The organism is Methylocystis iwaonis (genome assembly GCF_027925385.1).
GTDB lineage: Bacteria > Pseudomonadota > Alphaproteobacteria > Rhizobiales > Beijerinckiaceae > Methylocystis > Methylocystis iwaonis.
This window is the reverse complement of the sequence record NZ_AP027142.1, coordinates 2,614,593-2,670,498: the sequence shown is the minus strand read 5'-3', so window position 1 is coordinate 2,670,498 and position 55,906 is coordinate 2,614,593. Positions and strand designations below refer to the sequence as shown.

The window sequence follows — 55,906 nt, the reverse complement described above, 5'->3', positions numbered from 1 at the left end:
CGCCGGCGGGCGGCATTGCGGAGGTTGCCGCAAATCTGCAGGCAGGGCTGACGCTAATCTCAACGGCTGCGCCATATGAGGCGATCATCGTCGATTGCGCGCTGGGATCGGAGGATGTCGCGCAACTTGCGGCGGCGGCGCGCGCGGCAGGCGTGCGGCGCCGGTTTCTCCTCTTCTCGCCCTTGGAGCGGCGGGCCTTCGGCGAAGCGGCGCTTCGCGATTTCGACGGCTGGCTCGTCAAGCCGGTGCGCAGCGCCTCGCTCGTCGCGCGGCTGTCCAAAGAGCGGGCCGATGCGCCAGCGCCTGCCGCCGCGCAGCCGATCCGCGCGCTCGAGGGCGCGAGGGCGCTCATTGCCGAGGACAATGACGTCAACGCCCTGATTCTCTCGCGGCATCTCGCGAAGCTCGGCGCGGCGGCGACCCGCGCCCATAATGGCGCCGAGGCGGTCGCGCTTGTGACGGCGGCGATCGAAGCAGGTTCGGCCGGCCGCTATGACGTCGTCATTATGGATCTCTTCATGCCCGAACTCGACGGGCGCGAAGCGACGCGGCGAATCCGTGAGGCCGAAGCGCGCGCCCGGGCGCCGCGCACGCCGATCCTTGCCTTGACGGCGAGCGCGCAGGCGGAGGACGAGCGCGCGGCCCGCGCCGCCGGAGTCGACGGCTTTCTTACCAAACCGGTCGATTTCGCCGTGCTCGCCGCAACGATCGAGGAGCTCCGGCTTACGCCATGCGGCGTCGAACGCCGCGGCGGGTAGACCGGTGGAGACGCGTCCCGCTCACGCGCCTTACGGCGCCGTCGCTCCAAAACGCCCGGCGCGATAATCCGCGATCGCTTGCTCGATCTCCGCCCGCGTGTTCATCACGAAAGGCCCCTCCTGCACGACCGGCTCGTGGATCGGTTCGCCGCTGAGCAGCAGGAGTTTCGTATCCGCTTGCGCGGAGAAGATGACGTCGCCGCCCGCGCGCTCGAAGATGATCGTCTCTCCGGCGCGCACATGCGCCTGGCCATCGACGACAACCGGCCCGTCGAGCGCGACGACGACAAGATTATGCCCCTCGGGCAAGGAAAAGGCGGCGGTCCCGCCTTCCTTGATGCGGACGTCCCAAATGTTCATCGGCGTCGCCGTGCGCGCGGGCCCGGTCGCCCCCTGAAGCTCCCCGGCGATGACGCGCGCGACGCCGGCGCCCTTGTGCAGCGCCACATTCGGAATATCGCCGGCGGATAGCGCCTGGTAACGCGGGGCCGTCAGCTTCAGGCGCGCCGGCAGATTGACCCATAGCTGAACGATTTCGAAGCGCCCGCCTGTCCGGGCGAAATCGTCGGCATGATATTCCTCATGCAGGACGCCCGCGCCGGCTGTCATCCACTGCACGTCGCCAGGCCCGATAAGCCCGCCCGCGCCGGTCGAGTCGCGATGCGCGACTGCGCCGTCATAGACGATCGTCACCGTCTCGAAGCCGCGATGCGGATGCAGGCCGACGCCGAGACGCCGCTCGGTTGGCTCGAAATGCACAGGACCGGCGTGATCCAGCAGGAGGAAAGGGCTCACCAGCGCCTCGCGCCGTTGATGCGAGACAAGCGTGCGCACCGGAAAGCCGTCGCCGACCCAATGCATGGTCTCGGGCGCGGCAAGGACCCCGATGATCTTGCGCATAACGGACCTCCCTGCCGACTCGTCCAGCAAATTCCTTTCCAACTTATGTTGGGCCTCGCGCGCGCAATTCAAACAAGCGGGCTCGGCGCGCGCCGCCCGCTTGACGCCGCCGCCTCGAGCGCCAACAAGGCAATCGCATTCTGTGTTGGAAGGAATTGTAGATGGCCTGGATCATCCTCTTGATCGGAAGCCTTTGCGAGGTGGGCTGGCTCGTCGGCATGAAATACGCCGACGGCTTCACGCGCCTGTGGCCGACGGTGATCATGCTGTTTTTCATGGTCGCAAGCGTTGGCTGTTTGGGCGTCGCGATAAAGACGATACCGGCGGGGACAGCCTATGCCGTGTGGACCGGCGGCAGCATCGCGGCCGTGGCGGTCGTCGGCGTGTTTTTCTTAGGCGAGCCCGCCACCCCGATGCGGCTGGCGTCCTTCGCCTTGATCGTCATCGGCATGGTCGGGCTCAGATTGAGCGGCGTGAACTAAAAATAGCTCTCCAGCGTTCCACGCCGGCGCACGTCGAGCGTCGCGCAATGGTAGGCCCCGCCGAACGCCGCATAATGCAGGAAGGGAACGGGGATGGGCTCGAAGCCCCATTTCTCGACCTGCCGCATCATATTGACGTGATGTGGATCGACGATCATGCGCTTCTCGTCGATCATCAGAATATTCATGCTCAGCCATTTGCCGCACATGGAGGTGATGGCGAGAATGCGGTCGTCGATCGGCGTCGGGTCCGGCGCGACGAGAATGTCCCATTTCTTGAGAATCTCGGGCAGCTCGTCGGGGTGAATATATTCCGGGTTGATGAGGATCTTGCCGGGGCCGAGCGGCAAGATGGTCGTGTCGATATGCATCGGGTTGGGGCAGCGGCTCTTGATCTCGTGGATGCGATAGCCCTCGCCCAGATGACGGCGCAGCCAGTCGACGCCCATTTTGTTCGTCACATTGGAACGCGTGACGAAAATATCCCGGCCGCAGCGGAAGAAATCGGCGGCGTCGAACACCGGCTCGAATTCGGTGAGGATATAGCGAATGGGTTCGCCTTTTTTCGGCAGCTCGAAATTCGGATCGAAAAGCGCGTCGGTGAGTTGCGGCTTCGGGGCCGACGTCCAACGCGCGCCGCGGCGGAAATAGTCCTTCAGGATGGTTCGGTACGAGTGGGTCTCGAAATAGCGGCAGGGCCAGGCCATGGGCGTTTCGAGAATCTCGTCGCCGATGACCAGCATCGAGTCGCGCGGGCAGGAATTACAGAAGCCGCGCGAGGACCAATAGGGTGTCGAGAATTTGGCGTGGTGATCGAAGGGCTCGGGGCGCGTGACGGTGACGCCGAGCGATTCGAGCACCTTGATGAAATTATCGAGCTCCTCCTGGGCGGGCTCGACCATGAATTTGGGAAAGCGGAAGCCCGCCGCCAGGGACTGGGCGCGCGCCGCCATGCCGGGGATGTTGCAAGTGACGACCGGGTGGTTGGAGGGGATGGTCGACCCTTCGAGGCGCCCCACGATGATTTCCTCCAGCGGGTCCCATTCATTGTGGGAGCTCACAGGGCAGGCGGCGGCGGACGATTCGGACGAAGGCGCGTGAAAGTTCATGCTGAAAATCCCGGTGTTTCCTCGCTATTATTTTTGGCCGACGCGGGAGAGAGGGCCATCGCTCAATATGTCGCAGGAACGGCTCCGGTCCAACGCTCTTGCAAGTCCGGCTGGTTTCGCTTTATAAGCCGCGCTTCCGAACCGCCCGGCCAGTGATGGGCTGCCGTGGCGGTTCTTTCGCTCGCGCGAAGCGCGTTGGCTCAGCCGGCGCGAAAAACAACAGGGCCAAGGCCCAGGAGAGCAAAATGCCCAAGCTGAAGACGAAATCCGGCGCCAAGAAGCGCTTCAAGGTCACCGGGACCGGCAAGGTGGTCTATGCCCAGCAGGGCAAGCGCCACGGCATGATCAAGCGCACGAACAAGCAGATCAGAAATCTGCGCGGGACGAATGTTCTGTTCAAGACCGATGGCGACAACGTCAAGAAATACTTCCTGCCGAACGCCTAATCGTCCCCTATACACGCAGAATTCTGAAGGAGTTTCGTCATGGCTCGCGTCAAACGGGGCGTTACGTCCCACGCCAAGCACAAGAAAACGCTGAAGGCCGCCAAGGGCTTCTACGGCCGCCGCAAGAATACGATCCGCACCGCCAAGGCGGCCGTCGATCGCTCGATGCAATACGCCACGCGCGACCGCAAGGCCAAGAAGCGCACCTTCCGCGCCCTGTGGATTCAGCGCCTCAACGCCGCCGTGCGTGAGCATGGCCTGACCTATTCGCGCTTCATCGACGGCCTCGCCAAGGCTGGCGTGATCGTCGACCGCAAGGTTCTGTCGCAGCTCGCCATCGAGAAGCCCGAGGCTTTCGCGGCCATCGTGGCGCAGGCCAAGGCGGCGCTGCCGCAGGCTGCCTAACGTTCTGATCATACAAGATTTATTGAAGCGCTCGCCGTTCGACGGCGGGCGCTTTTTTGATTTATTCCAAATTTACCTGGATCAATCCGGCTTCTTCGGGTGTTGCTCCTCCCTGGAAAGGAGAACAGGAGTCACACTCATGAAAGGCAAGCAGAAAGACGGAGTCGCGGCGACTTTGGCCAAATTGCTGGACGTCGTGCGCGGCGCCTTCGCCGGCCCGGCGGCGCCCGTATTGCGGCCAATCCCCGTTCGGCGGCCGGTTGCGCCCCAACGCCATGACTAGCGCGTTGGACAAGACACTCCCGCCTGCGTCGGCGAGTCCTATCTTTTGCTACAGCAGCGAAAGACTCAGATAGAGGCCAAATGCCGGCGCAGGCGCTTTTGAGATCGACGAAATTCCTCGGAGAGGCGGTGAGGGAGACGCCGAGACTGGCGGTCGATCTCGCCGCGCGGTTGCAGGATCATCGGCGGATTGCCGATATGCCTTATGGCGAGGGGCCGCGCCGTCGGCTCGACGTCTATCTTCCGGCGAGCCTCGCGGCGCCGCGCGCCATCATCCTTTATCTTTACGGCGGGAGCTGGTCCTCCGGCGCCAAGGAGATTTACCGCTTTCTCGGCGCGTCGCTGGCCGCGCGGGGCTATCTCGCCGTCGTCCCCGACTATAGCATCTATCCGGCCGCCCGCTTTCCGGCGTTTGTCGAGGACGCCGCCGAGGCGCTTTGCTGGATCCATAACCATGCGGCGCGCTTCGGCGCCGACCGAAGGCGGCTCTTTGTCATGGGCCATTCGGCGGGGGCCCATATCGCCTCCATGCTCGCATTCGAAAAACGCTGGCTTGCCGCCGTCGGCCTCGATAGCCGCGCCGACCTTGCCGGCGTGATCGGCCTTGCCGGTCCCTATCATTTCGAGATCGACACGGATTTGCTCCGCGGCGTCTTCGGCCCGCCGGAAAACAAGGGACGCACCCAGCCCATGGCCCATGTGACGCGCGACGCGCCGCCGCTGCTGCTGGCGACGGGGGAGGTCGACAAGACGGTCTTGCCGCGCAACACGCATGATCTCGCGGCCGCCGTGCGGGCGGCGGGCGGCGAGGTCGAGACGAGATTCTATCCGCGGCTGGGCCATCGCGAGATCATCGGCGCCTTTTCTCCGATCTTTTCCTTCCTGGCGCCCGTCGCCGCCGACGTAACGGCCTTCATCTCGACTAAAACCGCGCGCGCCGCTAACACTGGGCGAAGCGGCGGAAGCGAGCGGGGCCCGCATGAGCCAGTCATATGATGTCATCGTCATCGGCGGCGGACCGGGCGGCTATGTCGCCGCCATACGCGCGGCGCAGCTCGGGCTTAAGACGGCGGTCGTCGAGCGCGAGCATCTCGGCGGCATTTGCCTCAATTGGGGTTGCATCCCGACCAAGGCGCTGCTGCGTTCGGCCGAGGTCTACCGGCTGGCGCAGGACGGCGCGCGCTATGGCGTGACGGTCACGGAACCGGGCTTCGATGCGGCCCGTATCGTGGCGCGTTCGCGCGAGGCGGCGGGGCGGCTCAACGCCGGCGTCGGCTTTCTGCTGAAGAAAAACAAGATCGATGTCATTTGGGGCGAGGCGCGGCTCGGGTCCAAGGGCGAAGTGCAGGTCGGCGCGCCGACGAAACCGGCCGTGACGCCGCAGCTCCCGGCGCCGAAGACGCCTCTGGGGGAGGGCGCCTATCAGGCCAAGCATATCATCGTCGCGACCGGAGCGCGTCCGCGCGTCCTTCCGGGGCTGGAGCCCGACGGGCGGCTGGTATGGACTTACTTCGACGCGCTGAAGCCCGAACGGTTCCCGAAGTCGTTGCTCGTCGTCGGCGCTGGCGCCATCGGCGTTGAATTTGCCTCCTTCTATCGGACATTTGGCGTGGAGGTGACGCTCGTCGAGGCGCTGCCGCAAATTCTCGCCGCGGAAGACGCCGAGATCGCCGCTTTCGCGCGCAAGAGCTTCGAGAAGCAAGGGATTGTCATAGAGACGGCGACAACTGTCGTTGGTCTGGAGAAGAAGGCGGACGGCGTCGTCGTTACGCTCAAGGGCGCCGACGGCGGGACACGCACGCTGGAGGTCGAGCGCGCGCTCTCGGCGGCGGGCGTGGTAGCCAATATCGAAAACCTCGGGCTCGAGGCGCTGGGCGTCGCGCTGGAGCGCGGCGTCATCAAGACGGACGGGCTCGGGCGCACCAATGTTCCGGGCGTCTACGCCATCGGCGACGTGGCGGGCGGGCCGATGCTGGCGCATAAGGCCGAGCACGAGGGCGTCGCCTGCGTTGAGGCGATCGCTGGGCTGCCGGCGCATCCGCTGGATAAATCCCTCGTTCCCGGCTGCACTTATTGCCATCCGCAGGTGGCGTCGATTGGTCTCACCGAAGAGAAGGCGAAGGCCGCGGGCTATGAGGTCCGGGTCGGACGCTTCCCCTATCTCGGCAATGGCAAGGCCATTGCGCTTGGCGAGCCCGAGGGGCTCGTGAAGACGATCTTCGACGCCAAGACCGGCCGCTTGCTCGGCGCGCATCTCGTCGGCGCCGAGGCGACGGAGCTGATCCAGGGCTTTGTCATCGCCATGAATCTGGAGACGACGGAAGAAGAGCTGATGCAGACGATCTTCCCGCATCCGACGCTCTCCGAGACGATGCATGAGAGCGTGCTGAACGCCTTCGGGCGGGCGATTCATATTTGATCCCCTCCCCAGCCCTCCCCCGCTAAAGCGCTATCGAATGCACACATCGTGATTGCCTCGGTCGGGTCTGTTTGATTCCGTTGGTCGCGTTTTGATTCGCGGGGTGGGGCATGGCGATTTCGTATGGACTGGGGCGGTTCGGCGACCGCCGCCTGGAAAAAGGGGGGTCTCGTTGCATCGGGGCCTCGTCGCGCGGCCGTGCGCGCGCATCCGTCGGATCGCCGGCGGGCGGCGGGCGCAGGAGGTGCGGCTCGCGCGCTTCCTGCGCAATCCTGCGGTGACCGCCGAGGAGATGGCGCGGCGCGCCGCCGGGCTCACAGCGGCGCGGGCGGCGGGTCGCGACATAGTGGTGGCGCAGGACACCAGCGAGCTGGCGCTCGGCGGCAAGCGCGCGCAGGCGAACGGCTATGGGCCGGTCGGCAAGGGCGGCGGGACGCGCGGCCTTTTGCTGCACGCGGCCCTGGCGCTCGACGCCGGCACGGGCGCGCTGCTCGGCCTCGCTCATGCCGAGGTCTGGAACCGCGACACGGGGGCCAAGGTCGCGGCGCGGCGCTCGCGCGCGCTCGCGGACAAGGAATCGCAGCGCTGGCTCGATGTGGCGACGCATGCGCGCGAGGATTTCGCGGCGGCGAAGCGGATCACTGTCGTCTCGGATCGGGAGAGCGACATCTACGCGCATCTCGCGCAGCGTCCGGGCGGCGTGGAGCTGATTGTGCGCGCCTGCCAGAACCGGACGATCGCCGCAGACGGCGAGGATGCGATCGAGCTTTTGTTCCCCTTCGCCGACGGATTGGCCGAGACGGGCCGCTTCGTCGCCGAGATCCCGGCGGCTCCGGGACGCAAGGCGCGCAAGGCGGCGCTCGCGGTCCGCGTCTCGCCGGTCACTTTGCGCAAGCCGCGCCACGGCGCGCGTGACTTGCCGGACACGGTCGGCGTGACTTTGGTCGACGTGCGCGAGGTCGGGGCCGCGGAGGGCGTCGCGCCCATTCATTGGCGGCTTCTCACGACCCATGCGGCGACGAGCCTGGCCGAGGCGCGCCGGGTGATCGACCTCTATCGAATGCGCTGGACCATCGAGGAATTCTTCCGCACGCTGAAGACGGCGGGCTTCGAGATCGAGCAGGCCGACATCTGCGATCCGAAAGTGATGATCAAGCTGGTGGCGGCGACGGCGGTCGCCGCGGTGACGGTCATGCAACTGGTCAAGGCGCGCGACGGCGCGACCGACCAATTGCTGACGGACGCTTTCGAGCCCGAGGACGAAGCGCTGCTCGAGGCCGTCTCGGCGAAGCTCGAGGGCGCGACGGCCCGCCAGAAGAACCCCCACCGCAAAGGCAGCCTCGCCTTCGCCGCCTGGGTCGTCGCCAGGCTCGGCGGCTGGACCGCCTATTACGGAAAGCCCGGCCCCAAAGTAATGCGCCAGGGCCTCGACGACTTTCGACGAATAAAGTTCGGAGCCGCGCTGACCTTCTACGACAGCGCGGAGCGGGGGAGGGACAGGGAGGGGGCCTTGCGGAAACCGAGAACCTCGAAAATCGCCTTCGCCCGCAAGCTCCGCCGCGACATGACCGACGCCGAACGCAAGCTCTGGCACGCCTTGCGCGGCCATCGCTTCCAAGGCTTGCACTTCCGCCGCCAAGTCCCTTGCGGCCCCTATATCGCGGACTTCCTCTGCCACGCGGCAAAGTTGGTCGTAGAGATCGACGGCGCCACCCATTCCACCGACGCCGAGCTGCGCCGCGACAGCCTCCGCGACGCATGGTTTGCGAATAACGGCTTTTCTGTCTTGCGCGTGACCAATGCGGAGGTTTACGCAGAGTTCGAGGGCGTGCTGGAGACGATCTACCGGCGCGCTGAGGAGAATTTGCCCCCTCCCTGTCCCTCCCCCGCTAACGCGGGAGAGGGGACGCTCGCGATCAGCGAACTCGATGGAGGCGACGGCCTGCTCCCTCTCCCGCGAAGCGGGGGAGGGTTGGGGAGGGGGCCCTACAAAGTGAAACCATGACCGCCACCGAGACCTTCCACCACGACATCGCCGACCGCCACGACAAGGTGCTCATTGTCGACTTCGGCTCGCAGGTCACGCAGCTCATTGCGCGGCGCGTGCGCGAGGCGGGGGTTTATTGCGAGATCGCGCCCTTCCAGAACGCCGAGCGCGCCTTCGCCGACATCCGCCCCAAGGCGGTGATCCTTTCCGGCGGTCCCTGCTCGGTGACGGACGACGGCTCGCCGCGCGCGCCGCAGGCGATCTTCGATTCCGGCGTTCCCGTGCTCGGCATCTGCTATGGCGAGCAGGCGATGGCCGTGCAGCTCGGCGGTCATGTCGAGGGCGGGCATCATCGCGAATTCGGCCGCGCCGAGATCACCGCTTTGGCGCAGAGCGCGCTTCTCGACGGCGTCTGGGAGAAGGGCGCCTCCGCCACCGTCTGGATGAGCCATGGCGACCGCGTGACCAGGCTCCCCGAGGGCTTCAGCGTCATCGCCGCTTCCGAGAACGCCCCCATGGCGGCGATCGCCAATGAGGCGCGCCGCTATTACGGCCTGCAGTTCCACCCGGAGGTCGTGCATACCCCGGACGGCGCGAAGCTTCTTGCCAATTTCGTGCACAAGGTCGCGGGGCTTCGGTCCGACTGGACCATGGCCGCTTTCCGCGGCGAAGCGATCGCCGCGATCCGCAAGCAGGTCGGCGACGGCCGCGTGCTCTGCGGGCTGTCCGGCGGCGTCGACAGCGCCGTCGCGGCGGTGCTGATCCATGAGGCGATCGGCGACCGGCTCACCTGCGTCTTCGTCGACCACGGCCTGCTGCGGCTCGGCGAGGCGGAGGAGGTCGTGAGCCTCTTCCGCGACCATTACAACATTCCGCTGCACCATGTTGAGGCCGAGGAGCTTTTCCTGGGCGCGCTCGACGGCGTCGACGACCCGGAAGTCAAGCGCAAGACCATCGGCCGGCTCTTCATCGAGACTTTCGAGGCGGAGGCCAAGAAGATCGCGCAGGACGGCCGCGGCGCGCCGCAGTTCCTGGCGCAGGGCACGCTGTATCCCGACGTGATCGAGAGCGTCTCCTTCACCGGCGGGCCGTCGGTGACGATCAAATCGCATCATAATGTCGGCGGTCTGCCGGAGCGCATGAATATGGCGCTGGTCGAGCCGCTGCGCGAGCTCTTCAAGGATGAGGTGCGCGCGCTCGGCCGCGAGCTTGGCCTGCCGGAAGCTTTCGTGGGCCGCCATCCCTTCCCCGGTCCGGGCCTCGCGATCCGCTGCCCCGGTCTCATCACGCGCGAGAAGCTCGATATTCTACGCGAGGCCGACGCCGTCTATCTCGACGAAATCCGCAAGGCGGGTTTGTACGATCAGATTTGGCAGGCCTTCGCGGCGCTGCTCCCCGTGCGCAGCGTCGGCGTGATGGGCGACGGCCGCACTTATGACTACGTGCTGGCGCTGCGCGCCGTGACGTCGAGCGACGGCATGACGGCGGATTTCTTCCCCTTCGACATGGCGTTTTTGGGCCGCGCCGCGACGCGGATCATCAATGAGGTGAAGGGGGTGAATAGGGTGGTTTACGATGTGACGTCGAAGCCGCCGGGGACGATCGAGTGGGAGTAGGGGAATAGGACACCGTGGAGGGCATTGGAGCGAGATAGCGTAGAAAAGATGACGGGGCCAACCTACTTCAGGCGGACGCCAGCGCTGACAAGCTAAATGCAAATCAAACCGCTGTCAGGCCGCCATCCAGGATCAGATTGCTCCCCGTCGCGAATTTGGCCTCGTCGCTCAGCATGAAGAGCGCCGCCTGGGCGATTTCCTCCGCCGTCGCATATCGACCCATGGGATACCTTGCCAGACGGCGTGACCGCGCTTCGGGGGATTCGTCGCCGCCAAGCAGGCGCAGGCCCATCTCGGTCGAAGCTATAGTCCCGGGCGAAATCGAGTTGATCCGAATCCCGAAGGACGCATAGTCGGCGGCCATCTGGCGCGTCAGGCTGAGGACGGCGCCTTTCGACGCGCAATAGGCGGCCATGTTGCGGATGCCGACCAGGCCTGCGATCGACGCGATGTTGAGGATCACGCCGCGGCGCCGTTCCATCATGCCGGGCAACACCGCCTTGGAAGCCAGGACGACCCCAGAGACATTCACATTCATGATCCGCCGCCAGGACTCTGCGTCGGCTTCGTGCACAGAGCCGAGAGCGGCGACGCCGGCATTATTGACCAATCCGTCGATGTCTCCCAGCGCCTCTCCGACCTGCCGCGCCGCACTCGATATTGCGCGCCAGTCCGAAACGTCGGCTCCCAAGCCAATCGATCTCGCGCCATCCTCCGTCAACGACCGCGCGACGTCCTCGGCGCCCGCGCCATTGACGTCGATGACACCCACCGCGGCGCCTTCCTCAGCGAGCAAGGAAGAGATCGCGCGGCCGAGGCCGCCGCCGCCGCCCGTCACGATGATCGTCTTTCCTGAAACGCGTCCGGTCATCTGCGCGTCGCTACATGCTCGTGAGTTTTCTCTGGCCCGCTCGGAGCCGCGCCAGTTGAATGAAATAGGTCGGGTTCAGGAACAGCTCGTCCAGATCGCCGAGTTCATCGATCGTCAGGCCGCGCTTGACGAGCGCATTCAGATATTGAAACGCATCCTTCGCGCCGTAGCCGACATGATGAGCGCCGATCACCCGGCGGGTGTCGCCGTCCAGGATCAGTTTCTGGAAACCGGACATGTGCGGGCGCGCCATTGCGTAGAGCATCGTACGGTCGCCCGCCGGCAGCCCCACATTCAGCCCGTCGGGCGTGTCCGGCGGCAATTTGAGAACGACGACATTGCTGTAACGCGCCCGCGCCGCCTCCTCGCCCAGACCAAGCCAGCTGACTTCATAATGCGTATGCAGAAAGTCGGGCCAATCGGCCGCACGATACTTCACCGCCTCGCCCATGATAGAACGGGCGGCGAAGGCGCCGCTCTTGCGCGCCTTGAACATTTCCATGGGCGCCCCGATGAGGTCGCCGACCGCATAGACGCCGGGGATCGACGTCCTCAACGCGTCGTCCACGACAATCGCGCCTTTTGCGTCGACCTCGACGCCCAGTGTTTCAACCGCCATGTCCGAGTGCGGCCGCTCCCCGAGCGCGTGGAAGACGAAGTCCGTTTCGATTTCGAGACGCCCTGTCGACGTCTCCGCGATCACACGGGCGGCGCGGCCCTCGGCGTCTCCGATGATCTCGACGATATGCGCGCCCTCGACGATTTCGACGCCCTGTTCCCGCATGCGATCGAGGGCATAGCCGCGCGTCTCTCCGTCGGCGATCATGTCGAGCGGGCGATTACGCACGAGCATCACGACACGGCGGCCGGTTGCATTGAAGAAGCAGCCATATTCCACAGCCGTTTTGCCGCCGCCGATGACGACGATCGTCGGCCCGGGCTCCTTGTCGAGCGTCTCGACAATGCTCGCATAGGTGTGCACGCCAAGAAGATGCGCGCCCGGCGCATCCAATGGGGCCGCCGCGGCGCCGCAGGCGAGCACGAGGGCGCGCGCGCGGAAAATTTCGCCCGCGGCTTCCACCGCCCCCGCATCGAGAATGTGCGCCGGCGCATTCAGCACGAATTCGAGATCGAGCTGCTCCTTGCTTTGATAATTCATCACGGCGTGTGGGCCCGTGCGTCCTTTGCGGAAGAGGTCGACCACCTCCTTGATGCTCACGATCTTCCCCCTGAGATCCGGGAACCACAGCTCCCCAGCAAAGCTGCGCGTGAGCATGAGCTCTGCGGCGCAATCCGAAAACAGATGATGCGGCACGCAGGCGTTATGGGGGCACGAGCCGCCCAGGAAGGGCCAGCGATCGATGATCAGCGGCCTTCCGCCCATTGCGCGCATATAAGCCGCGCCGAACCTGCCCGCGGCGCCGCCGCCAATGAAAATGGCGTCGAAGGGACGTTCGTCACCCGCGTCGATGTTGCGGATCGGACCGACGTCCTGCGGATGCGCGAGCGCGTTTTCGATTTTCTCCGCCCATTGCGAGATGGTTAGAAAGCCCCGACGCAGCGTCATCACATTCTCCAATTACGCTACTCGCCGACAGATTTGATCAGGCGTTCGATGACGTGCCGGGTAAGCTGGAATTACACTCCAGAAAATTGGAGCCGTCAAAACCAGGCGCCTTCAAATCTCGATGGCGCTACGGATCAGAAACTTTGCCCTGGCGATGATGACGAACCAAAGGTCATCCATGCCCTTTCATTTGCCTGATGGCGATCCCCAAGGCGAGACCCGCATAGCCGAAAAGCGTGATCGCGTTTTTTCGAACAAGGCGCGCCCAGCGAAAAGTCCAACTCCGCTTCATTCATTTGGGTGATCGAGGCGCGCGGCGGACCGACATAATCGGCAATGGGACTACACGGTCGAGGCTCGTCGCTGTGACGCTGCTTTGCCTCCCGTCGGGTGCGTGCAAGGAACCTAACGCGGCGTCCCTGCGTTGACTTTCATCAGTTTCGGTTTTTGAATGGATGAGATGCGGTCCAATCGAAGCTCGAAGAAAAAGTCGACGGAGGGGACCCATGAAGATCAGTGGCCGAGATATATTGATTCCGACCAGCATGGTCGGCAATTATCCCAATCCGCGCTGGTGGGACGCTTCTTTCGCCAGGCAGTTCGAGGGCAATCGGGAGCCGCCGGATTCGCTTAGCCGCGAAGCTTTGGAGGATGCTATCGGCGCGATCGCCAACGATCAGGAACGCGCGGGGTTGGATATTATTTCCGACGGGCGCGTGCATGGCGACAACTACGCGGACACGGCAGTGTACCACTATTTCCGCCGGCTCGGATATAATCTGAGCGGTGGTCATCTCGGCTTCCCGATCTACAGCCGCCTCCACACGGGCACGGTCGAGCAGGAGATCAAGCGCCGCGGCGCCATCATGGTAGAGCAAGCGCGCGCCCTGAAGCGCGCCACGAGCAAACCGACGAAAGTTCAATATACCGGCGTTCAAGTTCTTGCGCAGTGCACAAACGACCTCTTCTATAAGAGTTCGCGCGATCGCGCCCTCGCTATCGCCGCCGCAATGAATGAGGACATTCGCGAAGTCGACGCGCTCGGCGTCGACTTCATTCAGCTCGACGAGTTCACCTGGCCCTATTTCTTCGAGGACTGGGCCATCGAGGCGTTCAACACGGCCGTCGAGGGCGTGAAAAACGCGCGCATCGTCGTGCATGTGTGCTGGGGCAATTGGGGCGGCACGCCTGCCTATTATCCTGATGAGACCGGTAAGCCCGGCGAGATTTATGACCTGACCAAGCGTAAGGATAGCGCGAAGGCGCCGGCGGCGACTCGCGCAATCGTGCCGAAGGCCTACGAGGCTAACATAAACGTCTTGAACCTCGAGAACTGCGGTCGCCGCATCGACGACATGTCGGGCCTCGACGCCTTCAAGGAATTCCCGCTGCCAGACAATGTGGATTTTTGGGCCGGCGTCATCGACGTCAAAAGCACCATCACCGAGACCGCGACGCAGGTGGCGGAGCGCATCAATAATCTGTTGAAGGTCATTCCGGCAGACCGTCTCGGCGTGACGACCGACTGCGGCCTCATCTTGCTGCAACGCTACATTGCACAGGACAAGCTGCACGCTCTCGTGGAAGGCGTGAAGCTCGTGCGTGAACAAATAAGGCAACCAATCGCGGCCGAGTGATCCTCTCGCGGCGCGGCGGTAGGTACCCGCCGCGCCCCTTTGATCACGCTGGAGCCGCGCCCATGCCCGTATTTGCCATTGCATGTCCCGATTGCGGGAACGTCACGAGGGCGCTCGTCCTCGCCGGCTGCCGCATGCCCGCGGAATGGGTTTGCGGCAACTGCAAAGTCCGACGCGCAACGCCCGAGCTGACGATGGCGGAGAGACACCCGTGGGAAGAGGGCCACGGGTCTGGCTGCCTGTGTTGCGGGCCCGCGGCGGCGTCCGCGCCGACGTGTGCTCCAATAGACGGCTAGACAATGGGCGAAGCTGTTTACGATTACATCATCGTTGGCGCGGGATCGGCCGGCTGCGTGCTCGCGAACAGGCTGACCGAGGACCCGAATTGCCGCGTCCTGCTACTCGAAGCGGGCGGCGAAAGCGACTCGCCGCTCGTTCGGACGCCGGCGCTGTATGGAAGCTTGCAGGACAGCGCTTTCGACTGGGGCGACCGCACGCCACCGCAAGCAAATTTGAATGGAAGGCGTGTTTTCCTGCCGCAAGGCCGCGCGCTCGGCGGGTCGAGCGCCATCAACTACATGATCTACATCCGCGGCAATCGCAGCGATTACGATGGTTGGGCGGCGGCGGGCGCGCAGGGCTGGTCGTACGAGGACGTGCTGCCCTATTTCCGCAAATCGGAAGGAAACCGTGATTTTTCGGACCGCTTCCACGGCGTCGACGGGCCGCTCGCAGTCTCGAGTCATAAGCCCGGTTTGCTCGTCGAGCGATATTTCGCGGGAGGAAACGAGATCGGCCTTCCGTTCAACCCGGACTTCAATGGAGAAACGCAGGAAGGCTGCGGCCCTTTGCAAGCGACGCTCGCCGATGGCGCGCGATGCAGCGCCGCAGACGCATTTCTTGCGCCAGCGCGCCATCGCAAGAACCTGACTACGTTAACGCACGCGTGCGCGACGCGGTTGCGCTTCGACGGACGCCGCGCGGTCGGCGTCGACTATGTGCGACTCGGCTCGGCCGAGACCGCGCGCGCGGAGAGCGAAGTCATTCTCTCAGCGGGCGCGTTGCGGTCGCCGCTTTTGCTCATGCTTTCGGGCATTGGGCCAAAGGCGGAGCTCGACAGGCAGGGCATCGACGTCCGCGTCCATCTGCCTGGCGTCGGGAAGAACCTTCAGGACCATCTGCATACGCGGGTCAGATGCGCGATCACGCAGCCGCTGACCTTTGGCGGCCTCGATGAAACGCAGAAGGCGGCGGCGCGGCGGCAATATGAAAAGGACCGAAGCGGGGCGCTGGCGTCCAATTTTCTGGAGGCCGGCGCCTTCGTGAGACTTCGGGAAGCAAGCCCCGAGTTGCAGCTTTTTTTCCTCGCCCAGCTCGCGGCCGACTATCCGGAAGCAGGGCCGACCAATCGACATGGGCTGACGTTCACCGCCTATGTCAATCGCCCGCGCAGCCGCGGCTCCGTCTCGCTCTTATCGGCGGATCCGCTCGACCGCCTGTCCGTCGATTTCAACTACCTTGCCGATCCCGACGATTTGAGACTCGCCATCGAGGGCGTGCAATGCAGCTTGCAGCTTCTCCACGCCAAAGCGTTCGACGATATTCGCGGCGAGGAGATTGCGCCGGGCGTTGCGGCGAGAAGCACGGCGGAAATCGAAGCATTCGTACGCCGCACCGCGTCCACGACTTGGCATCCGGCGGGAACTTGTAAGATGGGCGACGACGACATGGCCGTCGTCGACTCGCAACTTCGCGTGCAGGGCGTCACGGGACTGAGGATCATCGACGCCTCGGTGATGCCGACGATCGTCAGCGGGAACACTAACGCGCCGGTTATCATGATCGCCGAAAAGGCCGCCGACATGATCCGCAGCCAGTCCGCGGGGGCCCCATGACGTCGCCGCGCGAAATTCGAACCGAGCCGGACAAGCGGCGCACTCTGGACGAACTTGCGTCCATGGTCCCCGACGGCGCCGTCGTCGCGGTTGGCGGCGGCCTGTCGTCTCGCGAACCCATGGCGCTCTTGCGCGCGCTGCTGCGCAGAGGGGCGACGGGTCTGACGGTCGTCGGTTCGGCGCATGGCATCGACGTCGACCTTCTCTGCGCGGGCGGCGCCCTGGCGCGTTCCGCCGAGAGTTATGTCGGTTTCGAGCAGGATTTCGGCCTTGCGCCGAATTACCGCCGCGCCCTCGAATCCGGCGCGGTCGAAGCCGCGGACAGTTGCTGCTATACGCTGGTGCAGCAGTTGCGCGCGGCGATCCAGGGATTGCCGTTCATGCCGATACGCTCCGTGCGCGGCACGGGCTTTATGACGCTGCACCCTGAATACAGGCTTATGACCTGCCCCTTTACTGGAGAGGAGTTGCTTCTCGTTCCGGCGCTCGAGCCAGACGTCGCGTTGATCCATGCCCAATATGGGGACGAGAAGGGCAATCTCGTCATTCAAGGGCCGCCGGTCGCCGATCTGCTTTTCGCACGCGCGTCGAAACTTGTTTTGGCGACCGTGGAGAAGATCGTGACGACGCAGGACGTGCAAGGCATGCCCGGCGCTGTTCTTCCCTATTTCTACGTCGCAGCAATCTGCGAAGCGCCGATGGGCGCCCATCCGACAGCATGCTATCCATTCTACGGATACGACCGGCCGCATACGGCGCTCTACCACGCGGCGGCGCGCGCCGGCGCTGAAAGCTTCAAGAGCACCTACCTCGACGTCTTCGTGCACGGCGCCGCGTCCCATGACGCCTATCTTGCCCGCATCGGCGGAGAGGCCACGCGCGCGCGGCTCGCGTCCTGGGCGAATGGCGACGACGCCTGGATGAACCTCTATCGCGACGAGGCGCCGGCATGATTGCAAGCTGCACTCTCGGCGAAATGATGATCGCGGCGTTGACGCGCACCATACAGGACGGCGAGCTCGTCTTTCACGGTTTTGGCTCACCCCTCGTGCAACTCGCGATGCATGTCGCCAAGCGCACGCATGCGCCGCGCATGGGGCTCGTCGCCGGTGCCACTTACGGGGTCGACCCCGCGCCGCGTTTCCTGACGCCTACATCCAATGACTGGGCCATGGATCAGGGCGCGGCCGCTTCGCTCGGCATCGAAGAATTGTTCGATCTCGCAGCGGCCGGGCGGCTTGGGCGGATGTTTCTTTCCGGTCTGCAGATCGATCGGTGGGGCAATTGCAATGTGACGGCGCTCGGCGCGCCGCACATGGCGATGAAGCTTCCGGGCGGCGGCGGCGGCGGCAATCTCTCATGCGATGCGCAACGCGTCACCCTCTGGACGCCCGCGCATCGCGCCGAGATCGACGCGAAGGGACGACGCCGCTTTCGGCTGGTCGAGGCTTGCGACTTCATCACAAATCTCGGCCATCGCGACGCTGCGGGACGGCCCAGAAAGGCATATGGCCATCGCGGCCGCGGCCCGCAGTTTTTGATTACAGAGCTCGGTCTTTTCGATTACGAGGCGGATGGCCATATGCGCCTCGTCGCGCTTTATCCCGACACGACGATCGAGGACGCGCAGGAAAACACCGGCTTTGCGCTTCGGATGGCGGATCGCGTCGGCGTCATCGCGCCGCCGACGCGGTCCGTCGTCGATCTGATCCGCAAGCTCGATCCGCTGCGCGTGCACGAGAAGGAAATCCGGCCGTTGGATTTGAAGCGGCGCTTCGACCTCGTCGAGCAGCGTGAGGAGCGCGCGTAATGAGAGAGCGGCTTGCCTGCGCGCCGACCTATCTGGACAGGCTCAATGTCGTTCCCCTGCCTTACCGTGGCGTCAGCGTGCAGCCCTATGCCGGCGACATGACCGAACCGGCAATCGTCGGGCATCTGCTGGGCCGCGAAACTTATCGACGCACGGAATTCATTGTTCTTTGCGGACCCGATTCCCGGCACGCCGTCGTGGCCGTGAGCGCGCGGGACCGCGCGCCGCTGTTTTCGCCGATTATGGGCGTCGAAGTGCTGGGTCTCCCCGAGACGTGCGTCTACGTCCGTGATCCTGAGACCGATTGCGGCAACCGTTCGGCGCTGGCGCGGCTGGCGCTTGAACATAATGTCGGCGCCGATCGTACACTGATCTGCGAGGGCAAGTTCGACCACGTGAATTTCATCCACCATCCGCGGCCTCTCATGCTGCGTGTCGTCGAGGTCACGCCGCCGGAGCCTCCCAAGCTGTTCGATCTGGTGCGCCACGTGCTCAGCTATGCCGATCTGCCGCCCATCGTCCCGATCCTCGAGCGCATCGAACTGACCTCGCTCGTAAGCGAAACGCCCGCGGCCTTTCTCGTACCCTGCCGATCCGGCGGCCTCGACGATCTCGGCGCGCCGATCCACTATCTCGACGAGCGGCCGCCGGCGCGCGAAGCGTGGACCTTGATCGGCTGCGAACGAAGCCTTCAGTTTCACCGACACTATTACGGCGACGAGCCGCCACGTATCGAAATGTGTCCGCGCGTCATCGCCGGAGGACGAAGCGAGCCGACTATTCTGAAATGCTGTTTGCTCGAGTTCGACATCGAGCGCGACGGGGAGACGCTAATCGTGCCGTGGGGAGCGGACCTGCCGATGGTCGAACGCGCCCTCCGGGCGCTGTCCCAGCATTTGGAGGCGCAGTCGTGAATAGCCTCGACTCCGCCTGGAAAGGCGTCTGGTCGCTCGATGCGATCGTCAATCGACGCCTGCGCCGGCCGCGCGTCGCCGGCGTGACCATGGTGATCGACACCGGCCTCGGCCTATCGGCCATGCGCGATATACTCGACCTCGCGGCCCACCATATCGACCACTGGAAATTCGGCTTCGGGACGACGGCCCTGATGCCGCGCGCTGCGCTCGAAGCGAAGCTTTCATTGCTGCGCAGCCACAATATTGTGTCCTATCCGGGCGGGACCCTTCTCGAGGCGGCCGTCGTGCAGGAGCATTGCCGCGTCTTCATGACGCGCGCCGCCGAACTCGGATTTGAAGCCGTTGAAATTTCCGAGGGCACGATCGACCTCCCCGGGGAACGTCGCCGCCGGATGATCGATTGCGCCAGAAACGCCGGTTTGGAGCCGATCACAGAGGTGGGACGAAAGGATCCGGCCCGACAACCCGTCGCCGACGAACTTGCCGCGCAGGTCCTGCGCGACCTCGAATGGGGCGCGAGATGGGTGATCATCGAAGGAAGGGAGAGCGGCCAAGGCGTCGGAATTTACGATCGTGCGGGCGACATTCGTTCTTCCTATCTGGATGAGGTGACGCGGCTCGTCGGGGACGCTGCGTCCCGCATGATCTGGGAGGCGCCGCTACGCGCGCAGCAGGCCTATCTCGTCTGTCGCTTCGGCGCCAATGTGAGCCTCGGCAACATTCCCCCTCACCAGTGTCTGGCGCTCGAGGCGCTACGCTGCGGCCTGCGGTTCGAGAGCTTCGCAGCCGTCGCCAAGCATTCGAGGGACGCCGGGGTTTGGGACCCCGCACGCATCGAAGATAAAACTCTTTCATCAACTGCGAGCGACGAATGAGCGACGATCCGCGCGCTGGGGCGCTGGAGATCGGCGAGCGCCTTTCACAATCGCCGTCGGCGCGCCTCGTCGCCCTGGCGTTCAGCGAGGAACTCGACGGACAGATGGGCCTTGCCGAGATGGTCGGCTGGGTCGATCTCGCCCACACGCTTTGCCTCGCCGACGCCGGGGTCATTCCGCAGGCGCCGGCGCGCGAGCTGATCGGCGCGCTACTCGACTTGCAACGGGCCGGAGCTTTCGAACCCCGTCCCGAATTTGGGGATCTCTACACGAATCGGGAAGCCTGGCTCACGCGCAAGACGGCGGCCGCAGGCTGGCTCGGGGTCGCGCGCGCCAGGCGCGAAGCCTTGACGACGGCTTATCATCTGAAGGTCTGCGGGGCGATCTGCGATCTATGCGACGCGCTCGGCGTCGCCATCGAGGCGTTGAGCGCTGTCTCCTTGCGCCACAAGGACAGTGTGATGCCCGATTACACCTATTTGCAGGCCGCGCAACCGACGACATTCGGGCATTACGTTCAAAGCTTTGCTTGGCCGTTACTGCGCGACTCCGATCGGTCGATCGAGCTTTACGCGCGCATGAACCAATGTCCCGCGGGCATCGGAAGCGCCAATGGCTCGGTAATCACGCAGGATCGGCGAGCGATCGCAAGGCGCCTGGGCTTCACCGCGCCGGTGCGGCACGCGCGCGACGCCATGTGGATGCACGATCTAGCCATCGAGGCCTGCGCAATCGCCGTCTCAGTGTGCGTTAATCTCAGTCGCCTCGCGGAAGATTTGATGATCTTCGCGAGCGCCGAGTTCGGCTTCGTTCGGCTGGCCGACCGCCATTCTCGCGCCAGCAAGATCATGCCGCAGAAGCGCAACCCCTTCGCTCTCGCTTTTGCGCGCGCCACGGCCAATCGGCTCCTTGGCGTGCAGGCCGGGGTTGCTGCGGCGGGGCGCACGCCGTCCGGGCAGATGGATAATCGCCTGTATGCTTACGGCGCAATCCCTGAGGCTTTGCGCGCCGCGGGAGAGGCGGCTCTGCTCGTGGCCGAATGCGTCGACGATCTCGAATTCAACCAGAAGCGCGCCTTGCAGGCGCTCGAAGATCGCGCTGTCTGCGCCGCCGACCTTGCTGAACGACTTACCGCGGAAGCCAAGATCGACTATCGGCGCGCGCATGGCGCGGTTGGTCGGCTCGTTGCAAATCTGGAGGCGCAAGGGCGGACGCTCGCGGATGCGACGCCGGAAGACCTGGGCGCCGCGCTGCGAAGCGCCGGGGCTGGAGAGGAAGTCATAAACACAGCAGACATACTCGCCTGCGCGCTCGATGTGACGGGTTGCGTGGGGGCGCGAAAAGACGTCGGATGCGCCTCTCCGAAAGAAGTGGCCGCGATGGCGGAAGAGTTGAGCAGAGCGGCGCGCGAGCGCCGGGGACAGATTGCGCAGAGGCGGGCCGACCGGAAGGCCGCAATCGATGCGCTTTTCGCCGAGGCGCGCAGCTTTGCGGGGGATGCCCGATGACAGGCTGGTCCTTTGCCTCCGCGATTTATGGTGGCGCCTGGTCCACGCCCGAGATGCGCACGCTTTTCGACGACATTCCGCGCACCCGCAGATGGATCGAGCTTCTTGCCATCCTTGCGGAAGTTCAGGCCGAGCACGGCGTGATTCCATCCGACGCGGCGCAGGACATAAAGACGACCTGCGCCTCGTTGTGCGTCGACGACGACTTTCTGGCTGAGTGTCGCGACGGATATCAAGCGACCGCGCATTCGACGGCTGGCCTCATCGCCGCCGTCGCGCGTCGTTGCGCTTCGTCAGGTTCCGAATGGTTTTACTTTGGCGCCACCGTGCAGGATGTCGCCGACACATGGCTCGTGCTTGCCCTGCGCGCCGCTCGTCGTCTGCTCAGTGACGATCTTGAACGCGCGATGGCAGCTTGCGAAGCCCTATGCCGGCGTCATCGACAGACGATCATGCCCGGGCGGACGCATGGCCAGCAGGGCCTCCCGATCACCTTTGGCTTCAAGGTCGCCGGTTGGCTTGCGGAGTTACGCCGCCATCGAATGCGCTTCGACGAAGCCGCCGCCCGCACTGATGTCGGTCAACTTTGTGGCGGCGTCGGCAGCCTTTCGGCGCTCGGGACGGATGCGCTTGCGCTGCAACAGCGCTTCCTGGAGCGCGTCGGCCTCGCTGTCCCCGATATGTCCTGGACCGCAAGCCGGGATCGATACGCCGAGTGGGGGCAACTCCTCGCGCTCGTGTCGGCGACCGCCGACCGCATTGGCCATGAGATATACAATCTGCAACGCGACGAGATCGGCGAGCTGCGGGAGGCGGCGCTCGCCAAAGGGGTCGGCAGCATCACCATGCCGCACAAGCGCAACCCCGAGACGGCGGAGCATCTCGGAACATTGGCCCGCGTCGTGCGCGCCAATTCGAGCCTGCTGCTCGAGAGTCTGGTGCATGATCACGAGCGCGACGGACGGTCCTGGAAAGTAGAGTGGAACGCGATTCCGGAGCTGACCATGGCCGCCGGCAAAGCCCTTTCGCTCCTAGCCGCCCTGCTCGAGACTGTCGAAGTCGATGCAGAACGCATGCGCGTCAATCTCGCGGCGAATGGCGGTTTCGCTCTTTCGGAAGGCGTGATGGTTGCGCTCGCGCGGCGCATCGGCAAACCCGAGGCGCATCGGCTGGTGATGTCCCTTTCGGCTGTCGCGCGGGCGGAGGGCCGCTCCTTCCCGGACGTCGTCGCGCGTGACGAGACCATACGGTCGCATCTTGGTGACGACGAAATCGCGCGGCTGCTCGATCCGTCCGCGCAGACGGGTCAATGCGTCGCGCTCGTCGATCGTCTGCTCGCACAGAAGGCGCCGACATGACGGGATGGGCTACGCGACTGGACGCTCTGCCACGGCTGTCGCTTATCCCCGAGCCGACGCCCTTACACGCGGCTCCGCGATTGTCCGCTGCGCTCGGCGGTCCGAGACTTTGGTTCAAGCGCGACGATCTGATCCCCGTCGCCTTTGGCGGCAACAAGGTGCGCGCGCTCGACCTCGTCGTAGCGGACGCCCTTGTAAAAGGCGCGGATACGCTGGTGACGGGCGCGGGCGTTTTGTCCAATCACGTGCGCGCAACCGCCGCGATCGCATCACTTGAGGGGCTCGCCAGCCGCATGGTTTATTGGGGCGCGCCTTCGCCGCGCGCCGAAGGCAATCACCGCCTCACGGTCATGCTCGGCGCGGTTATTCGATTCACTGGCGACGCGGATCGCGCCTCGGTTGACGCCGGCCTGGAACAGGCCGCCTCCGATATCCGCACGCGTGGCAGGCGCCCCTATGTGATCCCGCGCGGCGGCGCCTGTCCGCTTGCAGCGCTCGCCCACGCGCTCGCCGTGCGCGAGACCATGGCGCAATGCGCGGCGCTTGGCGTGTCGCCCGGATGCGTCGTCATGCCTGTTGGCGGCGCAGCGACGCTCGCAGGTTGGCTGCTCGGGGCCGCGCTGTTCGCTGCCCCATGGCGGATCGAAGCCTTTACGGTGAGCAGGCCTGCATCGGAAGCGACGGCGCAGGCGCGCCGTCTCGCGGCGGCGAGCGCGGCGCTGATCGGCAGTGACGTCAACGTGGACTCCGTGGCGTTTCGCGTTCACGACGGCTTCATTGGCGCGGGCTATGGCGTTCCGTCGCGCGAAGGGCAAGAGGCGATCGGAGCGACAGCCCGCGCGCAGGCGATCTTTCTCGATCCCGTCTACACCGGCAAGGCAATGGCGGGCTATTGCGCCCTGTGCGCGCGCGGCGCTTATGCAAGCGCGGACGACGTTTTGTTCCTCCACACCGGCGGGTCGCCGGCGCTTTTCACAACAGGCATGGAGGCGTCATGAGCGATTGGCGCACAGCTTTGTTCAACCCGCGCCGCGTGGCGGTTGTCGGCGCGTCGGCCACGCCGGGCAAAGCCGGCGCGCTGTTCCTGAGCAACCTCGCTTCCGCCGAGTCGGGCTTTGCCGGAGACGTTATCGGCATCCACCCGAGCGCAACCGAACTGCTCGGCCGTCCGACCTTTCCGCGTCTCGACGCGGCGCCGTCGCCTGTCGATCTCGCCATCATCGTGACGCCGGCCGCGACGCTCCCATCGGTCATCGAGGATTGCGGCCGCGCAAGCATACCCGTCGCCGTCGTCATTTCCGGCGGCTTTGCCGAAACAGGCGCGGAAGGCGCCCTCTTGCAGCAAAAGGCGATCGAGGCCGCGCGAACACATAGCGTTCGGCTGGTCGGGCCCAATTGCTTTGGCGTCATCAATGCGCATTGCGGGCTCAACGCCTCGCTTTCCATCGGACTTCCGAGAAAAGGCGGCATATCGCTCGTCACGCAGAGCGGCGCCTATGGGATGGCCGCTTATTCGCGCTCGATCGACGAGGGCATGGGATTCTCGAAAATCGTGGCGCTCGGGAACAAGGCGGATGTCGATGAAGCGGATATCATCGCCTATCTCGGCAGCGATCCCGAGACGCGCGTCATTGCGCTGCTGCTCGAGTCGTTTCGTGATGGCCGTCGCCTTTTCGAGACGATTGCAGCGATAACGTCGTCCAAGCCGGTCGTCGCGTTGAAGACAGGCAGGAATCCTTCGGCGCAACGCGCGGCTGCGAGTCATACGGCGGCGCTTTCGAGCGACTCCGTGGTCGCCGAGGCGGCGCTGCGTCAAGCTGGCGCGCATGTCGTCGACGACGGATTTTCGCTGCTCGAGGTCGCAGCGTCTCTCGCTCGTCAGCCGCCCTTGCGGGGGCGACGGATCGGCATCATCACCAATTCGGGCGGCGTCGGCGTCGAACTGACCGACCTACTGGAATCGCAAGGCCTCGCCGTTCCGGAACTCTCGCCGGAGTTGCAGCAAAAAATTGCACAGACGCTGCCGCCGCATGGATCGCCCGCCAATCCGGTCGACGTGACGACCGACTGGGCGCGATTTCCGCAGATGTATGGGGCTGCGGTCGAAGCGCTCATGAGGAGCGACGAAGTCGACGCGGTTGTTCCCGTGTTGCTGCAACGCTCCGCGCTCATGCCGGAAGTGGGCGACGCGGTTGCGGTCGCGCTTCGCAAGTCTCGGGATGCAGGGTCGCAAAAGCCGCTTCACATTTGCTGGGTCGCGCCAAGGGTGGCCGACGCCAATCGCGCGCGCCTGCTCGAGGCCGGAATACCCTGTCATCTGTGGCCGGCGGGGACCGCCTCGGCGCTCGCCGCGACCAGCGCACGGGCCGCAGATGCTCGACCAAATACGGTTGCCGCTTCGAGCGCCGCGCCGGCGCTGTGCGACGCGGATGGCTGGGCGCCAACGCCTCAGGCATTTTCACTGCTCGCGCAGGCGGGCTTCCCCATCGAGCCGTTGGTCTGCGTCTCATCCGCAGAGGAAGCCGCCGCCGCTGCGGAACATATGGGCTTCCCGGTCGTCCTCAAAGCGGAGCGCCCTGGATTGGTCCACAAAAGTGACCAGGGCGCCGTGCGCCTCGGTCTTGCCGACCGTGATTCCGTCGCCCGCGCTTTCACGGATTTCAGCCATCGGCTCGGACCGGGACCGGCGCTCCTGCAGCGGCAGGCGAAGCCGGGCCTCGAACTCGTCATCGGCGGCCGGCGCGATCCCTCCTTCGGTCCGATCGTGCTCGCCGGTCTGGGGGGCGTTTGGATCGAAGCCTTCAACGACATCGGCGTCCGTTTGGCGCCGATCGACATAGACGAAGCCGTGCGCATGGTGGAGAAGCTGAAAGGGCGGAGGCTTTTCGAAGGGTTCAGAGGCGCGCCGCCGATCGACATTCTAATGTTTGCGCGCCTTCTGGCCGACGTCTCCCAATGGTTCGCCGCCGCGAGCTGGCTCGACGAACTCGACATTAATCCGCTGATCGCATCCGGTGACGGATTCGAGATCGTCGACGTACGTATGCGAATCCGCAACGCGGAGGGGGACCCTCATGCGTGAAAGGCTGAAAAATAAGAAGCGCGGTTTTGCAACGCGCGCGATTCACGAAGGTCAGGAGGCGAGCAATTTCTTGGGCGCTCTGACCCCTTCGGTGTTCATGACGTCCACCTACGCCTTTCCGAGCGTCGAGGAAGGAGAGGCGATTTTCCGCGGCGAGGCGCATGGCTATGTCTACGGTCGCACCCGCAATCCGATTGCTTGGGCTACGGGCGATAAATAACCAAGCTAGCCAGCAGGGTCGACTTTCCGCCGCCAGAACAGCCAGAGATCATCACGAAACGATCACCCAAGGAAGCGCGTTCCTTTATCTTTTTAATTCAAACGGGTTGAGTATTCTGACTTCAAACGCCTCAAAATCCCGCACATTCCGCGTAACTATCGTCAGCCCGTGCACCATCGCGGTCGCGGCGATCATCGCATCTTCTAGCAAATCGTCCGAGCGGCGGTGCATCAGGCGCGCCCAGCAGCGGAAGGCGGCGGCGTCCATGGGCAGCACATTGTAGGACTGCGCTACAAGCTCCAGCCAGTTTTCGATTTCGCGCGCCTTCGCCTCGTCGCGCTCGCGGGTGATCTCTATGCCCGCCTGAATTTCGCCGATGGTCACGACGCTGAGGCGCAGGTCGGCGTCGTCGACGCTTTCGAGCCACGCCAGCACCGCGCCATGAGGCTTCGGGCGACGAAGCTCCGAGACGACATTGGTGTCGAGCAGATACATGCGTTCAGTCGATCTCGACCGGCGAGCGGCGGCGCCGGGCCCCGCGCTTGGGTATAAGCAATTCGCCCCGTGGCGCTGGCGCGAGAAGGAGTTCCTTGAGGCTCGGCCGCGCCGCCTGTTGCAGGCGCCGCCACTCCCCGATCGGCGCGAGCACGGCGGTTTCCGCGCCCCGCTTCGTGACGATCTGCGGGCCTTCCTTCAGGCAGGTCTCAAGCAATTCACTGAACCGCGCCTTGGCGTCCTGCACTGGCCAGCTACTCATCGGCTGCTTTCTCTCAAACTAGTCAGATAACTAGTTAGCACATGCTCATCCGATGTCGAGAGCCGTCGCCGCTCCAGCGTTCAACCCCAAGTCGACTTTCCCGCCTCGCTTCTGTAAGGAAGCCTCTGCCAGAGATCGCCGACAAGAATCTGTAATACTGGGTCGCTAACCCGCCTGTGCGGAACTCTTTCCGCTGCGAGAGCCTGTCGGCCGAACGCCCCCACGAACCGAGGGAGAGTGGATTTTGCGCATTGCGATGATTGGCAGTGGTTACGTGGGTCTCGTGTCCGGGGCGTGTTTTTCGGATTTCGGCCATACGGTCGTTTGCGTCGATCTCGACGAGGCGAAAATCAAAGCGCTCGAAGCGGGCGTGATGCCGATCTACGAGCCGGGGCTCGAGCAGCTCGTCGAACGCAACGTCCGCGACGGGCGTCTGAGCTTCTCGACTGATCTGAAAGCCTCCGTGGCGGGCGTCGATGCGGTCTTCATCGCGGTCGGCACGCCCTCGCGTCGCGGCGACGGCCATGCGGATCTTTCTTACGTTTTCGCCGCCGCCGCCGAAGTCGCGCGCGCCGCGACTGGGCCTCTCGTCGTCGTGGATAAATCGACCGTGCCGGTCGGGACCGGCGACGAGGTGGAGCGCATCGTGCGCGAGGCGCGCCCGGACCTGCAGATCGACGTGGTCTCCAACCCGGAGTTCCTGCGCGAAGGCGCGGCGATCGAGGATTTCAAGCGGCCCGACCGCGTCGTGCTTGGCGTCGAGAGCGAGCGCGCCCAAGAGGTCATGGCGGCGATCTATCGCCCGCTGTCGCTGAACGGCCTGCCGATGGTCTTTGTCGCGCGCCGCACGGCGGAGCTGATCAAATACGCCGCCAACGCCTTCCTCGCCGTCAAGATCACCTTCATCAACGAAATCGCGGATCTGTGCGAGGCGACGGGCGCCAATGTGCAGGATGTCGCGCGCGGCATCGGCCTCGATAAGCGCATCGGCTCAAAGTTCCTGCACGCCGGGCCGGGCTATGGCGGCTCCTGCTTCCCGAAGGATACGCTGGCGCTGGTCAAGACCGGCCACGACTTCGAGGCGCCCGTTCGCATCGTCGAAACCGTGGTCAGCATCAACGATCAGCGCAAGCGCGCCATGGGCCGCAAGATCATCGCGGCCTGCGGCGGCTCGGTGCGCGGCAAGACGATTGCGCTCCTGGGCCTGACCTTCAAGCCCAACACCGACGACATGCGCGACGCGCCCTCGCTCGCGATCGTGCAGGCGCTGCTCGACGCCGGGGCCTCGGTGCGCGGCTATGATCCCGAAGGCATGGCGCAGGCGAAGGCGCTCATGCCGACGATCGACTATGCCGGCAACGCCTATGATTGCGTGAAGGGCGCCCATGCGGTCGCGCTGGTGACGGAATGGGACGAATTCCGCGCCCTCGATCTCGGCCGGGTGAAGGAGCTGCTTGCCGAGCCGATCCTCGTCGATCTGCGCAACGTCTATCCGGTGGCCGAGGCCGAGCGGTATGGCCTGCGCTATGTGAGCATTGGCCGGCCGGTTTGAGTTGAGGGCAAGCGGACGGGCGCCGCTGGGGCGTTAGATTCCCGCGGCCCCCCTCCCCAACCCTCCCCCGCTTCGCGGGAGAGGGGGCAGATTGAGGCCTTCATCGACAAGGCCGATCATGAGCGTCCCCTCTCCCGCGAAGCGGGGGAGGGACAGGGAGGGGCCCCATTTTTTGGGTAAACTGGTCGTCCGCCGGCTTATCTGTGTTATGCCCGCGGGTGTTCCGGAGAAAACTGAAAAAATGTCCTTCTCGCTCGCCATCATCGGCCGGCCCAATGTCGGCAAGTCGACGCTCTTCAACCGGCTGACCGGCAAGAAGCTGGCGCTGGTCGACGACCGCCCCGGCGTCACCCGCGACCGCCGCGAGGGCGAGGCCAAGCTCGCCGATCTGCGCTTCACCATCATCGACACGGCCGGGTTGGAGGAAGGCGCCGCCGCGACGCTGGAAGGGCGCATGCGCGCCCAGACCGAAAGCGCCATCCTTTCCGCCGACGCCATTCTCTTCGTCATCGACGCGCGCGTCGGCGTCACGCCGGACGACAAATATTTTGCCGATCTCGTGCGCCGCGCCGCCAAGCCGGTGATCCTCATCGCCAATAAGGCGGAAGGCAAGGCGGGCGAGGCGGGGGCTTTCGAGGCCTATTCGCTGGGCCTGGGCGATCCCGTGCCGCTTTCCGCCGAGCATGGCGAGGGCATGAGCGAGCTCTACGCGGCGCTGCGCGAGGCGCTGCCCGAAGAGACCGCCGAGCCCGCCGAGGAAGAGGAAGAGCAGGACGAAAACCTCTATGACGACGAGGAGGACGGCAGCGATCTCGACGTCACCAAGCCGCTGCGCATCACCGTCGTCGGGCGGCCCAATGCCGGCAAATCGACGCTGATCAATCGTATTCTCGGCGAGGAGCGGCTGCTGACCGGCCCCGAGGCGGGCATTACGCGCGACTCGATCGGCGTCAACTTTCTGTGGCGCGACCGCAAGATCAAGCTCTTCGACACGGCGGGCCTGCGCAAGCGCGCCAAGGTGATCGACAAGCTGGAAAAGCTTTCAGCCGCCGATGCGCTGCGCGCCGTGCGCTTCTCGGAAGTGGTGGTGTTGCTGATCGACTCGACGATCCCCTTCGAGAAGCAGGATTTGACCATCGCCGATCTCACCGCGCGCGAGGGCCGCGCTTTCGTGATCGGCCTCGGCAAATGGGATTTGATCGAGGACAAGAACGCGACGCTCACAAAGCTGCGCGAGGACGCCGAGCGGCTGCTGCCGCAAGTGCGCGGCTGTCCGGTCGTGCCGGTCTCGGGCGCGACGGGGCAGGGGCTCGACAGGCTCATGGAGGGGATCGCCGCAACCCATGAGGTCTGGAACAAGCGCATCGCTACCTCGCGCTTGAATCGTTGGCTGCTGCAAACGGTGGAAGAGACGCCGCCGCCCGCCGTTTCCGGCCGGCGCATCAAAATCCGCTATATGACCCAGGCGAAATCGCGCCCGCCGCATTTCGTGCTGTTCGGCAACCAGCTCGAGGAATTGCCGTCGAGCTACGAGCGGTTCCTGATCAATGGGCTACGCAAGGCCTTCGATCTGCCGGGCGTGCCGATCCGCATTTCGAGGCGGGCGGGGGATAATCCCTTTGCAGGCAAGAAGCGGAAAGGCTGAGCGCCAGTCCTTCAGCCGCAGAGCTGGCCCCCAAACGAAAACGGGGTCGCCATGGCGACCCCGGAAGCGCTTCCAGCTCGCGCCCGAAGCACTCGATCTAACTCAGGCGGACAGCGCCCGGACGATCGACGGCGCCTGGGTGATAAGCGCGACAATGAGAGCAATGACGCCCAGAGCGATGAAAAGGGGCTTCATTTTGGAAGGCTGGTTGGGAAGCGACATCGTTTTTTCCTTTGGGCCGCATTTTTGGACCGTGCGTTTTTCAGCACGCAGCACGGCTAGGCTAAAGGGTGCTGGAAGTAAATCTGAGACCGAGCCAAAATAAGCGGCATGCTGCGCGATCCCCGGGGTATTTTTCAAAAATCCCTCAGCTTCGCAGAGTTCTCCGCACTGCTTCGGCGAAGGCGCGGCTAATTGCCGCGTCCTTCGCGAAGGCGATCCTGAGCGCTCTCGGCAGCTCCAGTTGCACGCCGGCGCCGAGGCGCCCCTTGTTGCAAATATTCGCCGGATCGCGACCCGCGAGCGGATGCCCCTCTCCGACCGCTTTGGCTTGGAATCCGCTGATTGTCAGCGCGGCGCAGATGGCGTCGCGCAATTCCTCGTGCAAACCGCCGACCCAGACCGTCTCGGGGTCCGCGCCGTTCTTGCGCCCATGCACGCCGATCACGATCTCCGAGCGCGCCGCCAGCAGCAGGGCTTGCGGCTCGTCGAAGCGCGTCGAGGTGATGTGCAGCCCGTCGCCTTTGGCGCGCAGCGTCAGGCTCTCGAAACAGTAGAGCGAATGCGTCCTCCCGGCGATGGCCGTTGCAAGCTCCGACGTGCCGGGCTCGATGAAGCCGCCATGCGGCGCGAGGATGGCGATGGGGGAACGCCGCGCCGTGAGCCGGATGCGGTAGTGCATGTCCTTGATCTCGCGCGCGGCGAGCGCCGTGAAGCTGTGATATTGGTCGGCCATCAAAAGAAATTAGCGTCGCGAGAAGAGGTTTGTCATGACTGTAAGGCCCTCGCCCGAAAAGCTTCTCGCCCTCGGCATGTCTTTCTGGAACGCCAAAGCGCTGCTTTCGGCTGTCGAGCTCGGCGTCTTCGACGCGCTGGCCGAAGGCCCCGCCGATCTCGAATCGCTCCGCACGCGGCTCGGCCTCCATGAGCGCTCGGCGCGGGATTTCTTCGACGCGCTGGTCGCCCTGAAGTTGCTGGAGCGTCAGGATGGCGACTACCGCAATGCGCCCGACGCCGATTTCTTCCTCGTGCGCGCCAGGCCCAGCTATGTCGGCGGGCTTTTGGAGATGGCCAACGCCCGGCTTTACGAAAGCTGGGGCCATCTCACCGAGGCGCTGAGGACCGGCCGACGCCAGAGCGAGAATAAGGACGATAGCGACTTCTTCGCGGCGCTCTATGCCGATCCCGCAAGGCTGCGCGGCTTCCTCGCGGCGATGAGCGGGGTGAGCGCCGGCGCCGCCAACGCCATCGCCGGTAAGTTTCCGTGGAAAAACTATAAGAGCTTCGTCGATGTCGGCGTGGCGCAAGGCATGGTTCCCGTCACCATCGCGCGCGCCCATCCGCATTTGAGCGGCGGCGGCTTCGACCTGCCGCCCGTCGGGCCGATCTTCGAGGAATTCGTCACCGCGAACGGACTGTCGGAGCGGTTGCAGTTCCACGCAGGCGATTTTTTCAAAGACGCGCTGCCGCAAACGGATGTGATCATCATGGGGCACATCCTCCACGACTGGGATCTCGAGCAGAAACGCCTCCTCGTGAAGAAGGCTTATGACGCGTTACCCGCTGGCGGGGCGCTCATCGTCTACGAGGCGCTCATCGACGACGATCGCCGCCAAAACGCTTTCGGCCTGCTGATGAGCCTCAACATGCTGATCGAAACCCTTGGCGGCTTCGATTACACCGGCGCGGACTGCCAGGGCTGGATGACGGAGGCGGGCTTCAGCGAGACCCGCGTCGAGCATCTGGTGGGCCCAGACTCAATGGTCGTGGGGATCAAACAGGCGGAGTGAAAAAGGGCTGGCGAAAAGGGCGGGAAAGACGCCGCGCGTCGCCAGATTTCAGTTGGACGACGGCTCAGTTTTGAATTATTCTAAGAATGCGTCGCGGGGCCCCACGGGCTCCGTTACGAAATTTCTCCTAGGAGGCAATAATGGCAACGCTCAAGGGCAGCAAGACCGAAGAGAACCTGAAGGCCGCCTTCGCCGGCGAATCGCAGGCGAACCGCCGCTATCTCTATTTCGCTCAAAAGGCCGACGTCGAAGGCTACAATGACGTCGCCACCGTGTTCCGCTCCACCGCGGAAGGCGAGACCGGCCACGCCCACGGCCATCTGGAATTCCTCGAGGTCGTCGGCGATCCGGCCACGGGCCTGCCGATCGGCAAGACCGCCGACAACCTCAAGGCCGCCGTCGCCGGCGAGACCCACGAATACACCGACATGTATCCGGGCATGGCCCGCTCGGCCCGCGAAGAGGGCTTCGAGGAAATCGCCGACTGGTTCGAGACGCTCGCTAAGGCCGAGCGCTCCCACGCCGGCCGCTTCCAGAAGGCGCTCGACGAGCTGAAATAAGCTTTTCGAAGAATTCCCTCGTCGCGCATGGGGCGTCGCGAGACGCCTAAGTGCGGCGAGGGTGAGGGGCCGGGCTAGCCCCAGTTCCTCTCGCTGGCCCCTGACGACCAGCCTCTCCCCGTTTTTATGGGGAGAGGCCAAAACGCGGCTTCAAGCAGGACGATCATGAGAGAAGGCAGTCTCGAGGCGCCAACCAGACTTCCTCTGGATTGGGAAAATCCCGATTTCTACGACGAGGCGAAGCTCGACGCGGAAATGCGCCGCATCTTCGACATTTGCCATGGTTGCCGCCGCTGCTTCAATCTCTGCGACAGCTTTCCGAGGCTCTTCGACCTCGTCGACGAATCCGCGAACGGCGAGCTCGATACGGTCGACAGCAAAGACTTCAAGAAGGTCGTGGACGCCTGCACGCTCTGCGACATGTGCTTCCTCACGAAGTGCCCCTATGTCCCGCCGCATGAGTTCAATCTCGATTTCCCGCATCTGCTGCTGCGTTACCGCGCGGTCGAGGCGAAGAAGAATGGCGTCGGCGCGGCCGATCGCGCGCTGACGGAGACCGATCGCAACGGCAAATGGGCGACGCTGATTTCGGGCGCCGTCAATTGGGCGACGCGTCGCGGCAGCCCTATGCGTGGGTTAGAGGAGAAAGTCGCGGGCATCGATCCGAACGCCGAGCTGCCGAAATACGCCAGCCAGACGCTGGAGGCGCGCGCCAAGGCCAATCCGCCCGCGCGCGACGAGGCGGCGCCCGCCAAGGCCCGCAAGGTCGCGCTCTACGCAACCTGCTATGGCGATTACAACGACACCTCGATCGGCGTAGCGGCGCTGGCGGTGCTGGCAAAGAACGGCGTCGAGACCAAGGTGGTCTATCCAGGCTGCTGCGGCATGCCGAAGCTGGAGCAGGGGCTGCTCGACGAAGTCGCCGATGGCGCGCGCAAGGTCGCGGCGGCGCTGGCGCCCTATATCGACGAAGGCTACGACATTGTCGCGCCGGTGCCGTCCTGCGCGCTGATGCTGAAATTCGAATGGCCGCTTATTCTGCCCAATGACGCGAGCGTGAAGCGCCTCGCGGACGCCACCTTCGACCTTTCTGAATATGTCGTCGACATCGCCAAGAAAGAGGGGCTCGCCGAAGGCATGGCGCCTGTCGAGGGCGGAGTGGCCTTCCATATGTCCTGCCATTCGCGCGCGCAGAACTTCGGCCAGAAGGGCGCGGAGCTGCTGCGGCTCATTCCTCAGGCCGATGTCGCAGTGGTCGAGCGCTGCTCGGGTCATGGCGGCGCCTGGGGCTATAAGAAGGGCAATTTCGAAACCGCGATGAAGGTCGGCAAGCCGGCCATGCGCCAGCTCGATACCGCCGGCAAGAAACATGTGGTGTCGGAATGTCCGCTGGCGGGCATCCACATCGAGCAGGGGATCGAGACGCTTGCCGGCGACAAGCCGAAGCCCGAGCGGGTGAGCCACCCGATCGTGCTGATGGCGCGGGCCTACGGCGTCGCGAGCGAGTAATAAGGGCCGCTGGGGTTTTTCCTCATCCTGAGGAGCAGCCGAAGGCTGCGTCTCGAAGGGGAGGAAAAACGGATTGCCAATCTTGCCTCGCCCTCGTGCTTCGAGACGCGCCTTTGGCGCTCCTCAGCATGAGGGCTCAAGGTTACGGAGCACCAAGACGATGACGAGCCGTCACGAAATCACCCGAGCCGACATTCTCCCCTGGGCGGAATACGCCAAGACGCGCGCGGAGCATCGCAAGCGCATCACGGCGATCAAGCGCAACCGCCGCGTCGAGGTCGGGCCCTTCGTGACCTTTTATTTCGAGAGTTTCGACACGATGTGGCTGCAGGTGCAGGAGATGCTGCACATCGAGCGTGGCGGCGACGCGCAAATTCCCGAAGAGCTCGCCGCCTATAATCCGCTCATCCCCAAGGGGCGCGAGCTGGTCGCGACCTTCATGATCGAGATCGACGATCCGCTGCGCCGCGCCCGCGTGCTGGCGGGGCTGGGCGGCGTCGAGGACGCCGCCTTCATCGAGATCGGCGCCGAGCGCGTCATCGGCAAGGCGGAGACCGACCAGGACCGCACCACGGCCGACGGCAAGGCGAGCAGCGTGCAGTTTGTGCATTTTGCGTTCACCGACGCGCAGGTCGAGGCCTTCCGGCAGCCGAATGCACGGGCGATCCTGGGGCTGTCGCATCCGAACTACAGCCATATGGCGGTGATGTCGGAGGCGACGCGGGACGCGCTCGCGCAGGATTTCGCCTAGCGCGGTTTCCGCTCGCATGGAATCATGCGTGCGATGAGAAAGCGCGCAAAATCAAAAAGTCTCACATCCGGCGCAAGTCTTTCGGCTGGCATCGCCAGCTTGTACAGACGTGGATGGTCTTTCCGGTATCGAGGGCGCACGCGCGCCTCGACAAGCAGATCGCCACTGCGGATGAGCCGCAGTCGGGCGCATGGGCGTGTCTAAAGCAAGCGCGCTTGCTTGGCAGATGCCATGCGGCGGCGTCCGGGATGTGTAGGGGGACGAAGGCGAGCGATAATGCGGCGAGCGCGGATATAGTCTTGATCATGGGGGGCTCCTGATCAGATTTGCTCGCGCCCCGGCGCTTCGTTAAGGAGCGGAGCCGCAGGCTGGGGAGCGACCTCATCGTGACGAGGAGCCGACGAAGGCGGCGTCCCGCAGGGCGAGGAAGTTGCGAAGGGAGCGGCTTGCCGTTAATCCCATCGGCAAACCAATTCCTCTAGAAACGAGCCACCCTTGACCACCGCCACCACCCGCGACCCCGTCTCGCGGCGACGTACTTTCGCGATCATCTCGCATCCCGACGCCGGTAAGACCACGCTCACCGAAAAGCTCCTGCTTTTCGGCGGCGCCATTCAGCTTGCCGGCGCGGTGAAGGCCAAGCGCAACGCCCAGCAGACGCGCTCGGACTGGATGAGCATCGAGCGCGAGCGCGGCATTTCGGTCGTCACCTCGGTGATGACCTTCGAATATGCCGACTGCGTCTTCAACCTGCTCGACACGCCCGGCCACGAGGACTTCTCGGAAGACACCTATCGCACGCTCTCGGCCGTCGACGCGGCGGTGATGGTGATCGACGCAGCCAAGGGCATCGAGGCGCGCACGCGCAAGCTGTTCGAAGTCTGCCGCCTGCGCGACATTCCGATCGTCACCTTCGTCAACAAGCTCGACCGCGAGGGCCGCGATCCTTTCGAACTGCTCGACGAGATCGAGAAGACGCTGGCGCTCGACACGACGCCGATCACCTGGCCCATCGGCGGCGGCAAGAATTTCGCCGGCACCTATCGCTTCGCGACCAAGACGGTGCGCCAGATCGACAAGGACGCGGACCTGCTGCAAACGAAGGGCCTCGACGATCCGCTGTTCGATACGCTCCTGCCCAACGCCGCCGACGCTTGGCGCGAGGAGGCGATGCTGGCGGAGGAGGGCTCGAAACCCTTCGATCTCGCGGCATTCCGCGAAGGCCATCTCACGCCCGTCTTCTTCGGCAGCGCGCTGCGCAATTTCGGCGTGCGCGATCTGATCGACGCCATGGCCGAATATGCGCCGAGCCCGCGCGCGCAGGAAGCCGACAAGCGCGTCGTGCAGGCGAATGAGCCGAAGATGAGCGGCTTCGTCTTCAAGATCCAGGCGAATATGGACCCCAACCACCGCGACCGCATCGCCTTCATGCGCGTCTGCTCCGGCAAGCTCACGCGCGGCATGAAGGCGAAGCTCATTCGCACCGGCAAGAATATCCCGATCAACGCGCCGCAATTCTTCTTCGCGCGCGACCGCTCCATCGCCGACGAGGCTTATGCGGGCGACGTCGTCGGCCTGCCGAACCATGGTCAATTGCGCATCGGCGATACGCTGACCGAAGGCGAAGACATCGTCTTCCGCGGCGTGCCGAGCTTCGCGCCGGAAATCCTGCGCCGCATTCTCATCTCCGACGCGATGAAGGCGAAGAAGCTGCGCGAGGCCTTGCAGCAATTGGCGGAGGAGGGCGTGGTGCAGGTCTTCACGCCGCATGATGGCTCCGGCTCCATCGTCGGCGTCGTCGGCGCGCTGCAGCTCGACGTGCTGGCGACGCGGCTCGGCGCCGAATATGGCTTGCAAACGCGCTACGAAACCTCGCGCTTCACCATCTGCCGCTGGATCACTTCCGACGAGCCCGCGAAGCTCAAAAGCTTCGTCGACTCGAACGGCTCCAGCATTGCCGACGATCTTGATGGCGCGCCGGTGTTCATGAGCACCTCGGCGTTTCAGCTCAACTATGACGCAGAACGCAATCCGGCGATCAAGTTCTCGGATGTGAAGGACTATCAAAAGAGCGCAGCGTAACACTCTTTCCGTTTGAACAGCTCGCGTTGGGACTTGTCATACGAGATCCGCTTGATTGGGTCGGCGTCGCTGGAAATCACCGCCGTCATTGCGAGGAGGCGAAGCCGACGAAGCAATCCAGGGCCGCATCGCTGCCCTGGATTGCTTCGCTTCGCTCGCAATGACGGGTTCTGGGCAAAACCAGCGCTATTTTGCTCGTGTCATTCCCGATCGTTCGCTCGAGCGAGCGCCGGGGTAGACAGCGAACCAATCGAGCGAATCTCGTATTATCGCTCGCCCGCAAGCTTCGTGGCGAAAAGGGCGAGCGTCCGCGCATAGACCCGCGATTGGTTCCATTCGAGAAAGACGGGGAAGTTGGGTTCGCCTTCCGCCCAGCCGGCGCCCGTCTGCCAGCCTTTGCCGCGCAGGAAATTCGCGGTCGAGGCAAGCGCGTCGGGCGTCGAGCGGATGAGATCGCGCCTGCCGTCGCCGTCGAAATCGACCGCGTATTTGAGATAGGAAGACGGCATGAACTGCGTCTGCCCGATCTCGCCGGCCCAATCGCCGCGCATGCGGGCGGGCGACATGTCGCCGGATTGAACGATTGTGAGCACGTCGTTCAATTCCTGCGTGAATTGCGGCGAGCGTCGGCAGTCATAGGCGAGCGTCGCCAGCGCCTGCAGGGTTTTGAAATTGCCGTTGTCAGCGCCAAAGCCCGTCTCCAGGCCCCAGATCGAGATCAGCACAGGGCCGGGCACGCCGTAGCGGGCTTCGATCCGGCGCAAGAGTTCCGCGTGGCGCTGAAGCAGCTCGCGACCCCGCGCCAGCCGGGAGGGCGTGATGAGCCGGGCGGCGAATCTGTCGAAGCTGAGCTTGAAGACCTTCTGCGCGCCGCGGTCGCGGGAGATAATCGTGCGATCATAGGCGACCTCGGCAAGCGCCGCATCGAGCGTCTTTTGTGAAATCCCCTTGGCGGCGGCCTCCTGCCTGAAGTCATCGAGCCAGGCGCCGAAGCCCGTCGCCGAGCCGCCGCAAGAGGCGGCGCGCGCTGGAAGCGGCGAGATCAGCATCAGGAGGCAAACAAGACGAAATAACTTGAGCATTCTTCGTGTTCCCACGGTTTTCAGCAAGTCTAGGCTAATGTCCCGTTCGACTCTCGGGCAAGCCGCAATGCTCCAATCCGCTCGATTTGCACCCGCGCATTTAAAGCAGTGCTTTCGCTTGCATAAAGCCCTCAATGGCTGTGTTTCAGCTTATCAATGCTGGTTTCACGTGGATATTTCGAAATAAATCCTTTCGAATAATGCATTTATTAGGACTTTGCCGCCACTTTCGAGTTCTGCGCTGTGGCGGGAATTCAGGAATAACTTCAATGGCTAAACGGCTGGATCGGCGATTCCTTGACAATCGCTTGGGAGTCGTTGCGGTAGAATTCGCCTTTATCGGGCCGGCCCTATTCTTGGTCCTGTTCGGGATCATATGCTTCGGCTTGGTATTCGGCGTCTATAATTCGGTGCAACAACTCGCCGCGGAATCGGCGCGCGCCTCGGTCAGCGGGCTGAGCGCCACGGAACGCGACCAATTGGCCAAGAGCTATGTGACGAAGAACGTCGGCGTCTACGGGATGCTCGACCCGCAAAAGCTCTCTGTGGCGACCAATTCGCAGGGTGGGACATTCCAGGTGACGCTCACCTACGACATGTCGGCCTCCCCCGCATTCAAGCTTTACAATGTTCTCGCCTCGGCGTCGCCGACCATCACCCGCTCCGCGGCCGTCCAGAATGGCGGATACTGAGATGGAAAGACGACGCATGGGGAACGCGCCCGGCCTCAGGCGCTTTTGTTCCGACGCCAAGGGCTCGGTTGCGATCCTTTCGGCTCTCGCCATGTTGGTCGTTGTCGGCGTCGCCGCATTGGCGGTCGATCTCGGCAGCTTCTTCTATCAAAAAAGGCGGCTCCAGGCGGCCACGGATCTCGCCGCGGTCGCGGCGGCGGGCAATCTCGCCAAGGCGCAGGACGCCGCCATTGCGACACTGGCGCTGAATGGATTTGCGGCAAACGCTTTGCAGAGCGTGGAAACCGGCGCCTATGTCGCGGACGCTTCCGTGCCTGCCGACAAGCGCTTTACCGTGCAGCCGCTCGCGTCGTCGAATGGCGTGCGGCTGAGGACACAGATCACGACGCCGCGCATTTTCAGCGCCATTTTTGCGATAATGGCGCCGGCCGCGGTCGCCGCTATCTCCGACTCATGCACGACGTCTCCGCCTTGCGGGGCGGCTGGCGGCAGCGCGTCCCAGCAGGGCGTCACGATTTCCGCTCAGGCGACGGCGGCGCAAAATGCGCTGGCCTCCTTCGCCATCGGATCGCGGCTCGCTAGTCTCAACGGCGGCATTTTGAATTCTGTGCTTGGCGGGCTGCTTGGGGCCAATCTGAGCCTCTCCCTTATGGATTATCAGGCGCTCGCAAGCGCCAATATCGACCTCTTCACTTTTTCCAATACGCTTGCAACGCGCGCGAGCCTGACCGCCGTCACCTATGACCAGCTCGCGACGGGGAGCTTCAAGGCGGGCGATCTTCTGGGCGCGGCGCTCGACGCCGCCAAAGCCAATGCGGCGGTCGGATCGACTGCGATCGGCGCGCTGTCGCAGATCGCGGCGGCCGCGCCGAATGTGACGGCGCCGATCAATCAGTTGCTTTCCTACGGCCCCTATGGGTCGATGACAGTCGGCTCCGCCGCGCCAATGTCGGTCAGCGTCTCTGCGCTCGACCTCGTGTCCGCCATCGTGCAAATCGCCAATGGCAAGCATCAGATCGAGGCGGCCCTCAATCTCGGTCTCCCCGGCGTCGCTTCGGCGTCCCTGCAGCTCGCCATCGGCGAGCGGTCGGTCGGAACAAGCTGGGTCGCGGTCGGCGCGGTGGGGGCGTCGGTCCACACCGCGCAGACGCGGCTCTTGCTGACGCTCGAACTCACGGTTCCGGGCCTGTCGACGACGGTCCATGCGCCTCTCTATGTCGAGCTCGCCTCGGGAACCGCGCTGCTCTCGAGCGTCCAATGCGCGTCTGGAGACCCGACAAGCTCTTCCGTCACGCTCGGCGTCACGCCGGCGGTCGTCGACGCCTGGATTGGGAATGTGTCGAGCACAGAGTTCACCAACTTTACCAGCGCGCCCAACCCCGGCCCGGCGACACTGCTCAATTTGGCGAATATCGCCAAAGTGACCGGGCTCGCCCACGCGACGGTGACAAATCTGCAGGCGACCCCTGTTTCTTTCTCCTATTCCGAGATCTTGCAGGCGACGAAGAAGACGACCTCGACCACGGATTTCATATCTTCGCTGCTCTACAATCTGTTCGGCGGCTTGCAGTTGAAGGTGACAGCCTTGGGGCTCAGCCTGCTGGTCCCCGCGGGCCTCGACCAGACCGTGGCGACGACGCTGGCGAGCGCCACAACGCCCATCGATCAGACGCTGTCGCAATTGCTCCAGACCCTCGGCGTCGGGCTCGGCCAGGCGGATAGTTGGGTCAGCGGCGTGAAATGCGGCGGGGGCGTGTTGGTGAATTAAAAAGGCCAATTCTCACCACTGATACGAGATCGCTTAATTGCTTCGGCGCCATCCCCGACGCTCGCGCCGTTTGGACACACAGGAAAATCACCGCCGTCATTGCGAGGAGGCGGAGCCGACGAAGCAATCCAGGGCCGCATCGCTGTCCTGGATTGCTTCGCTTCGCTCGCAATGATGGGCGCTGGGTAAAACCAGCGCTTTTGTGGCTCCGGATTCCCGGTCGGGCTTTCAGCCCGCCGGGAATACGCGCCCCAATGCGAGCTGTTCACCAAACTCCAGCCCGCGTCAGGTAATCACGCTCGGCGTCCTGCGTTGCGTGAAGCGTTCGATCTCGGCGATCTCGTGCGAGAACGCGATAAGGTCGGAAAGCGCTTGCTGAGTCTCCACGAATTGCTTCGCCGGATCGGCCTCGTAGCGCTCGATATAGACGCGCAGAGTCGCGCCCGCCGTGCCTGTGCCCGAGAGGCGATATACGATGCGCGCGCCGTCCGCGAACATCACGCGTAGTCCCTGGTTCTTCGAATCCGAACCGTCGACGGGATCGTGATAGGCGAAGTCATCGGCGTCTTTCACTTCGAGCGCGCCGAAGGCTTTTCCTTTGAGCGAGGGCAGGCGGTCGCGCAGCGTTTTGATGAGCGCATTGGCGCCGTCGCTGTCGACTTCCTCATAGTCGTGGCGCGAATAATAATTGCGGCCATAGGTCGCCCAATGTTCCCGCACAATCGCATCGACGCTCTGCTTGCGCGCGGCGAGCACGTCGAGCCACAGCAGCACGGCCCAAAGCCCGTCCTTTTCGCGCACATGGTTCGAGCCCGTGCCGGCGCTCTCCTCGCCGCAAATGGTGACGAGGCCGGCGTCGAGCAGATTGCCGAAGAATTTCCAGCCCGTCGGCGTTTCATACATGTGAATGCCGAGCTTCGCCGCGACGCGATCGGCGGCGCCGCTTGTCGGCATGGAGCGCGCAATGCCGGCGATGCCGTTCTTGTATCCCGGCGCGAGATGGGCGTTGGCGGCGAGAATGGCGAGGCTGTCGGAAGGCGTGACGAAACGCGCGCGGCCGATGATGAGATTGCGGTCGCCGTCGCCGTCCGACGCCGCGCAAAGGTCGGGCGCGTTGTCGGACATGGCGAGGTCGTAGAGATGCTTGGCGTAGACGAGATTGGGGTCGGGATGATGGCCGCCGAAGTCGGGCAGGGGTTCGCCGTTGAGCACGCTGCCCGGCGCGGCGCCGAGCATGCCTTCGAGAATGGCGTGCGCGTAAGGGCCCGTCACCGCCGACATGGCGTCGAATTTGATCGTGAAGCCCGAGCGGAAGGCATCGCGAATGCGATCGAAATCGAAGAGCGTCTGCATCAGCGCGGCGTAATTTTCGACACTGTCGACGATCTCGACGCGCATGGCGCCGAGCTGCGTGGCGCCGATCCTGTCGATGTCGACGTCCGGCGCCTCTTCGATCTTGAAGGAGGTAATTTCCTTGGTGCGGGCGTAAATGGCTTCCGTCACCTTTTCGGGCGCGGGGCCGCCATTGGCGACGTTATATTTGATGCCGAAATCGCCCTCCGGCCCGCCAGGATTATGGCTCGCCGAAAGGACAATGCCGCCGAACGCCTCGAGCGAGCGGATGAGCGCCGAGACGGCGGGCGTCGATAAAATGCCGCCGCGGCCGACCACCGCGCGGCCGAAGCCATTGGCGGCGGCGATCTTGAGGATTTTCTGGATCGCTTCGCGGTTGTAATAGCGGCCGTCGCCGCCCACGACGAGCGTCTGCCCCTCGAAGCCCTCCACGCTGTCGAAGATCGACTGCACGAAGTTTTCGACATAATGGCGCTGCTGAAAGACCGGAACCTTCTTGCGCAGCCCCGAGGTGCCGGGGCGTTGATCCTGATAAGGGGTAGTCGCGATTTCTTTCGCCATTTCTGCCTCTGCGTGCGGCTGGGATCTTCCCAAAAACGCCGACGGGGCGGAATCTATAGTCGGAACCGCGTTAAAAAAACGGCGGCGCGCTTGCGCGCCGCCGCCGTTTGTCGACAAACTTCCGACGCGGCCTCGTCCTTCGAGACGCGAGCGTCGCTCGCTCCTCAGGATTTGCCTAAGTGGTTGATGCGATAGAAGCCCCTCATGCTGAGGAGCCTGCGCAGCAGGCGTCTCGAAGCACGAGGAGCGTTACCGCCGCTTTGTCAGCGGCGAACTCACCAGCCCCAATAATTATAGGCAGGATAGGCGTAGCCATATCCGTAGGGATAATAGCCGCCGCCGTAATAGGGGTAGTAGCCGCCGTAATAGCCGCTGCTTGAGGCGGCGAGGCCCGCGCCGAGGAGGCCGAGGCCCACGCCAGCCGCAACCGCCGCGCCGGGGTTGTAGCCGCGGCGATAATAGCCCCCGTAATAGGGCCGGCGATAGCCATAGCGATAGCCGCGGCGGTACCAGACCTGATCGACCGGGGCCGAGAGACCCACAGTCGACGGCGGGGCGACGCCCATCGGACCGGCGAGAACTTCGGTGGGGATCGCCGTCATCGCCGTGGCGCCGATCAGGGCGCCGGAAAGCGCTAATTTCAGGCTCTTACGCATATGCACCTCCCAATTTGCGGGCGACGCGGCGAAGACGCGACGCAACAGCCCACAGAACTCGAGCGTCAATACACTCGAATCTAAACCTGAATCGCCGCCCGTCGAGTGGCGCGCGCGTTTCTTTTCTCAATTGGTGAAAATACGGATTACTCGCTGGCCGAAAGTCCCGTCATCGCCTGGCGGGTGAAGTTGACGAGGCGGTCGCGGAAGAAGTCCCGCGTCCGCGCCGCAGTGGACGGATATTGTTCGAGAATCTGGTGGAACATGGCGCGCCCGATCTTGAGCGCCGTCGTCGGCTCCATCGCGCGCGCCGTCACGGACCGCCGCGAGGGCGCCACCAGAGCAGTTTCGCCGATCAGCGCCCAGGGACGCAGGATGTGGCTCGGCGGGCGCGCGTCGTCGTAAGGTAGAAGACCGACCGAGCCCATGGCCAGAATATAGCCCCCGTCGGATTCCTCGCCGCGCCGGAACAGCGTGTCTCCCGAACGAAAGAGTCGCGTCTCCGAGGAGAGCGCCAGTTTGCGCAACGCGCTTCCTTCGAAAATCGCGAAGAGCGGAATGCGCGTCAGATTGTCGATGTCGTCGTCCGGAGCCATTTGATTTTCAGCAAGCGCGACTTATGCCGCTTTTTTATGGCGGGAGGTTCGCCGCTCTCCATTTTTCGATCCGGTAGCCGCCGTCCTCGGTCAGCAGTTTCTGCGGGCGCCGCGGGTCGGTTTCTACTTTCTTCCGCAGCCGATGAATATGGGTTTCCAAGGTTCGCGTCGAGACGCTCGGACCATAGCCCCAGACATCGGCCAGGAGTTCGGCCTTTGTGACGATCGCGCCTCTTGCCCGGATGAGCCGATCGAGGATGGCCGCCTCCTTTTCCGTGAGCCGCGCGCCGAGGTCCGGCGTTTCCAGCGGCGCCGGCGCGAGGGCGGCGAGAAGGTCGGCGAAGCGGAAAGGGCGGGCCAGGGCCGCGTCGGCGTCGGGCGCCGCGTCGCCGATAATGACGATCGGCCCGGCAAAGCCCGCGTCCCTCAGCGCGCGCGCCAGTGCGGGCGCGTCGCAAAAGGCGCCGTCGAGAACCGCCGCATCCGCCTCTGCGGGAGAGGCGCCCACCTCGGCGAGCGCGCGCAACTCATGCCCCCCGAGCGCCGAGAATTGCTGCGCGAGGCTTGCAAAGAGCCCCGGACTGGCAGCGATGAGCAGACGTCGGACCATGAAAGGCGCGCGATCTTTGCTATAGAGCGGGAAACGGAAAGGCGATCTTGGTCCATGCCTCGATTTCGCGCAATGAGCCTCTCGATCCTCCGCGTCGCCCGGCGCATCGGCGGCAAGCCGCATGAAGGGCGGCTGATCGCCGGCGCGCTGGTGATCCCTTGCGCCATCGGCCGCGCGGGCGTCACGCATCAAAAGTGCGAGGGCGACGGCGCGACGCCGGCCGGGCGCTGGCGGATTTTGCGTTTCTATTCGAGGAAGCCTGCGCCCTTGCGCGCGCCCTGGCGGCTGACTCGGCGCGACGATATCTGGTGCGATGATCCGGGAAGCTTTCTCTACAACCGCCCGCTCAAGACGCCGTCGCGGCTAAGCCATGAGGAGATGTGGCGTAACGATCGGCTCTACGATCTCGTTGGGGTGATGGATTACAATATTCGCCCACGCGTGCGGGGCAGGGGCAGCGCGATTTTCTTTCACATTGCGACGGAGGAGTTGGGGCCGACCGCCGGCTGCGTGGCGCTGCGGGCGCGCGACATGGCGCGGCTCGCGCCGAGGCTGGGGCGGAAGGCGGCTATCGTGATTGGCTGACGCTGCTTACCCCCTCCCCAACCCTCCCCCGCTTCGCGGGAGAGGGAGTAGATTGGCGCCTCCCTATAGAATGCTGATCGTGAGCGTCCCCTCTCCCGTGAAACGCAGGGCTGTCCGGGGAAATCATAGGGCCGCGAGCTGGAGCTGCAGACTAGAGAAGTCTCGGCCGGGCTTGGGCCTGATTGGCGGCTTGTCGATAAGCGCGATCGGCCGGCGGTCGAAGAGGAAGCGGCCGACGAGCTCGGCGAAACGCAGTGCCGCCATGTCGATCTTGTGGACGCAGGCGGCGATGCGCAGCAGGGTGAAGGCGATCATCGCGGCGAAGAGCTGCAGGCGCACGGCGTTTTCGGCCTCGCCGATGAAGCTCTTGATGTTGAGATGCTGCTTGATCCAACGGAACAGCAGCTCGATTGCCCAGCGGCCCTTGTAGAGCGCGGCGATTTCCGCGGCCGGGCGGCGCATGTCGTTGACGATGAGGACGATGCGGCCTTTGGCCTCGTCTCTTTCCACGGTGATGCGCCGCAGCGGCATGGGCAGCTTGGAATCGCCTTTGCTGGCCAGCGCCACCTCCTCGTCGGCGATCACGGCGAAGCCGTCGCCCCGCGCGCTTTCGGGGTCGAGCGGGCGGGCGGCGATCGCCCGGAAGCGGGCGTTCGCCTTCGGCCGGGTGACGAAGAAAGCGCCTTGCGCGGCGATCTCGGTCCACCAGCGATAGTCGCAATAGCCTTTGTCGAAGACATAAGCGGCGCCCGGCTCGATATCGGTTTTCTTGCCGATCTCTATGTCGTTCACATTGGCGGGCGTGACTTCCGCGCGAAGGGGCCGATTGGCGCGCGGGTCATGGACCACGTGCATTTTGAGGCCGTGAGTGCGGCCGTTGGAGCGGGCGTAATCGAGGAATTTGCTCAAAGGGATGGGCGTCGAATCGATGAGGCGGATCATGTCCGCGCCCTCCCGGCGCGTATGACGGTCGAGCGCGCCGGAGAGCATGGCGAAGAGATCGGCGAAGACGGCGACGGGCCGGCGGGCGTTGGCGTCGGAAAGGGTCGTGCGCGCGAGCCGCCGCGTCCCGAGGTGATAATGCGCGCGCGCGTCGGCGTTGAAGGCGGGAACGAGGGCGCGCAGGCTGGAGACCCCGGCAAGCTGGGCGTAGATGAGCGCGACGAGGTGATCCCAGCTCTTGAAGGATTTGTCGTAGGCGTCGCCGCCATGCCGCTCGACGATCTGCTTGAAGGCGCGCCGATCGACCGGCTTGAGCAGTTGGGCGAATACAGTAGAGTGCACGGGCATGTCCGGTCCTTTTTTCCAGTCTCGACAACCGGAAAATACCCGACAACCGTCGGGAAAACCGGGCATGCGCCCGCGACCTTTCGACTCATTCCCCGGACAGCCCTGCGTGAAACGGGGGAGGGACAGGGAGGGGGTCAGGCCTGCGGGTACTCCCGCGCCCCCATGATCGCCGACCCCACGCGGACATAAGTGGCTCCGAGCTGGATCGCGAGCTCGAAATCCGAGCTCATGCCCATGGAGAGCTCCGGCACGCCATTGCGCCTGGCGATATCCGCGAGCAGCGCGAAATGCGGCGAGGCCTGCTCGTCGACCGGCGGCACGCACATGAGCCCCGAAATCTCGAGCCCGTATTTGTCGCGGCAGGCGGCGAAGAAGGCGTCGGCGTCCTGCGGCAAGACGCCCGCCTTCTGCGGCTCGGCGCCGGTGTTGACCTGAATGAAGAGGCGCGGGCGCTTGCCCTGTTTCGTCATCTCCTCGGCAAGGGCCTGCGCAATCTTCTCGCGGTCGACGCTCTGGATCACATCGAAGGTCTCGACGGCTTCCTTGGTCTTATTGGATTGCAGCGGGCCGATGAGATGCAGCTCGATCCCCGGGAACTTCTCGCGCAGCGCTGGCCATTTGCCCATGGCCTCCTGCACGCGGTTCTCGCCGAAGACGCGCTGGCCGGCGTCGAGCAGCGGCAGCACATCCTCGGCCGGGAAGGTCTTCGTCACGCAGACGAGCGTGACGGTCGCGGGGTCGCGGCCGCAATCCGAGGCGGCGCGCGCGATGGCGTCTTTGGCGTTGTTCAGGCGGTCGATGATGGACAATGGCTCACTCTCGCGGGGGCTCGCTGAACGGATATTACGGCCGAGGTCGAAAATCCATGGGCTGGAAGAATGAGACGCCCCGATAGCGCTTTTGCCGCGATCGAGGGCGCCGGAGCTTACGCATAGGGAACCCCTTCCTCTCGAAGCCGTTAGGTCTGCGATGTTTGCCGCCGCCAACGGAGCGGCGCGGCCGGGAGGTTGAAAATGACCCATATCGAAGCCTCTTCCACCGAACCTTTTGCCGTCCACACCGCCCATTGCCGGGCCAAATGGGGTTGGATCGTCGCCTTGGGCGCGCTCTTTATCGCCGGCGGCGTCTTTGCGCTGTTCAACGTCTTTGCGGCGACGATCGTCACCGTGATCTATATCGCCGCGGCGATGGTCGTCGCGGGCGGCTGGGAGATCGTTACCGCCTTTCATATTCGCCCCGTGGGACGCGCCGTGCTATGGGGCGTCGTCGGCGCGATTACGGTCTTCGCGGGATTGGCGACCGCGCGCTATCCGCTCGTCGCGGCCATGTCGCTGACGGCGCTCGTCGGCGCGCTGCTGATCGCGGGCGGGATCATGAAGCTCGTCCTCGCCTATCAATTGCGCGATTTGAGCCGCTGGCAGCTCATCGCGCTGGCTGGCGGCCTGAGCTTGCTGCTCGGCATTCTGATTCTCGCCGAATGGCCCGTGTCGGGGCTTTATATCCTGGGGATTTTCCTCGGCGTGAACCTCATCTTCGAGGGCGTCGGCTGGGTGGCGATGGGGCTCGCGGCGAAGCCGGCGGAGAGAATGGCCGCGTAAAGCCAAGGCTCCGAATTTGGGTTAACGAGCAGACGTGTTCCGGCGTCATGGCCGCGCTTGTCGCGGCCATCCACGCCGCGCCGCCACGGAAAAGCTGAGAACATGAGCAGAACAACGCCGCTTCTTCTCTCGTAATGTCCCGGCGTGGATGCCCGCGACAAGCGCGGGCATGACGCGGCTACGTAGGGTTTGTGGAATCGGAGCCCCGGGGCCGCACGTGAGGCCTTGCAGGGACCCTGCAAGGCTTTTAGTGCGCGAATTTTATGATGGCGAAAACCGCGCCGATGAGCGCGAGATTGAAGCCGAAAACCCAGCGCAAGATGTCGTTCTTCGACTGGGAAATCTCCAGTCGAAGCCGCGCCTCGGCCTCGGCGAGGTCGCGATGCAACAGGTCCGTTCCGTGCTTGAGTTCGGCGACGTCCGTCTTTGTCGCCACGCTTTCGGAAAAGGCGGTCTCCAGCGCTTCGGCCGAGGCGCGCGCCTGCTCTGGCGAGAACCCGCCGCGCGTGAGCCGGTCGATATAGGCAAGGGGATTGAAAAGGACCTGGGCTGCCATGGCGCCAGATATAACACTGTCGGCCCCATCGGGCGCGGCCGTCCCCTTTGACATCCCCCCTCCCGACCGGCATTTAGAGGCGCACATTCACGCCTCCCACCGGACAGCCGCCGCAGATGAGACCCGACCGCTATAATTTCGCCGAATCCGAGCCGCGCTGGCAGAAGGTCTGGGAGGGGGCGCAAGTCTTCAAGGCGGGGACGAAGCCCGAGGCGCCCAAATATTACGTGCTGGAGATGTTCCCCTATCCGTCGGGGCGCCTCCATATGGGCCATGTGCGCAACTATTCCATGGGCGACGTCATCGCCCGCTATATGCGCGCCAAGGGCTTCGACGTTCTGCATCCCATGGGCTGGGACGCCTTCGGCCTGCCGGCGGAAAACGCCGCGGCGCAGACCGGCGCGCATCCGGCCAAATGGACCTACGCCAATATCGCCGCCATGCGCGCCCAGCTCAAAACGCTGGGTCTGTCGCTCGACTGGTCGCGCGAGATCGCGACTTGCGACCCCGAATATTACGGCCGCCAGCAGAAGCTCTTTCTGGATTTTCTGAAAGCGGGCATCGTCGACCGCAAGAAATCCAAGGTGAATTGGGACCCGGTCGATATGACCGTGCTCGCCAATGAGCAGGTGATCGACGGCCGCGGCTGGCGCTCCGGCGCGCTTGTCGAGCAGCGCGAGCTGACCCAGTGGTTCTTGAAGATCACCAGCTATTCGGTTGAGCTTCTGGAGGCGCTCGATACGCTGGAGCGCTGGCCCGACAAGGTGCGCCTCATGCAGCGCAATTGGATCGGCCGCTCCGAAGGCATGCTGGTCCGCTTCGCGCTCGCGCAGCCGCTCGACGACGCGCGCGAGATCGAGGTCTTCACCACGCGGCCCGACACGCTCTTCGGCGCGAAATTTGTCGCGCTCGCCGCCGACCATCCGCTGGCCAAGGCGGCCGCCGCGAAGAACCCGGAGCTCGCCGCCTTCTGTGAGGAATGCCGGCGCGGCGGCACCTCGGCGGAGGCGATCGAGACCGCCGAGAAGCAGGGTTTCGATACGGGGCTGCGCGTCGCGCACCCCTTCGATCCGAACTGGTCTCTGCCGGTCTATGTCGCGAACTTCATTCTGATGGACTATGGCACGGGCGCCATCTTCGGCTGCCCGGCGCACGACCAGCGCGACCTCGATTTTGCGACCAAATACGGCCTGGGCTTCAAAATCGTCGTCTGCCCCGAGGGCGCCGATCCCGCCGAGCTCGAAGCCAAAATTGCCAAGAGCGGCGAGGCCTTCGACGGCGACGGCAAGCTCGTGAACTCCTCCTTCCTCGATGGCTTCACCGTCGAGGTGGCAAAGGAGGAGATCGCCAACCGGCTGGAGACGACGGCGCTCTTCAACGCGCCGCAGGGCGCTCGCAAGGTGAACTACAAGCTGCGCGATTGGGGCGTCTCGCGCCAGCGCTATTGGGGCTGCCCCATCCCTATCATCCATTGTGAGACCTGCGGTCCCGTGCCGGTGCCGGACGCCGATCTGCCCGTGAAGCTGCCCGAGGACGTGACCTTCGACCAGCCGGGCAATCCGCTCGATCGCCATGCGACCTGGAAGAACGTCCCCTGTCCCTCCTGCGGCAAGCCGGCGCGCCGCGAGACCGACACGATGGACACATTTGTCGATTCGTCCTGGTATTACGCGCGCTTCACCGACCCGCACAACGCCGAGGCTCCTGCCAGCCCCGAGGCGCTGAAGCGCTGGCTGCCCGTCGACCAATATATCGGCGGGATCGAGCATGCGATTCTGCATCTGCTCTATTCCCGCTTCTTCGCCCGCGCCATGCGCGACAGCGGCCATGCGGCGGTCTCCGAGCCCTTCGCCGGACTCTTCACACAGGGCATGGTGGTGCACGAGACCTACCGCGCTGACGGGCAGTGGGTTTCGCCTGCGGCGATCCGCATCGAAAGCGGGGAGGGGGGCCGCCGCGCCTTCCTGCTCGACGGCGGCGCCGAGGTCGACATCGGTCCCATCGAGAAGATGTCGAAGTCGAAGAAGAACACGGTCGACCCCGACGACATCGTGGCAAGCTATGGCGCCGACACCGCCCGGCTCTTTGTGCTCTCCGACAGCCCGCCCGACCGCGACGTGATCTGGTCTGACGAAGGTGCGCAAGGCGCCTGGCGCTTCGTCCAGCGCCTGTGGCGCATCACCGGCGAGCTCGGCCGCGTGGCCGCGCCTCTCGGGGCGGAGGCGCCGGCGGAGATAGGCCCAGAGGCGCTCAAAATTCGCAAGGCGACGCATAAGACCGTCGCCCAGGTGAGCGAGAATATCGAGCGCCTGCGCTTCAACAGCGCCATCGCCCGCATCCGCGAATATGTGAATGAGCTGACAGCGGCGCTCGACGCCGTGACGGAAACCCCTGTCGGAGCCGATCTCGCCTTCGCCTTCCGCGAGGCGGCGGATGCGCTGGCGCGCCTCGTCGCGCCGATGACGCCGCATGTGGCCGAGGAATGCTGGAAGGATCTTGGTCACAAAGGCCTAGTATCTGAGGCGCCGTGGCCCATTGCCGAGCCGGCGCTCGTGGCGCAGGATATGATAAGCTTGCCTGTGCAGGTGAACGGCAAGAAGCGCGCGGAAATTCTCGTGGCGCATGACGCCGACGAGGAAACCATTCGCCAGGAGGCGCTGGCTCAGGAGGGCGTCATCCGCGCCATCGAGGGCAAGCCTTTGAAGAAGTTCATTCTCGTGCCGAAGAGGATTGTCAATGTGGTCGTTTGAGCGACTCTGGACCGCGAGCCTTCAGGCTCGCCCGACGCCATGCGCGCCTGAAGGCGCGCGGTCCGAACGGTTGCGGGGCTTTTTCCTGATGTTGGCCGCCGCCCTTCCGCTCGGCGGCTGCGTCGAGCCGCTCTACGGCGCGAATGGCGCTTTCGATTCCTCGCCGCTCGCCTCGGAGCTTCAGGCAATTCAAGTCGACGAGATTCAGGGCCGCATGGGCCATTATCTCCACAATGAGCTGATCTACGCCTTCAACGGCACAGGCTCGACGGTTCAGCCACGCTATCGCCTCACCATCACGCTGCGCGAGCGCGTGCAGACGCCGATCCTCGACACGGTCACCGGGCGGGCGACCTCCGCCACCGTCATCGCCGACGCCGACTATCGCCTCGTCACTGTGCCGCAGAATGTGGAAGTGACCAAGGGGACGGCCTTCAACATTGCGAGCTACGATCGCTTCTCGAACCGCTTCGCCAATGTCCGCGCCGCGCGGGACGCAGAAATCCGCGACGCCAAGGTGATCGCGGATTCGATCCGCACGCGCGTTGCGACAGAGATGGCGGCGCGGGCCCCGGCCCTCTCGCGCTGACGCGGGAGAGGGGTGGCGCGTTTATCCACTACGCCGTCATTGCGAGCGCAGCGAAGCAACCCAGAGCAACGCCCGCGGCTCTGGATTGCTTCGCTGCGCTCGCAATGACGGTCATCCCCGTTAGCGGGGCAGGGACAGGGAGGGGGCTGAACCTTGGTCGCCGTCTCGGGCCGCGAGGCTGAGCGCTTCGTTGCGTCTCCGCCGGAGAATATCTTTCTCTTTCTCGTCCATGGCGCCGACGCCGGCATGGTGCGCGAGCGGGCGCTCGCGATCGTCGGCAAGCGCGTGGACGATCGCCACGATCCCTTCCAGTTCGTGGAGCTCTCGGGCGACGCCGTTTCCTCCGATCCGCTGACGCTCCTCGATGAAGCCAACACCACGCCGCTTTTCGGCGGACGGCGCGCCATTCTCGTCGAGACCGGCGCGAAATCCGTCCTTCCCGCGGTCACCTCGCTCGTCTCGGCGCCGCCCGCCGCCTGCACCGTGGTTTTGACAGCCAGCGCGCTGAAGAAGGACGCGCCGCTGCGCAAGCTGGTCGAGGGGGCAAAGCAGGGGGCAGGGATCGAATGCCTGCCCGACACCGAGCAGGATATTCACGCCCTCGTCGACCGCACGCTGCGTGAGGCCAATCTTGTCGCGACGCCGGAAGCGCGCGCGCTTCTCCTCGCGGCGCTGGGCGAGGATCGGCTCATGAGTCGCGCCGAGCTCGCCAAGCTCGTCCTTTATATGCATGGGCGCGAGCATGTCGAAGCGGCGGATGTCGAGACGATCGTCGCGCATGCCTCGAGCATCGCTTCTGACCGAGTTGTAGCGGCGGCTTTTGCCGGCGACGCGGGCGAGACGCTCGACGCTTATTTCGCGCAAGGGGGCGATGCGGGCGCGATTCTCTTCGGCGCCTTGCGTTACGCCGTGGCGCTGCACCGCGCGCGGCTCACGATCGAGCGCGAGAGTGGACGCACGGACGCTGGTGTCACGGCGCTGTTTCGCGCCGGCTTCGGCTTCATGCATCGCGCGCTGATGGAGGAGCAGCTCAAGGCCTGGACCTCGCCGCGTCTCGCCGCGCTGATCGAGCCGCTGCGCGAGGCCCAAACCCGCGCCCGCGCCAATGCGGCAAGCGCGCAAATGGAGGCCGAGCGGGCGTTGTGGCGGGTCGCGAAGGCGGCGCGGCGAAGGTGATTGCGAGTCTCGGACCGCGAGCCTTCAGGCTCGCATTTTTTAAGCGAGCCTGAAGGCTCGCGGTCCTATTCCGCTCAAGCCGCGCTGGCGAGGCTCTCGAATAGCGCGCGGCCATCGACGCCGCCGACCAGCGGGTCGATGAGATTCTCGGGATGCGGCATTAGCCCGAGCACGTTGCGCTGTGCCGAATAGATCCCCGCAATGTCGTTGCGCGATCCATTCGGATTCGCGGCGCCGCCTACGACGCCCGCGGAATCGCAGTAACGGAAGGCCACGAGCCCTTCGCCCTCCAGCCGCTCGATGGTCGCGTCGTCGGCTTCGTAATTGCCTTCGCCATGGGCGATGCAAACTTCGATTGCCTGGCCCTTGGCGTAGTGGCGCGTGAAGGCCGTGTCGTTTCGCTCGACCCGCAGATGCTGCATCTTGCAGACGAAGCGCAGATTGGCGTTGCGCATCAGCACGCCCGGCAGCAGGCCGCTCTCGCAGAGAATCTGGAAGCCGTTGCAGACGCCGAGCACCAGCCCGCCGCGCGCCGCATGCGCCTGCACCGCGCCCATGATGGCGGCCCGGCCGGCGATGGCGCCGCAGCGCAGATAGTCGCCATAGGAGAAGCCGCCGGGCAGAACGACCAAATCCAAGCCGGCCGGCAACTCATGGTCGGCGTGCCAGAGCATGGCGGGCTTCTTCCCCGTCGCCTGCTCGAGCGCGCGCGCCATGTCGCCTTCGCGATTGGAGCCAGGGAAGACGATGACGGCGGCTTTCATGTCTTTAACTCACTTCCTATCAACCGCGTCATTGCGAGGAGCGAAGCGACGAAGCAATCCGGAGCCCCAGTGCGGCTCTGGATTGCTTCGCTGCGCTCGCAATGACGGGCGCGAATGTCACAGATCGATCTGGTAGTTCTCGATGACAGTGTTGGCGAGAAGCTTCTCGCAGGCGGCGGTGAGCTGCGCCTTGGCGGCGGCGGGGTCGGCGCCCGCCATCTCCACGTCGAACACCTTGCCCTGACGGACGCTGGCGACGCCCTCGACGCCGAGCGAGTTCAACGCGCCTTCGATCGCCTTGCCTTGCGGATCGAGGACGCCGTTTTTCAGGGTGACGACGACACGTGCTTTCATGGGGCTCGATTTCCGTTTCTTTGGCGACACGGTTAGCGGCCTTGCGCGAAAAGGGCAAGCGTTCCGCGTGGGTCGCGCGCCCGTCAGAGGAGGCCCGTGTCGCGATAGATGTCGCGAAGCGACAATCGCGCGCCGATGATCGGCAGGTCGAGCTCGGCGTTCGCCGTTTCGAAACGACGCTCGGCGAAGCCAATCTTGCGGTCGTAGGAGACGACTTCGACGGCGTCCTGAGCGACGACAACATACTGCGAGAGGGTCGGCAGCGTCGCATAGGCCTTACGCTTCCAGCGCAGGTCCTTATTGGCGGTCGAGGGAGAAAGAACCTCGAAAGCGACCATCATGTCGCTGCATTCGACGCCTTTGAGATCGTCGTTGGGTCGGATCAAGAGGTCGGGCACCGGGACGCTGATCTCGGACAAGCGAACGCCCAAGCCGGGGAGAACTTCCCACGCGCCATTGCCGTCCCGGGCGAGCGCGCCGAGCAAGAGCGACAGGTTGAGAAGGATTTTCTGATGCAGGCGGCTTGCTGACGCGTTCAAGACCGGCTCCCCCTCGATCAGCTCCCACTTTTCGTCGTCGGGGCGCGCGGCGGTGAACGCGAAGAATTCCTCCGCGTTCATCGGTCGAGGGTCGAGAAAAGGGACGCCCATGGCCTCCTCTTTCTGGTCGGTCTCCTACTGCACCAGCTTGGGCGCGCCGACGCGGACGGTTTCGCCTTCCTGCATGATGCCGAGCCGGCGGGCGACCTCGGTATAGGCCTCCACCAGCCCGCCGAGATCACGGCGGAAGCGGTCCTTGTCCAGCTTGTCGTTGGACTTGATGTCCCACAGACGGCAGCTATCGGGCGAGATTTCGTCGGCGACGACGATTCGCATCATGTCGCCTTCCCACAGCCGGCCGCACTCCATCTTGAAATCGACGAGGCGGATGCCGACGCCCAGGAACAAGCCGGACAGGAAATCGTTGACGCGAATGGCGAGCGCCATGATGTCGTCGATCTCCTGGGGCGTGGCCCAGCCAAAGGCGGTGATATGCTCTTCCGACACCATCGGATCGTCGAGCGCGTCGTTCTTGTAGTAGAACTCGATGATCGAGCGCGGCAACTGCGTGCCTTCCTCGATGCCGAGGCGCTTGGCCAGCGAGCCCGCGGCCACGTTGCGCACGACGACTTCCAGCGGAACGATCTCGACCTCGCGGATGAGCTGCTCGCGCATGTTCAACCGGCGGATGAAATGCGTCGGCACCCCAATGTTGTTGAGGTTCTGGAAGATATATTCCGAGATGCGGTTGTTGAGGACGCCTTTGCCATCGATCACTTCATGCTTTTTGGCGTTGAAGGCGGTGGCGTCGTCCTTGAAATGCTGAATCAACGTGCCAGGCTCCGGGCCCTCGTAGAGGACCTTGGCCTTGCCTTCGTAGATACGGCGACGGCGGTTCATTGGGATCAACCGGGGCTTGAGAAAGTCCATGGGGTCGGCCGCGGCTCCTCCGATATGGTCCCGCGACCGGGATTCGTCCAGGGAGCGGGGGGCTAAAGGTGACCGACCGCAACGATGCGCGGTCGTAACGTCTTTGGGGGCCAGTGACAAGCCAGTGGCCGCCTTATAAAGGCGACGCCTCACTTTATCCGAAACGGAAAGCCGATACAACGCGCTATTTTTGGCTGCGTTTCGCCTTTTTTTGCCATTGGCGCCCGAATATTTTGCAAAGGCGGCTTGGCATTGGCGCCGGGCGCAGTTTTCGCCTATATGCGTGCGGCGCATTCAAGATGCGGCGCGCGGCGGATTCGCCGCCGGATTCCAATATAAAGACAAAACCGGCCGAGGAATGGACATGAGCACTTTCGACCAGCGCGAAGATTCGTTCGAGAAACGCTACGTCCACGATGAAGAGCTGAGATTCCGCGCCGAGGCGCGC

55 protein-coding genes (2 of these 55 only partly in view) are annotated in these 55,906 nt (G+C 64.4%); 35 read left to right on the top strand and 20 right to left on the bottom strand.

Annotated elements, in window-relative coordinates; translation table 11 throughout:
- A protein-coding gene (locus tag QMG84_RS12945) for an ATP-binding protein (RefSeq protein ID WP_281928363.1) crosses the window boundary here: on the top strand, positions 1-758 show its 3' portion. The gene continues 952 nt to the left of window position 1, outside the view; only the last 758 of its 1,710 coding nucleotides appear in the window; its start codon lies off the left edge, out of view; its stop codon occupies positions 756-758.
- A gap of 30 nt (positions 759-788) precedes the next feature.
- On the opposite strand, the gene QMG84_RS12940 is transcribed toward QMG84_RS12945, so the two are convergent.
- On the bottom strand, positions 789-1,658 hold the full coding sequence (locus QMG84_RS12940; protein ID WP_281928361.1) for a pirin family protein: 870 nt from the start codon (positions 1,656-1,658) through the stop codon (positions 789-791).
- 161 nt (positions 1,659-1,819) lie between these two features.
- Between QMG84_RS12940 and QMG84_RS12935 the strand changes: the two genes are divergently transcribed.
- Complete coding sequence (locus QMG84_RS12935; RefSeq protein WP_202073688.1) at positions 1,820-2,140, top strand: DMT family transporter; 321 nt, start codon at positions 1,820-1,822, stop codon at positions 2,138-2,140.
- Here the strand turns inward: QMG84_RS12935 and QMG84_RS12930 are convergent.
- Positions 2,137-3,249 (bottom strand): amidinotransferase, encoded by a 1,113-nt coding sequence (locus tag QMG84_RS12930; protein WP_281928360.1) that lies wholly within the window; start codon positions 3,247-3,249, stop codon positions 2,137-2,139. The two genes, QMG84_RS12935 and QMG84_RS12930, sit on opposite strands and share 4 nt — an antisense overlap.
- Before the next feature lie 245 nt (positions 3,250-3,494).
- Between QMG84_RS12930 and rpmI the strand changes: the two genes are divergently transcribed.
- The 7 genes from rpmI to guaA all read left to right on the top strand — a co-directional run bounded on the left by rpmI (position 3,495) and on the right by guaA (position 10,404).
- Complete coding sequence (rpmI, locus tag QMG84_RS12925) at positions 3,495-3,695, top strand: 50S ribosomal protein L35 (protein ID WP_165047728.1); 201 nt, start codon at positions 3,495-3,497, stop codon at positions 3,693-3,695.
- Positions 3,696-3,734: 39 nt separating this feature from the next.
- On the top strand, positions 3,735-4,100 hold the full coding sequence (gene rplT, locus QMG84_RS12920) for a 50S ribosomal protein L20 (RefSeq protein WP_202073690.1): 366 nt from the start codon (positions 3,735-3,737) through the stop codon (positions 4,098-4,100).
- Positions 4,101-4,239: 139 nt separating this feature from the next.
- Positions 4,240-4,383, top strand: coding sequence for a hypothetical protein (locus QMG84_RS12915; protein ID WP_281928358.1), 144 nt, complete (start codon positions 4,240-4,242; stop codon positions 4,381-4,383).
- A gap of 80 nt (positions 4,384-4,463) precedes the next feature.
- The gene (locus QMG84_RS12910; RefSeq protein ID WP_281928356.1) at positions 4,464-5,378 is read left to right on the top strand and encodes an alpha/beta hydrolase; all 915 of its coding nucleotides are present in this window, start codon (positions 4,464-4,466) and stop codon (positions 5,376-5,378) included.
- Entirely contained in the window at positions 5,362-6,801 is a 1,440-nt protein-coding gene (lpdA, locus tag QMG84_RS12905) for a dihydrolipoyl dehydrogenase (protein ID WP_281928355.1), read from the top strand. Before QMG84_RS12910 ends, lpdA begins: the two co-directional genes overlap by 17 nt.
- A 172-nt stretch (positions 6,802-6,973) precedes the next feature.
- Entirely contained in the window at positions 6,974-8,806 is a 1,833-nt protein-coding gene (locus tag QMG84_RS12900; RefSeq protein ID WP_281928353.1) for an IS4 family transposase, read from the top strand.
- Positions 8,803-10,404: a glutamine-hydrolyzing GMP synthase gene (gene guaA, locus QMG84_RS12895; protein ID WP_281928351.1), complete on the top strand. Its 1,602-nt coding sequence runs from the start codon at positions 8,803-8,805 to the stop codon at positions 10,402-10,404. The genes QMG84_RS12900 and guaA overlap by 4 nt, the downstream gene beginning before the upstream one ends.
- Before the next feature lie 103 nt (positions 10,405-10,507).
- On the opposite strand, the gene QMG84_RS12890 is transcribed toward guaA, so the two are convergent.
- Positions 10,508-11,275, bottom strand: a complete 768-nt coding sequence (locus tag QMG84_RS12890; protein ID WP_281928350.1) for an SDR family NAD(P)-dependent oxidoreductase — start codon at positions 11,273-11,275, stop codon at positions 10,508-10,510.
- A gap of 10 nt (positions 11,276-11,285) precedes the next feature.
- Entirely contained in the window at positions 11,286-12,842 is a 1,557-nt protein-coding gene (locus QMG84_RS12885) for an FAD-dependent oxidoreductase (protein ID WP_281928348.1), read from the bottom strand.
- A gap of 506 nt (positions 12,843-13,348) precedes the next feature.
- Between QMG84_RS12885 and QMG84_RS12880 the strand changes: the two genes are divergently transcribed.
- The 11 genes from QMG84_RS12880 to QMG84_RS12830 all read left to right on the top strand — a co-directional run bounded on the left by QMG84_RS12880 (position 13,349) and on the right by QMG84_RS12830 (position 26,144).
- Positions 13,349-14,479: a cobalamin-independent methionine synthase II family protein gene (locus QMG84_RS12880; RefSeq protein WP_281928347.1), complete on the top strand. Its 1,131-nt coding sequence runs from the start codon at positions 13,349-13,351 to the stop codon at positions 14,477-14,479.
- Positions 14,480-14,778: 299 nt separating this feature from the next.
- Positions 14,779-16,374, top strand: a complete 1,596-nt coding sequence (locus QMG84_RS12875) for a GMC family oxidoreductase (RefSeq protein ID WP_281928345.1) — start codon at positions 14,779-14,781, stop codon at positions 16,372-16,374.
- Positions 16,371-17,327: a CoA transferase subunit A gene (locus tag QMG84_RS12870; RefSeq protein ID WP_281928344.1), complete on the top strand. Its 957-nt coding sequence runs from the start codon at positions 16,371-16,373 to the stop codon at positions 17,325-17,327. The genes QMG84_RS12875 and QMG84_RS12870 overlap by 4 nt, the downstream gene beginning before the upstream one ends.
- Complete coding sequence (locus QMG84_RS12865; RefSeq protein ID WP_281928342.1) at positions 17,324-18,184, top strand: CoA transferase; 861 nt, start codon at positions 17,324-17,326, stop codon at positions 18,182-18,184. The genes QMG84_RS12870 and QMG84_RS12865 overlap by 4 nt, the downstream gene beginning before the upstream one ends.
- Positions 18,184-19,098: an XcbA family protein gene (locus tag QMG84_RS12860; protein WP_281928340.1), complete on the top strand. Its 915-nt coding sequence runs from the start codon at positions 18,184-18,186 to the stop codon at positions 19,096-19,098. Before QMG84_RS12865 ends, QMG84_RS12860 begins: the two co-directional genes overlap by 1 nt.
- Complete coding sequence (comA, locus tag QMG84_RS12855; protein ID WP_281928338.1) at positions 19,095-19,976, top strand: phosphosulfolactate synthase; 882 nt, start codon at positions 19,095-19,097, stop codon at positions 19,974-19,976. Before QMG84_RS12860 ends, comA begins: the two co-directional genes overlap by 4 nt.
- On the top strand, positions 19,973-21,484 hold the full coding sequence (xcbC, locus tag QMG84_RS12850) for a 2-phosphosulfolactate phosphatase XcbC (RefSeq protein WP_281928336.1): 1,512 nt from the start codon (positions 19,973-19,975) through the stop codon (positions 21,482-21,484). The genes comA and xcbC overlap by 4 nt, the downstream gene beginning before the upstream one ends.
- Positions 21,481-22,842 (top strand): 3-sulfopropionylcysteine synthase XcbD, encoded by a 1,362-nt coding sequence (gene xcbD, locus QMG84_RS12845; RefSeq protein WP_281928334.1) that lies wholly within the window; start codon positions 21,481-21,483, stop codon positions 22,840-22,842. Before xcbC ends, xcbD begins: the two co-directional genes overlap by 4 nt.
- Entirely contained in the window at positions 22,839-23,840 is a 1,002-nt protein-coding gene (gene xcbE, locus QMG84_RS12840; protein WP_281928332.1) for a coenzyme M biosynthesis enzyme XcbE, read from the top strand. Before xcbD ends, xcbE begins: the two co-directional genes overlap by 4 nt.
- The gene (locus tag QMG84_RS12835; RefSeq protein WP_281928331.1) at positions 23,837-25,924 is read left to right on the top strand and encodes an acetate--CoA ligase family protein; all 2,088 of its coding nucleotides are present in this window, start codon (positions 23,837-23,839) and stop codon (positions 25,922-25,924) included. Before xcbE ends, QMG84_RS12835 begins: the two co-directional genes overlap by 4 nt.
- On the top strand, positions 25,917-26,144 hold the full coding sequence (locus QMG84_RS12830; protein WP_281928330.1) for a PLP-dependent transferase: 228 nt from the start codon (positions 25,917-25,919) through the stop codon (positions 26,142-26,144). The genes QMG84_RS12835 and QMG84_RS12830 overlap by 8 nt, the downstream gene beginning before the upstream one ends.
- A gap of 84 nt (positions 26,145-26,228) precedes the next feature.
- Here the strand turns inward: QMG84_RS12830 and QMG84_RS12825 are convergent, their stop codons facing one another.
- Positions 26,229-26,639, bottom strand: a complete 411-nt coding sequence (locus QMG84_RS12825) for a type II toxin-antitoxin system VapC family toxin (protein ID WP_281928328.1) — start codon at positions 26,637-26,639, stop codon at positions 26,229-26,231.
- 4 nt (positions 26,640-26,643) lie between these two features.
- Complete coding sequence (locus tag QMG84_RS12820) at positions 26,644-26,901, bottom strand: type II toxin-antitoxin system Phd/YefM family antitoxin (protein ID WP_202073720.1); 258 nt, start codon at positions 26,899-26,901, stop codon at positions 26,644-26,646.
- A 244-nt stretch (positions 26,902-27,145) separates the two neighbouring features.
- Between QMG84_RS12820 and QMG84_RS12815 the strand changes: the two genes are divergently transcribed.
- Positions 27,146-28,453 (top strand): UDP-glucose dehydrogenase family protein, encoded by a 1,308-nt coding sequence (locus tag QMG84_RS12815; RefSeq protein ID WP_281928325.1) that lies wholly within the window; start codon positions 27,146-27,148, stop codon positions 28,451-28,453.
- 241 nt (positions 28,454-28,694) lie between these two features.
- Positions 28,695-30,098: a ribosome biogenesis GTPase Der gene (der, locus tag QMG84_RS12810; protein WP_281928324.1), complete on the top strand. Its 1,404-nt coding sequence runs from the start codon at positions 28,695-28,697 to the stop codon at positions 30,096-30,098.
- 102 nt (positions 30,099-30,200) lie between these two features.
- Here the strand turns inward: der and QMG84_RS12805 are convergent, their stop codons facing one another.
- Positions 30,201-30,458, bottom strand: coding sequence for a hypothetical protein (locus QMG84_RS12805; RefSeq protein WP_202073723.1), 258 nt, complete (start codon positions 30,456-30,458; stop codon positions 30,201-30,203).
- 7 nt (positions 30,459-30,465) lie between these two features.
- Positions 30,466-31,053, bottom strand: coding sequence for a poly-gamma-glutamate hydrolase family protein (locus QMG84_RS12800; protein ID WP_281928322.1), 588 nt, complete (start codon positions 31,051-31,053; stop codon positions 30,466-30,468).
- Between the two features lie 34 nt (positions 31,054-31,087).
- On the opposite strand from QMG84_RS12800, the gene QMG84_RS12795 reads away from it, so the two are divergent.
- From QMG84_RS12795 to QMG84_RS12775, 5 genes are all read left to right on the top strand, one after another.
- Positions 31,088-32,107, top strand: a complete 1,020-nt coding sequence (locus QMG84_RS12795; protein WP_281928320.1) for a methyltransferase — start codon at positions 31,088-31,090, stop codon at positions 32,105-32,107.
- A gap of 140 nt (positions 32,108-32,247) precedes the next feature.
- Positions 32,248-32,667, top strand: coding sequence for a rubrerythrin family protein (locus QMG84_RS12790; protein WP_165051722.1), 420 nt, complete (start codon positions 32,248-32,250; stop codon positions 32,665-32,667).
- A 165-nt stretch (positions 32,668-32,832) separates the two neighbouring features.
- A complete protein-coding gene (locus QMG84_RS12785; RefSeq protein WP_281928318.1) occupies positions 32,833-34,176 on the top strand; it encodes a heterodisulfide reductase-related iron-sulfur binding cluster in 1,344 nt (447 codons plus the stop codon).
- A 160-nt stretch (positions 34,177-34,336) separates the two neighbouring features.
- Positions 34,337-34,927 (top strand): DUF3501 family protein, encoded by a 591-nt coding sequence (locus QMG84_RS12780; RefSeq protein WP_281928317.1) that lies wholly within the window; start codon positions 34,337-34,339, stop codon positions 34,925-34,927.
- A 495-nt stretch (positions 34,928-35,422) separates the two neighbouring features.
- Positions 35,423-37,009: a peptide chain release factor 3 gene (locus tag QMG84_RS12775; protein WP_281928316.1), complete on the top strand. Its 1,587-nt coding sequence runs from the start codon at positions 35,423-35,425 to the stop codon at positions 37,007-37,009.
- Between the two features lie 266 nt (positions 37,010-37,275).
- Here QMG84_RS12775 and QMG84_RS12770 read toward each other — a convergent pair whose 3' ends face one another.
- Positions 37,276-38,091 carry a lytic murein transglycosylase gene (locus QMG84_RS12770; protein WP_281928315.1) on the bottom strand — a complete coding sequence of 272 codons (816 nt, stop codon included), beginning with the start codon at positions 38,089-38,091 and terminating at the stop codon, positions 37,276-37,278.
- A gap of 269 nt (positions 38,092-38,360) precedes the next feature.
- Here QMG84_RS12770 and QMG84_RS12765 point away from each other — a divergent pair, with 269 nt between their 5' ends.
- On the top strand, positions 38,361-38,783 hold the full coding sequence (locus tag QMG84_RS12765) for a TadE/TadG family type IV pilus assembly protein (protein ID WP_281928314.1): 423 nt from the start codon (positions 38,361-38,363) through the stop codon (positions 38,781-38,783).
- A 16-nt stretch (positions 38,784-38,799) separates the two neighbouring features.
- Entirely contained in the window at positions 38,800-40,551 is a 1,752-nt protein-coding gene (locus tag QMG84_RS12760) for a pilus assembly protein TadG-related protein (RefSeq protein ID WP_281928312.1), read from the top strand.
- Positions 40,552-40,836: 285 nt separating this feature from the next.
- Here the strand turns inward: QMG84_RS12760 and QMG84_RS12755 are convergent, their stop codons facing one another.
- The 4 genes from QMG84_RS12755 to QMG84_RS12740 all read right to left on the bottom strand — a co-directional run bounded on the left by QMG84_RS12755 (position 40,837) and on the right by QMG84_RS12740 (position 44,327).
- Positions 40,837-42,465 carry an alpha-D-glucose phosphate-specific phosphoglucomutase gene (locus QMG84_RS12755; RefSeq protein ID WP_281928310.1) on the bottom strand — a complete coding sequence of 543 codons (1,629 nt, stop codon included), beginning with the start codon at positions 42,463-42,465 and terminating at the stop codon, positions 40,837-40,839.
- Between the two features lie 275 nt (positions 42,466-42,740).
- The gene (locus QMG84_RS12750) at positions 42,741-43,121 is read right to left on the bottom strand and encodes a hypothetical protein (protein ID WP_281928309.1); all 381 of its coding nucleotides are present in this window, start codon (positions 43,119-43,121) and stop codon (positions 42,741-42,743) included.
- A gap of 146 nt (positions 43,122-43,267) precedes the next feature.
- A complete protein-coding gene (locus QMG84_RS12745; protein WP_281928308.1) occupies positions 43,268-43,717 on the bottom strand; it encodes a cyclic nucleotide-binding domain-containing protein in 450 nt (149 codons plus the stop codon).
- 34 nt (positions 43,718-43,751) lie between these two features.
- A complete protein-coding gene (locus QMG84_RS12740; RefSeq protein WP_281928306.1) occupies positions 43,752-44,327 on the bottom strand; it encodes a winged helix-turn-helix domain-containing protein in 576 nt (191 codons plus the stop codon).
- 72 nt (positions 44,328-44,399) lie between these two features.
- On the opposite strand from QMG84_RS12740, the gene QMG84_RS12735 reads away from it, so the two are divergent.
- Positions 44,400-44,912 (top strand): L,D-transpeptidase family protein, encoded by a 513-nt coding sequence (locus QMG84_RS12735; protein ID WP_281928305.1) that lies wholly within the window; start codon positions 44,400-44,402, stop codon positions 44,910-44,912.
- Positions 44,913-45,035: 123 nt separating this feature from the next.
- Here the strand turns inward: QMG84_RS12735 and QMG84_RS12730 are convergent, their stop codons facing one another.
- Both QMG84_RS12730 and QMG84_RS12725 read right to left on the bottom strand, forming a co-directional pair.
- Positions 45,036-46,202 (bottom strand): IS4 family transposase, encoded by a 1,167-nt coding sequence (locus QMG84_RS12730; RefSeq protein ID WP_281927877.1) that lies wholly within the window; start codon positions 46,200-46,202, stop codon positions 45,036-45,038.
- 134 nt (positions 46,203-46,336) lie between these two features.
- Positions 46,337-47,011 carry a YggS family pyridoxal phosphate-dependent enzyme gene (locus tag QMG84_RS12725; protein WP_281928303.1) on the bottom strand — a complete coding sequence of 225 codons (675 nt, stop codon included), beginning with the start codon at positions 47,009-47,011 and terminating at the stop codon, positions 46,337-46,339.
- 204 nt (positions 47,012-47,215) lie between these two features.
- Here QMG84_RS12725 and QMG84_RS12720 point away from each other — a divergent pair, with 204 nt between their 5' ends.
- A complete protein-coding gene (locus QMG84_RS12720) occupies positions 47,216-47,800 on the top strand; it encodes an HdeD family acid-resistance protein (RefSeq protein ID WP_281928302.1) in 585 nt (194 codons plus the stop codon).
- Positions 47,801-48,047: 247 nt separating this feature from the next.
- Here the strand turns inward: QMG84_RS12720 and QMG84_RS12715 are convergent, their stop codons facing one another.
- Positions 48,048-48,356, bottom strand: coding sequence for a CCDC90 family protein (locus QMG84_RS12715; protein WP_281928300.1), 309 nt, complete (start codon positions 48,354-48,356; stop codon positions 48,048-48,050).
- Between the two features lie 116 nt (positions 48,357-48,472).
- Here QMG84_RS12715 and leuS point away from each other — a divergent pair, with 116 nt between their 5' ends.
- The 3 genes from leuS to holA all read left to right on the top strand — a co-directional run bounded on the left by leuS (position 48,473) and on the right by holA (position 52,871).
- Positions 48,473-51,106: a leucine--tRNA ligase gene (leuS, locus tag QMG84_RS12710; RefSeq protein WP_281928299.1), complete on the top strand. Its 2,634-nt coding sequence runs from the start codon at positions 48,473-48,475 to the stop codon at positions 51,104-51,106.
- Positions 51,107-51,194: 88 nt separating this feature from the next.
- A complete protein-coding gene (locus QMG84_RS12705) occupies positions 51,195-51,695 on the top strand; it encodes a hypothetical protein (RefSeq protein WP_281928298.1) in 501 nt (166 codons plus the stop codon).
- 153 nt (positions 51,696-51,848) lie between these two features.
- A complete protein-coding gene (gene holA, locus QMG84_RS12700; RefSeq protein WP_281928297.1) occupies positions 51,849-52,871 on the top strand; it encodes a DNA polymerase III subunit delta in 1,023 nt (340 codons plus the stop codon).
- A 74-nt stretch (positions 52,872-52,945) separates the two neighbouring features.
- On the opposite strand, the gene purQ is transcribed toward holA, so the two are convergent.
- From purQ to purC, 4 genes are all read right to left on the bottom strand, one after another.
- On the bottom strand, positions 52,946-53,635 hold the full coding sequence (gene purQ / locus QMG84_RS12695) for a phosphoribosylformylglycinamidine synthase subunit PurQ (protein WP_281928295.1): 690 nt from the start codon (positions 53,633-53,635) through the stop codon (positions 52,946-52,948).
- Between the two features lie 117 nt (positions 53,636-53,752).
- Positions 53,753-53,989 carry a phosphoribosylformylglycinamidine synthase subunit PurS gene (gene purS / locus QMG84_RS12690; RefSeq protein ID WP_165047870.1) on the bottom strand — a complete coding sequence of 79 codons (237 nt, stop codon included), beginning with the start codon at positions 53,987-53,989 and terminating at the stop codon, positions 53,753-53,755.
- An 83-nt stretch (positions 53,990-54,072) separates the two neighbouring features.
- Entirely contained in the window at positions 54,073-54,639 is a 567-nt protein-coding gene (locus QMG84_RS12685) for a Uma2 family endonuclease (protein ID WP_281928292.1), read from the bottom strand.
- A gap of 24 nt (positions 54,640-54,663) precedes the next feature.
- Complete coding sequence (purC, locus tag QMG84_RS12680; protein ID WP_165047872.1) at positions 54,664-55,458, bottom strand: phosphoribosylaminoimidazolesuccinocarboxamide synthase; 795 nt, start codon at positions 55,456-55,458, stop codon at positions 54,664-54,666.
- Positions 55,459-55,822: 364 nt separating this feature from the next.
- On the opposite strand from purC, the gene QMG84_RS12675 reads away from it, so the two are divergent.
- Positions 55,823-55,906, top strand: the start of a protein-coding gene (locus tag QMG84_RS12675; protein ID WP_281928288.1) for a DUF1476 domain-containing protein. The gene runs 240 nt beyond the window's last position; the window shows 84 of its 324 coding nt (coding positions 1-84); it begins with the start codon at positions 55,823-55,825; its stop codon lies beyond the right edge, outside the window.

Coding starts and splice junctions, on each gene's coding strand:
- QMG84_RS12940 (WP_281928361.1), bottom strand. CDS start 1,658: ATGCGCAAGATCATCGGGGTCCTTGCCGCGCCCGAGACCATGCATTGG.
- QMG84_RS12935 (WP_202073688.1), top strand. CDS start 1,820: ATGGCCTGGATCATCCTCTTGATCGGAAGCCTTTGCGAGGTGGGCTGG.
- QMG84_RS12930 (WP_281928360.1), bottom strand. CDS start 3,249: ATGAACTTTCACGCGCCTTCGTCCGAATCGTCCGCCGCCGCCTGCCCT.
- rpmI (WP_165047728.1), top strand. CDS start 3,495: ATGCCCAAGCTGAAGACGAAATCCGGCGCCAAGAAGCGCTTCAAGGTC.
- rplT (WP_202073690.1), top strand. CDS start 3,735: ATGGCTCGCGTCAAACGGGGCGTTACGTCCCACGCCAAGCACAAGAAA.
- QMG84_RS12915 (WP_281928358.1), top strand. CDS start 4,240: ATGAAAGGCAAGCAGAAAGACGGAGTCGCGGCGACTTTGGCCAAATTG.
- QMG84_RS12910 (WP_281928356.1), top strand. CDS start 4,464: ATGCCGGCGCAGGCGCTTTTGAGATCGACGAAATTCCTCGGAGAGGCG.
- lpdA (WP_281928355.1), top strand. CDS start 5,362: ATGAGCCAGTCATATGATGTCATCGTCATCGGCGGCGGACCGGGCGGC.
- guaA (WP_281928351.1), top strand. CDS start 8,803: ATGACCGCCACCGAGACCTTCCACCACGACATCGCCGACCGCCACGAC.
- QMG84_RS12890 (WP_281928350.1), bottom strand. CDS start 11,275: ATGACCGGACGCGTTTCAGGAAAGACGATCATCGTGACGGGCGGCGGC.
- QMG84_RS12885 (WP_281928348.1), bottom strand. CDS start 12,842: ATGACGCTGCGTCGGGGCTTTCTAACCATCTCGCAATGGGCGGAGAAA.
- QMG84_RS12880 (WP_281928347.1), top strand. CDS start 13,349: ATGAAGATCAGTGGCCGAGATATATTGATTCCGACCAGCATGGTCGGC.
- QMG84_RS12875 (WP_281928345.1), top strand. CDS start 14,779: ATGGGCGAAGCTGTTTACGATTACATCATCGTTGGCGCGGGATCGGCC.
- QMG84_RS12870 (WP_281928344.1), top strand. CDS start 16,371: ATGACGTCGCCGCGCGAAATTCGAACCGAGCCGGACAAGCGGCGCACT.
- QMG84_RS12865 (WP_281928342.1), top strand. CDS start 17,324: ATGATTGCAAGCTGCACTCTCGGCGAAATGATGATCGCGGCGTTGACG.
- QMG84_RS12860 (WP_281928340.1), top strand. CDS start 18,184: ATGAGAGAGCGGCTTGCCTGCGCGCCGACCTATCTGGACAGGCTCAAT.
- xcbC (WP_281928336.1), top strand. CDS start 19,973: ATGAGCGACGATCCGCGCGCTGGGGCGCTGGAGATCGGCGAGCGCCTT.
- xcbD (WP_281928334.1), top strand. CDS start 21,481: ATGACAGGCTGGTCCTTTGCCTCCGCGATTTATGGTGGCGCCTGGTCC.
- xcbE (WP_281928332.1), top strand. CDS start 22,839: ATGACGGGATGGGCTACGCGACTGGACGCTCTGCCACGGCTGTCGCTT.
- QMG84_RS12835 (WP_281928331.1), top strand. CDS start 23,837: ATGAGCGATTGGCGCACAGCTTTGTTCAACCCGCGCCGCGTGGCGGTT.
- QMG84_RS12830 (WP_281928330.1), top strand. CDS start 25,917: ATGCGTGAAAGGCTGAAAAATAAGAAGCGCGGTTTTGCAACGCGCGCG.
- QMG84_RS12825 (WP_281928328.1), bottom strand. CDS start 26,639: ATGTATCTGCTCGACACCAATGTCGTCTCGGAGCTTCGTCGCCCGAAG.
- QMG84_RS12820 (WP_202073720.1), bottom strand. CDS start 26,901: ATGAGTAGCTGGCCAGTGCAGGACGCCAAGGCGCGGTTCAGTGAATTG.
- der (WP_281928324.1), top strand. CDS start 28,695: ATGTCCTTCTCGCTCGCCATCATCGGCCGGCCCAATGTCGGCAAGTCG.
- QMG84_RS12800 (WP_281928322.1), bottom strand. CDS start 31,053: ATGGCCGACCAATATCACAGCTTCACGGCGCTCGCCGCGCGCGAGATC.
- QMG84_RS12795 (WP_281928320.1), top strand. CDS start 31,088: ATGACTGTAAGGCCCTCGCCCGAAAAGCTTCTCGCCCTCGGCATGTCT.
- QMG84_RS12790 (WP_165051722.1), top strand. CDS start 32,248: ATGGCAACGCTCAAGGGCAGCAAGACCGAAGAGAACCTGAAGGCCGCC.
- QMG84_RS12785 (WP_281928318.1), top strand. CDS start 32,833: ATGAGAGAAGGCAGTCTCGAGGCGCCAACCAGACTTCCTCTGGATTGG.
- QMG84_RS12780 (WP_281928317.1), top strand. CDS start 34,337: ATGACGAGCCGTCACGAAATCACCCGAGCCGACATTCTCCCCTGGGCG.
- QMG84_RS12770 (WP_281928315.1), bottom strand. CDS start 38,091: ATGCTCAAGTTATTTCGTCTTGTTTGCCTCCTGATGCTGATCTCGCCG.
- QMG84_RS12765 (WP_281928314.1), top strand. CDS start 38,361: ATGGCTAAACGGCTGGATCGGCGATTCCTTGACAATCGCTTGGGAGTC.
- QMG84_RS12760 (WP_281928312.1), top strand. CDS start 38,800: ATGGGGAACGCGCCCGGCCTCAGGCGCTTTTGTTCCGACGCCAAGGGC.
- QMG84_RS12755 (WP_281928310.1), bottom strand. CDS start 42,465: ATGGCGAAAGAAATCGCGACTACCCCTTATCAGGATCAACGCCCCGGC.
- QMG84_RS12750 (WP_281928309.1), bottom strand. CDS start 43,121: ATGCGTAAGAGCCTGAAATTAGCGCTTTCCGGCGCCCTGATCGGCGCC.
- QMG84_RS12745 (WP_281928308.1), bottom strand. CDS start 43,717: ATGGCTCCGGACGACGACATCGACAATCTGACGCGCATTCCGCTCTTC.
- QMG84_RS12740 (WP_281928306.1), bottom strand. CDS start 44,327: ATGGTCCGACGTCTGCTCATCGCTGCCAGTCCGGGGCTCTTTGCAAGC.
- QMG84_RS12735 (WP_281928305.1), top strand. CDS start 44,400: ATGAGCCTCTCGATCCTCCGCGTCGCCCGGCGCATCGGCGGCAAGCCG.
- QMG84_RS12730 (WP_281927877.1), bottom strand. CDS start 46,202: ATGCCCGTGCACTCTACTGTATTCGCCCAACTGCTCAAGCCGGTCGAT.
- QMG84_RS12720 (WP_281928302.1), top strand. CDS start 47,216: ATGACCCATATCGAAGCCTCTTCCACCGAACCTTTTGCCGTCCACACC.
- QMG84_RS12715 (WP_281928300.1), bottom strand. CDS start 48,356: ATGGCAGCCCAGGTCCTTTTCAATCCCCTTGCCTATATCGACCGGCTC.
- leuS (WP_281928299.1), top strand. CDS start 48,473: ATGAGACCCGACCGCTATAATTTCGCCGAATCCGAGCCGCGCTGGCAG.
- QMG84_RS12705 (WP_281928298.1), top strand. CDS start 51,195: ATGTTGGCCGCCGCCCTTCCGCTCGGCGGCTGCGTCGAGCCGCTCTAC.
- purQ (WP_281928295.1), bottom strand. CDS start 53,635: ATGAAAGCCGCCGTCATCGTCTTCCCTGGCTCCAATCGCGAAGGCGAC.
- purS (WP_165047870.1), bottom strand. CDS start 53,989: ATGAAAGCACGTGTCGTCGTCACCCTGAAAAACGGCGTCCTCGATCCG.
- QMG84_RS12685 (WP_281928292.1), bottom strand. CDS start 54,639: ATGGGCGTCCCTTTTCTCGACCCTCGACCGATGAACGCGGAGGAATTC.
- purC (WP_165047872.1), bottom strand. CDS start 55,458: ATGGACTTTCTCAAGCCCCGGTTGATCCCAATGAACCGCCGTCGCCGT.